This is a genomic window from Curtobacterium sp. Csp2 (assembly GCF_013347165.1).
Window position 1 is genome coordinate 1,103,511 of record NZ_CP054593.1, and the last position, 57,099, is coordinate 1,160,609.

At 72.2% G+C, this 57,099-nt stretch carries 49 protein-coding genes (1 of these 49 cut by a window edge); 21 read left to right on the forward strand and 28 right to left on the reverse strand.

Annotated features, from left to right (window positions below):
* Positions 1-16 precede the first annotated feature (16 nt).
* Both HUN59_RS05565 and HUN59_RS05570 read right to left on the reverse strand, forming a co-directional pair.
* Positions 17-1,414 carry an amidohydrolase family protein gene (locus tag HUN59_RS05565; RefSeq protein WP_174777786.1) on the reverse strand — a complete coding sequence of 466 codons (1,398 nt, stop codon included), beginning with the start codon at positions 1,412-1,414 and terminating at the stop codon, positions 17-19.
* A 179-nt stretch (positions 1,415-1,593) separates the two neighbouring features.
* Positions 1,594-2,052, reverse strand: coding sequence for a hypothetical protein (locus HUN59_RS05570; RefSeq protein ID WP_174777787.1), 459 nt, complete (start codon positions 2,050-2,052; stop codon positions 1,594-1,596).
* 221 nt (positions 2,053-2,273) lie between these two features.
* Between HUN59_RS05570 and HUN59_RS05575 the strand changes: the two genes are divergently transcribed.
* Positions 2,274-3,566: an amidohydrolase family protein gene (locus HUN59_RS05575; RefSeq protein ID WP_174777788.1), complete on the forward strand. Its 1,293-nt coding sequence runs from the start codon at positions 2,274-2,276 to the stop codon at positions 3,564-3,566.
* A gap of 140 nt (positions 3,567-3,706) precedes the next feature.
* Here the strand turns inward: HUN59_RS05575 and HUN59_RS05580 are convergent, their stop codons facing one another.
* Genes HUN59_RS05580 through HUN59_RS05590 form a run of 3 tightly spaced genes read right to left on the reverse strand, consistent with a single transcriptional unit; the run spans position 3,707 to position 8,381 of the window.
* Complete coding sequence (locus tag HUN59_RS05580) at positions 3,707-4,708, reverse strand: XdhC family protein (protein WP_174777790.1); 1,002 nt, start codon at positions 4,706-4,708, stop codon at positions 3,707-3,709.
* A complete protein-coding gene (locus HUN59_RS05585; protein ID WP_174777791.1) occupies positions 4,708-7,497 on the reverse strand; it encodes a molybdopterin-dependent oxidoreductase in 2,790 nt (929 codons plus the stop codon). Before HUN59_RS05585 ends, HUN59_RS05580 begins: the two co-directional genes overlap by 1 nt.
* Positions 7,494-8,381 carry an FAD binding domain-containing protein gene (locus tag HUN59_RS05590; protein WP_174777792.1) on the reverse strand — a complete coding sequence of 296 codons (888 nt, stop codon included), beginning with the start codon at positions 8,379-8,381 and terminating at the stop codon, positions 7,494-7,496. The genes HUN59_RS05585 and HUN59_RS05590 overlap by 4 nt, the downstream gene beginning before the upstream one ends.
* Positions 8,382-8,669: 288 nt before the next feature.
* On the opposite strand from HUN59_RS05590, the gene pucL reads away from it, so the two are divergent.
* Together pucL and HUN59_RS05600 are read left to right on the forward strand one after the other, a co-directional pair.
* Positions 8,670-9,611, forward strand: a complete 942-nt coding sequence (pucL, locus tag HUN59_RS05595) for a factor-independent urate hydroxylase (protein WP_174777793.1) — start codon at positions 8,670-8,672, stop codon at positions 9,609-9,611.
* A 29-nt stretch (positions 9,612-9,640) separates the two neighbouring features.
* Positions 9,641-10,243 (forward strand): nucleotidyltransferase family protein, encoded by a 603-nt coding sequence (locus HUN59_RS05600; RefSeq protein ID WP_254629998.1) that lies wholly within the window; start codon positions 9,641-9,643, stop codon positions 10,241-10,243.
* A 182-nt stretch (positions 10,244-10,425) separates the two neighbouring features.
* Here the strand turns inward: HUN59_RS05600 and HUN59_RS05605 are convergent, their stop codons facing one another.
* The 5 genes from HUN59_RS05605 to HUN59_RS05625 form a co-directional block, all read right to left on the reverse strand.
* Entirely contained in the window at positions 10,426-11,520 is a 1,095-nt protein-coding gene (locus HUN59_RS05605) for an alkene reductase (RefSeq protein ID WP_174777795.1), read from the reverse strand.
* Between the two features lie 53 nt (positions 11,521-11,573).
* On the reverse strand, positions 11,574-11,786 hold the full coding sequence (locus HUN59_RS05610) for a hypothetical protein (RefSeq protein ID WP_114850449.1): 213 nt from the start codon (positions 11,784-11,786) through the stop codon (positions 11,574-11,576).
* 49 nt (positions 11,787-11,835) lie between these two features.
* Positions 11,836-12,282, reverse strand: coding sequence for a MarR family winged helix-turn-helix transcriptional regulator (locus HUN59_RS05615; RefSeq protein ID WP_144804593.1), 447 nt, complete (start codon positions 12,280-12,282; stop codon positions 11,836-11,838).
* 178 nt (positions 12,283-12,460) lie between these two features.
* Entirely contained in the window at positions 12,461-15,103 is a 2,643-nt protein-coding gene (locus HUN59_RS05620) for an MMPL family transporter (protein WP_174777796.1), read from the reverse strand.
* 74 nt (positions 15,104-15,177) lie between these two features.
* Complete coding sequence (locus HUN59_RS05625; protein WP_174777797.1) at positions 15,178-15,816, reverse strand: TetR/AcrR family transcriptional regulator; 639 nt, start codon at positions 15,814-15,816, stop codon at positions 15,178-15,180.
* A gap of 194 nt (positions 15,817-16,010) precedes the next feature.
* On the opposite strand from HUN59_RS05625, the gene HUN59_RS05630 reads away from it, so the two are divergent.
* The 3 genes from HUN59_RS05630 (at position 16,011) to bla (ending at position 18,202) form a co-directional block, all read left to right on the forward strand.
* Positions 16,011-16,706 carry a helix-turn-helix transcriptional regulator gene (locus HUN59_RS05630; RefSeq protein WP_174777798.1) on the forward strand — a complete coding sequence of 232 codons (696 nt, stop codon included), beginning with the start codon at positions 16,011-16,013 and terminating at the stop codon, positions 16,704-16,706.
* 90 nt (positions 16,707-16,796) lie between these two features.
* On the forward strand, positions 16,797-17,174 hold the full coding sequence (locus HUN59_RS05635) for a VOC family protein (RefSeq protein ID WP_174777799.1): 378 nt from the start codon (positions 16,797-16,799) through the stop codon (positions 17,172-17,174).
* Positions 17,175-17,230: 56 nt separating this feature from the next.
* Positions 17,231-18,202, forward strand: a complete 972-nt coding sequence (bla, locus tag HUN59_RS05640; RefSeq protein ID WP_254629999.1) for a class A beta-lactamase — start codon at positions 17,231-17,233, stop codon at positions 18,200-18,202.
* Positions 18,203-18,239: 37 nt separating this feature from the next.
* On the opposite strand, the gene HUN59_RS05645 is transcribed toward bla, so the two are convergent.
* Complete coding sequence (locus HUN59_RS05645; RefSeq protein ID WP_254630000.1) at positions 18,240-19,232, reverse strand: alpha/beta hydrolase; 993 nt, start codon at positions 19,230-19,232, stop codon at positions 18,240-18,242.
* A gap of 186 nt (positions 19,233-19,418) precedes the next feature.
* On the opposite strand from HUN59_RS05645, the gene HUN59_RS05650 reads away from it, so the two are divergent.
* Positions 19,419-21,476: a transglycosylase domain-containing protein gene (locus HUN59_RS05650; protein WP_254630001.1), complete on the forward strand. Its 2,058-nt coding sequence runs from the start codon at positions 19,419-19,421 to the stop codon at positions 21,474-21,476.
* Positions 21,477-21,632: 156 nt separating this feature from the next.
* Here the strand turns inward: HUN59_RS05650 and HUN59_RS05655 are convergent, their stop codons facing one another.
* The 4 genes from HUN59_RS05655 to HUN59_RS05670 form a co-directional block, all read right to left on the reverse strand.
* On the reverse strand, positions 21,633-22,670 hold the full coding sequence (locus tag HUN59_RS05655) for an ABC transporter substrate-binding protein (protein WP_174777801.1): 1,038 nt from the start codon (positions 22,668-22,670) through the stop codon (positions 21,633-21,635).
* Between the two features lie 91 nt (positions 22,671-22,761).
* Positions 22,762-23,688, reverse strand: a complete 927-nt coding sequence (locus HUN59_RS05660; RefSeq protein WP_254630002.1) for an ABC transporter ATP-binding protein — start codon at positions 23,686-23,688, stop codon at positions 22,762-22,764.
* Positions 23,685-24,788 carry a FecCD family ABC transporter permease gene (locus HUN59_RS05665; RefSeq protein ID WP_254630003.1) on the reverse strand — a complete coding sequence of 368 codons (1,104 nt, stop codon included), beginning with the start codon at positions 24,786-24,788 and terminating at the stop codon, positions 23,685-23,687. Before HUN59_RS05665 ends, HUN59_RS05660 begins: the two co-directional genes overlap by 4 nt.
* A complete protein-coding gene (locus HUN59_RS05670; protein WP_254630004.1) occupies positions 24,785-25,855 on the reverse strand; it encodes a FecCD family ABC transporter permease in 1,071 nt (356 codons plus the stop codon). Before HUN59_RS05670 ends, HUN59_RS05665 begins: the two co-directional genes overlap by 4 nt.
* Before the next feature lie 28 nt (positions 25,856-25,883).
* On the opposite strand from HUN59_RS05670, the gene HUN59_RS05675 reads away from it, so the two are divergent.
* Both HUN59_RS05675 and HUN59_RS05680 read left to right on the forward strand, forming a co-directional pair.
* Positions 25,884-26,723 (forward strand): siderophore-interacting protein, encoded by an 840-nt coding sequence (locus HUN59_RS05675; RefSeq protein WP_174777803.1) that lies wholly within the window; start codon positions 25,884-25,886, stop codon positions 26,721-26,723.
* A gap of 42 nt (positions 26,724-26,765) precedes the next feature.
* Positions 26,766-27,143: a VOC family protein gene (locus tag HUN59_RS05680; RefSeq protein WP_174777804.1), complete on the forward strand. Its 378-nt coding sequence runs from the start codon at positions 26,766-26,768 to the stop codon at positions 27,141-27,143.
* 229 nt (positions 27,144-27,372) lie between these two features.
* On the opposite strand, the gene HUN59_RS05685 is transcribed toward HUN59_RS05680, so the two are convergent.
* The 3 genes from HUN59_RS05685 to HUN59_RS05695 all read right to left on the reverse strand — a co-directional run bounded on the left by HUN59_RS05685 (position 27,373) and on the right by HUN59_RS05695 (position 30,676).
* Entirely contained in the window at positions 27,373-28,287 is a 915-nt protein-coding gene (locus HUN59_RS05685; RefSeq protein WP_114849850.1) for a carbohydrate ABC transporter permease, read from the reverse strand.
* 1 nt (position 28,288) lies between these two features.
* A complete protein-coding gene (locus HUN59_RS05690; RefSeq protein ID WP_254630041.1) occupies positions 28,289-29,176 on the reverse strand; it encodes a carbohydrate ABC transporter permease in 888 nt (295 codons plus the stop codon).
* A 132-nt stretch (positions 29,177-29,308) separates the two neighbouring features.
* Complete coding sequence (locus tag HUN59_RS05695) at positions 29,309-30,676, reverse strand: extracellular solute-binding protein (RefSeq protein WP_174777806.1); 1,368 nt, start codon at positions 30,674-30,676, stop codon at positions 29,309-29,311.
* A gap of 262 nt (positions 30,677-30,938) precedes the next feature.
* On the opposite strand from HUN59_RS05695, the gene arfA reads away from it, so the two are divergent.
* Positions 30,939-32,441: an arabinosylfuranosidase ArfA gene (gene arfA, locus HUN59_RS05700; RefSeq protein WP_174777807.1), complete on the forward strand. Its 1,503-nt coding sequence runs from the start codon at positions 30,939-30,941 to the stop codon at positions 32,439-32,441.
* Positions 32,442-32,859: 418 nt separating this feature from the next.
* Here the strand turns inward: arfA and HUN59_RS20065 are convergent, their stop codons facing one another.
* A complete protein-coding gene (locus HUN59_RS20065; protein ID WP_368076207.1) occupies positions 32,860-33,927 on the reverse strand; it encodes a GNAT family N-acetyltransferase in 1,068 nt (355 codons plus the stop codon).
* A gap of 71 nt (positions 33,928-33,998) precedes the next feature.
* Positions 33,999-35,024, reverse strand: coding sequence for a LacI family DNA-binding transcriptional regulator (locus HUN59_RS05715; RefSeq protein WP_144804558.1), 1,026 nt, complete (start codon positions 35,022-35,024; stop codon positions 33,999-34,001).
* A gap of 144 nt (positions 35,025-35,168) precedes the next feature.
* Between HUN59_RS05715 and HUN59_RS05720 the strand changes: the two genes are divergently transcribed.
* From HUN59_RS05720 to HUN59_RS05735, 4 genes are all read left to right on the forward strand, one after another.
* The gene (locus HUN59_RS05720; RefSeq protein WP_058740511.1) at positions 35,169-36,104 is read left to right on the forward strand and encodes a carbohydrate ABC transporter permease; all 936 of its coding nucleotides are present in this window, start codon (positions 35,169-35,171) and stop codon (positions 36,102-36,104) included.
* Positions 36,101-37,066, forward strand: a complete 966-nt coding sequence (locus HUN59_RS05725; protein ID WP_174777808.1) for a carbohydrate ABC transporter permease — start codon at positions 36,101-36,103, stop codon at positions 37,064-37,066. The genes HUN59_RS05720 and HUN59_RS05725 overlap by 4 nt, the downstream gene beginning before the upstream one ends.
* 65 nt (positions 37,067-37,131) lie before the next feature.
* Entirely contained in the window at positions 37,132-38,472 is a 1,341-nt protein-coding gene (locus HUN59_RS05730) for an ABC transporter substrate-binding protein (protein WP_174777809.1), read from the forward strand.
* Between the two features lie 71 nt (positions 38,473-38,543).
* Positions 38,544-40,367 carry a glycoside hydrolase family 35 protein gene (locus HUN59_RS05735; protein WP_174777810.1) on the forward strand — a complete coding sequence of 608 codons (1,824 nt, stop codon included), beginning with the start codon at positions 38,544-38,546 and terminating at the stop codon, positions 40,365-40,367.
* 146 nt (positions 40,368-40,513) lie between these two features.
* Here HUN59_RS05735 and HUN59_RS05740 read toward each other — a convergent pair whose 3' ends face one another.
* Complete coding sequence (locus HUN59_RS05740; RefSeq protein WP_058740515.1) at positions 40,514-40,816, reverse strand: hypothetical protein; 303 nt, start codon at positions 40,814-40,816, stop codon at positions 40,514-40,516.
* Positions 40,817-40,860: 44 nt separating this feature from the next.
* Here HUN59_RS05740 and HUN59_RS05745 point away from each other — a divergent pair, with 44 nt between their 5' ends.
* Positions 40,861-41,934, forward strand: a complete 1,074-nt coding sequence (locus HUN59_RS05745) for a spore photoproduct lyase family protein (protein ID WP_174777811.1) — start codon at positions 40,861-40,863, stop codon at positions 41,932-41,934.
* A 110-nt stretch (positions 41,935-42,044) separates the two neighbouring features.
* Here the strand turns inward: HUN59_RS05745 and HUN59_RS05750 are convergent, their stop codons facing one another.
* From HUN59_RS05750 to HUN59_RS05760, 3 genes are all read right to left on the reverse strand, one after another.
* Entirely contained in the window at positions 42,045-42,221 is a 177-nt protein-coding gene (locus HUN59_RS05750) for a CsbD family protein (protein WP_174777812.1), read from the reverse strand.
* A 131-nt stretch (positions 42,222-42,352) separates the two neighbouring features.
* Entirely contained in the window at positions 42,353-43,447 is a 1,095-nt protein-coding gene (locus HUN59_RS05755) for an SDR family oxidoreductase (RefSeq protein ID WP_174777813.1), read from the reverse strand.
* Between the two features lie 35 nt (positions 43,448-43,482).
* Positions 43,483-43,881, reverse strand: coding sequence for a DUF3253 domain-containing protein (locus tag HUN59_RS05760; RefSeq protein ID WP_058740527.1), 399 nt, complete (start codon positions 43,879-43,881; stop codon positions 43,483-43,485).
* A 131-nt stretch (positions 43,882-44,012) separates the two neighbouring features.
* Between HUN59_RS05760 and HUN59_RS05765 the strand changes: the two genes are divergently transcribed.
* Positions 44,013-45,293 (forward strand): alpha-amylase family glycosyl hydrolase, encoded by a 1,281-nt coding sequence (locus HUN59_RS05765; RefSeq protein ID WP_174779388.1) that lies wholly within the window; start codon positions 44,013-44,015, stop codon positions 45,291-45,293.
* Between the two features lie 106 nt (positions 45,294-45,399).
* Here HUN59_RS05765 and mmsB read toward each other — a convergent pair whose 3' ends face one another.
* The 3 genes from mmsB to chvE all read right to left on the reverse strand — a co-directional run bounded on the left by mmsB (position 45,400) and on the right by chvE (position 49,354).
* A complete protein-coding gene (mmsB, locus tag HUN59_RS05770; RefSeq protein WP_058740518.1) occupies positions 45,400-46,581 on the reverse strand; it encodes a multiple monosaccharide ABC transporter permease in 1,182 nt (393 codons plus the stop codon).
* On the reverse strand, positions 46,568-48,121 hold the full coding sequence (gene mmsA / locus HUN59_RS05775) for a multiple monosaccharide ABC transporter ATP-binding protein (protein WP_174777814.1): 1,554 nt from the start codon (positions 48,119-48,121) through the stop codon (positions 46,568-46,570). The genes mmsB and mmsA overlap by 14 nt, the downstream gene beginning before the upstream one ends.
* A gap of 102 nt (positions 48,122-48,223) precedes the next feature.
* Positions 48,224-49,354, reverse strand: a complete 1,131-nt coding sequence (gene chvE, locus HUN59_RS05780) for a multiple monosaccharide ABC transporter substrate-binding protein (RefSeq protein WP_174777815.1) — start codon at positions 49,352-49,354, stop codon at positions 48,224-48,226.
* A gap of 180 nt (positions 49,355-49,534) precedes the next feature.
* Here chvE and HUN59_RS05785 point away from each other — a divergent pair, with 180 nt between their 5' ends.
* A complete protein-coding gene (locus HUN59_RS05785) occupies positions 49,535-50,581 on the forward strand; it encodes a LacI family DNA-binding transcriptional regulator (RefSeq protein ID WP_174777816.1) in 1,047 nt (348 codons plus the stop codon).
* 89 nt (positions 50,582-50,670) lie between these two features.
* On the opposite strand, the gene HUN59_RS05790 is transcribed toward HUN59_RS05785, so the two are convergent.
* Entirely contained in the window at positions 50,671-52,653 is a 1,983-nt protein-coding gene (locus HUN59_RS05790) for a glycoside hydrolase family 127 protein (RefSeq protein WP_174777817.1), read from the reverse strand.
* 257 nt (positions 52,654-52,910) lie between these two features.
* Between HUN59_RS05790 and HUN59_RS05795 the strand changes: the two genes are divergently transcribed.
* The 4 genes from HUN59_RS05795 to araA all read left to right on the forward strand — a co-directional run.
* On the forward strand, positions 52,911-53,882 hold the full coding sequence (locus HUN59_RS05795) for a LacI family DNA-binding transcriptional regulator (RefSeq protein WP_302691052.1): 972 nt from the start codon (positions 52,911-52,913) through the stop codon (positions 53,880-53,882).
* Positions 53,883-54,447: 565 nt separating this feature from the next.
* Positions 54,448-56,220, forward strand: coding sequence for a xylulokinase (locus HUN59_RS05800; RefSeq protein WP_174777819.1), 1,773 nt, complete (start codon positions 54,448-54,450; stop codon positions 56,218-56,220).
* Positions 56,217-56,927: an L-ribulose-5-phosphate 4-epimerase gene (locus HUN59_RS05805; RefSeq protein WP_174777820.1), complete on the forward strand. Its 711-nt coding sequence runs from the start codon at positions 56,217-56,219 to the stop codon at positions 56,925-56,927. Before HUN59_RS05800 ends, HUN59_RS05805 begins: the two co-directional genes overlap by 4 nt.
* Positions 56,924-57,099 carry the start of an L-arabinose isomerase gene (gene araA / locus HUN59_RS05810; RefSeq protein WP_174777821.1) on the forward strand. 1,348 nt of this gene lie beyond the right edge of the window, so the window shows 176 of its 1,524 coding nt (coding positions 1-176); the start codon lies at positions 56,924-56,926; its stop codon lies beyond the right edge, outside the window. Before HUN59_RS05805 ends, araA begins: the two co-directional genes overlap by 4 nt.

A 57,099-nucleotide genomic window follows, 5' to 3' on the forward strand; every position in this document is an offset into this window, starting at 1 on the left:
GGGTCGGGGACCGCCCCTACGGACGCTCGGTGTCGTCGAGTGCGCCGCCGGTGAGCGCCGAGAGGCGCTCCAGCCCCGCCTCGGCGACCAGCTGACGGGCGAGGGGGCGGGCGCGGGCGACCGCCTCGCGCACGTCCACCCGTGTGACGTCGTGGTCGACGACGCTCAGCTCGCCGTCGACCCAGACGTCGCGGACCTCACGGCTGCCGGCGACGAAGACGACCGCCTGGTACGGGTCGTGCACGTTCGCCAGCGTGGGGGAGTCGCCGTCGAACACGACCAGGTCGGCGCGCTTGCCCGGCTCGAGCGAGCCGATCTCGGCGTCCATCCGCAGCGCGCGGGCGCCGCCGATTGTCCCCATCTCGAACGCCTCGCGCGCACTCATCGCCGTGGCTTGCAGGTCCCGGACGCGCGCCAGGAGCGCCGCCGTCTTCATCGCCTGCAGGAAGTCCTGCGAGTCGTTGGACGCCGGCCCGTCCACGCCGATGCCGACCGGGACGCCGAGGGCCCGGAGCTCCGCGACCGGGGCGATGCCGCTCGCCAGGATGCCGTTCGCGACCGGGTTGTGGGCGACGCCGACGCCGTTCGACGCGTAGCGCTCGCGGTCCTCCCGGTCGACCCAGACGCTGTGCGCCGCGATCACCGGCACCTGGAACATGCCCGTGGCCTCGGCGTGCCCGATGGCCGTGCGGCCGGTGCGCTGCCGGGCTGCGGTGACCTCCTCGCGGACCTCGTGGAAGTGCACGTGCACGCCGTGGCCGCCGGCGACCGCGTAGTCGACGTGCTCCTGCCAGGTGTCGTCGGTGTACCGCCCGATCGACGACACCCCGACCCGGAACGTGCTGTACCGGCTGGCGTCGGCGGCCTCGCGCAGGGCCTCGAACTCCTCGAGGATCGGCGTCGCGCCGAAGTCCCGGTCGACGTCCCCGGAGCCGAACGACACCACGCCGCGCAGACCCAGGTCCTCGAGCGCCGCGACGACCCCGGGGGTCGCCGGCTCGTCGGGCATCGGGTCTGCGCAGAACATGTCGTTCGCGGTCGTGACACCGCTCCGGAGCAGCTGGATGCCCTGCAGCACGGTGCCGGCGTAGGCCTTCTCGCGGGTCATCACCGGGTTGACACGGCCGATCAGTGCGGTGAGCCACTCCCACAGGGTGTACTGCGAGCCGATGCCCGTGATGAGCCCCTCGCTGAAGTGCCCGTGCGTGTTCACGAAGCCCGGGGTCACGACGTCGTACGCACCCCCGCGGACCGGGGCGTCCGGGTGGGCGGGGGACAGCTCCGCGAAGGTGCCCACGGCGGCGATGCGGTCCCCGTCGAGCAGGACGGCGCCGTCGCGGATCGCGGCGGGGGTGGCGGCGTCGTCCGGTGCTGCGGTCAGCACCCAGCCGGCGCGGATCAGGGTCTGTGACATGGGGCGAACCTAGGGTGCGCGTGTTTCGCGGGTGTCACCGCGGGGTTTCCCCGAGGGCGCGGTGCGGGCGGTCGGAACGGGCGCGGTCCGCGGAGCCGGCGCGCCGGGACTGGGAGCGGGCGAGTCAGGACCGCGGGGCTGGTCGGTCTCGGTGACCACGTTCGGGGAGACGGTGCGGACTAGGGGGTCGGCGAGGGCGAGCTCGTGGCGAGTTCGTCAAGGTCACCGTCCGCGCACGCTGACTCGCCGTCGATGCTGTAGCCACCCTCGGTGGACGCGAGGAAGTCGATGCTGGTGACCGGACCGCCCCGTCCGGACACCCTGAGGTCCGGGTCGTCGCCGCCGCTGCGGTACCGCTTCGTCGTGATCCCCAGGCTCTGCCAGAACGACTCGACCTTGCGGAGATCGTCCCTCGGGTCATCCGCGCCGGGCCGCTGCTCGACGTACACCCAGGTGACACCGCCTGGGTCCTCGGCATCGCCGGACCCGTCCGAGCCCTTGCACAGACCGAGCCGCGGTCCGCTGAGGACCTTCCAGTCCCCGTCGACGATCGCCGCGGTGCGGTCGACCGCGTCGGTGATCGACTGCTTCGCGTCGTCCGACGAGACGGCGCGGTGCGGGGACGTTCCGGACTCCACGGGTTCCCCTGCGCAAGCGGTCAACAGGGACACGGCCAGAGCTGCCACGACCGCCGAGCAGAGGCGCTCCGGGCGGAGGCCGTGCACCGACCGCGCGGCGACACCGTCCGACCCGAGACCAGCCATGTCGTCCCCCTCCGACCTGGTGCGAGCGTACACAGGCACGAGCCCGGGGCGTCCGCCGTCACGCCCCGGAAACAGGCGGCTGCTAGAACCGTCGCATGCTGACCGTCACCGGTGCCCGCCGTGTCCTCGTCGACCCCCGCACCGAACGGGACGGTGACGTCGTCGTCGACGACGGCAGCGACCTCGAGACCACGCTCGACGCGTCCGGGTGCGTCGTGACGCCCGGCCTCGTGAACGCCCACCACCACCTGCTGCAGACCGCGTTCCGGACGCTGCCGGGCACGCGCGGTGTCCCGATGGCGGAGTGGCTCCCGACGATGGCCGCGGCGTACGCCCGGGCGGGGCACGATCCCGAGCTGTACGGACTGGCCGTGTCCGCCGGAGCCGCGGAGGGCCTCCTGTCCGGCGTCACGACGATCGCCGACCACCACCTGAACTGGCCCGCGGACGCGACCACCGACGACACCGTGGAGCTCGCGGGCGCGACGGTCGACGCCGTCCGCGGGCTCGGCGGGCGGCTCGTGTTCGTCCGGGGGTCGGCGCGCGACGACCCGGAGCGCGCCGCCGCGTCGGCGGACGCGATCGCCGGGCGGCTGCTGCACGAGCGCGCCGTCGGCGGGGTGGACCCGGACGGGCGGCTCCAGGTCGCGGTGGGGCCGGCCGGGGTGCACTCGGACGGCGAGGCGACCTTCCGGGCGCTCGGCGAGGTCGCGGCGCAGCACGGGTTGCGGCGGAGGACACAGGCGAACGAGCAGGTGGACACCGCCATCGCCCTCGAGCGGTACGGGCGGCGGCCGCTCGACCTGCTCGAGGAGTGGGGGTGGCTCGCACCGGACGTGACGATCGCGCACCTGTGCGACGTCACCGTCGACGAGGTCGCCCGGCTCGCGGCAGCCGGGGTGAGCGCGACGCACGCGCCGGGGTGCGACGTGCCGATGGGGTGGGGGATCGCCCCGGTCGCGGCGCTGGCGCAGGCGGGGATCCCGGTCGGCCTCGGGACGAGCGGGGGCGGCAGCAACGACGCCGGGCACCTGCTCGCGGACGGCCGGCTGGCGATGCAGGTGTCGGCGCTCGTCGGGCCACAGCTCCCGGCACGGCAGGTGCTCGGGATGATGACCGAGGGGTCGGCGGCGGGACTCGGACGCCCGGAGCTCGGGCACCTCGGGGTGGGCTCCGCGGGCGACCTGTGCGTGTGGGACGTCTCGGGCGTCCCGGACGCGGGCGTTGCCGACCCGGTCGCCGGGCTGCTCTGGGCGTCCCCGGGGCGGCGGCCGAAGCACGTGGTGGTCGGCGGGCGCGTGGTCGTCCGGGACCACCGGCTCGTGACGGGGGACGAGCGCGAGATCGCGGCGCGGCTCACGGAGCGGCTTGCGCGCACGCCGGTGTGACGGCGGCGGGCCGGGTTCGAACTCGGGAGCACGGATCGAGGTCGAGGGTGCGGATCGAACCACGTTCCCGACGTCGAACCAGCAGCAGCGCCTGGTTCGACGTCGGATTCCTGGTTCAGAACGGCAACCCGCCCGCCCGCTCAGCCCGATGCCGCCGCCACCGCCCGCCGGTGGATCGGCCCCGCCCCGCCGGCGAGCGCGCCACCCGGAGCACCCCGACGCACGGCGATCACCTCGGCCGTGATCGCGACCGCCATCTCGGCCGGGGTCTCCGCGCCGATGTCGAGCCCGATCGGGGACCGCAGCCGCCCGAGGTCCGGCGTGCCGAGCGCGCGTAACTCCGCCGTCCGCCGTTCGTGCGTCGCACGGGAGCCCATCGCCCCCACGTACCCGGCACCGCGGCGGAGCGCGAGGTCGATCACCGCGGCGTCGAACCGCTCGTCGTGGGACAGGACGACGACCACCGTCGACGCGTCGATCGGCAGCCCCTCGAGCACCCGCGTCGGCCACCCCACGATGCGCTCGTCCGCGGCGGGGAAGCGCTCGTCGGTCAGGAACACCGGCCGCGGGTCGACCACGGTCACGGCGTGCCCGAGCACCGCCGCGGCGTTCGTCACGGCGACGGCGAACTCCACGGCCCCGACGACGATGCACCGCGGCCGGGCGTCCGCGCGCTCGACGAACACCCGGCCACGGCACCCGTCCGGCGCGGTGACGACCGCACCGAGCGTGTCCGCCTCGAGCGAGACCGCGAGCGACGTCGGCACGCCCGACGCCGCCCGACGCAGGACGTCCACGACGGGGTCGCCGGGGACGATCCGCCGCACCAGGACCTCGATCCGGCCCCCGCAGCGGAGCGCCGGCGCCCACACCGCGTCGGGGTCGTCCGGGTCGTCGTCGAAGCCGAAGCCGAAGCGCTCGAGCACGGGCACGCCGTCCGCGAGCACCTGCTCGGCCGTCACGAACAGCGACCCCTCGACGCAGCCCCCGGAGATCGTCCCGACGACCTGGCCGCCCGGCAGGACGGCCATCGACGTCCCGACCCCGCTGGGCGCGCTGCCGGACATCGCGACGGCCGTCGCGACGACGACGGGGTCGCCGGCGTCGAGCACGGCCAGGAGGCGCGGTGCCAGTTCGAACATCACGCACCCCCGGCGTCGGTCCGGTCCACGGCCGCGTCCTGGAGGAGCGCCCAGACCCGGTCGCGCGTCATCGGCAGGCGGTACGGCCGGACGCCGAGGGCGTCCCGCACGGCGTTCGCGACCGCCGGCGCGACCGGATTGTACGGCGCCTCGCTCATGGACTTCGCGCCGAGCGGTCCGAGCGGGTCCGAGGTGACGGCGAACCGGACCTCCGTGCGCGGCACGTCGGAGATCTTCGGCACCCGGTACGAGCGGAAGGCGTCGGTCGTCACACGCCCGGCGTCGTCGAGCACGACCTCCTCGTACAGCGTCGAGCCGATGGCCTGCGCGGCGCCGCCCTCGACCTGTCCGCGCAGCTGCTCGGGGTTCAGGACCGTGCCGGCGTCGACGGCCTGCACGCTGTGGAGCACGCGGACCTCGCCGGTCGGCCGGTGCACGGCCACCCGGGCGCCGTGCACCGTGAAGGCCAGGGACCGCGGGGTGCCGTCGTGGCTGCCGTGGGCGACGAGCGGTCCCTCGGCGAGCAGTTCGGCGTGCCCGACGAGCTCGTCGCCGACCCGCACCCCGTCGGGCAGCACGGCGACCGCGGGGCCGAGCGGACCGACGGCGGCGCGTGGCGTCCGGGCCGCGACGAGCGTGAGCGCCCTGCCGGTCATCTGCTCGCGCAGGTCGAGCGCGGCGGCGTACAGCGCCCTGCCCGCGACGACCACCCCCGCCGACCCGAACGCGCCCGTGTCGTACCGAGCGGCATCGGTGTCGGACTGGTGCACGTCGACCCGGTCGGGCGTGGTGCCGAGCGCCGTGGCGACGAGCTGGGTGTGCACGGTCGTGGTGCCGTTGCCGAACTCCGCCGTGCCGACCCCGATCCGGTAGCGGCCGTCGGCGGTGGCCTCGACGGACGCGTGGGCGTGGTGCCCGCGGGGCGGCATCGTGGCGATCGCGGCGAGGGCGATCCCGGTACCGTGCGCCCAGTCGCCGGAGTCGTCGAGCACGGGCCCGTCCATCGCGGGGACCTCGGGCAGGGGCGCACGGAGGGCGTCCTCGACCAGGTCCAGGCACTGGTCGAGCCCGTAGCTGCCCTCCCAGCGCAGGTCGTCCTGTTCGTCGGGGTCGGTGACGACGAGCGGGTCACCCGGCACCACGACGTTCCGGCGGCGCAGCTCGAACGGGTCCAGGTCGAGGCGGCGCGCGAGCTCGTCCATCGCCGACTCGATCGCGAAGACGACCTGCCCGAGGCCGTACCCGCGGAACGCCCCGGACGGCAGGTTGTTCGTGTAGACGGACTCGGCGTCGACGCGCTTGACCGGGCAGCGGTACACGGCGACCGACTCGCTGACCGAGTGGAACATCACGCCGACGCCGTGGTTGCCGTACGCCCCCGTGTCCATCGTCTGGTCGACGTGCATCGCGGTGAGCCGACCGTTCGCGTCGGCGCCCAGCCGCACCCGCACGCGCATCGGGTGCCGCGTCGGCGCGATCGTGAGCTCGTCGCGTCGGCTGAACTCGTACTGCACGGTCCGTCCGGTGCGGAGCACCGCGAGCGTCACGAGGTCCTCGGTCAGCATCTCCTGCTTGCCGCCGAACCCGCCGCCGACCCGCTTGGCGACCACGCGCACCCGGGCCGGGTCGAGACCGAAGACGTGCGCGATCTCGTCCCGCACCAGGAACGGGACCTGCGTGGCGGTCCGCAGCACGAGCCTCCCGTCCCGGTCCAGCGACCCGCGGGTCGCGTGCGTCTCGAGCGCGGCGTGCGAGACGCGACCCGTCGACCACGTGCCCTCGACCGTCGCCGCGGACGCGGCGAGGGCGCCCTCCAGGTCCCCGGTCCCGCCGTGCAGGGCGGCGACGACGTTCCGGTCGGGCTCGGCGATGCGGTGCTCGGCGGTGGTCTTGTCGCCGTGCAGCAGCGGTGCGCCGGGACGCCGCGCTGCGTCGACGTCGTGCACGCTCGGCAGCACCTCGTACGTGACCCGGAGCAGAGCGCAGGCCTGCTCGGCGATCCGGACGCTCTCCGCGACGACGGCCGCGACGCGCTGTCCGCGGAAGCGCAGGACGGGGTCGAACACGCGGGTGTCGTCGGGGTCGTCGAGCCGGGAGTCGTGCCGCCCGGTGGAGAACAGCACACCGGGGTCGTCCCGGTGGGTGAGCACGGCGTGCACGCCCGGCAGGGCCTCGGCGGCGCTCGTGTCGATCGCGGTGACGCGGGCGTGCGGGTGCGGGCTGCCGAGGACCGCGAGGTGCAGGAGCGCCTCGGTCCGGCGGACGTCGAGCGTGTACTCCTCGTCCCCGGTGACGATGCGCATCGCCGCGGGTGCCGCGACCGAGGTCCCCACGGCGTCCCCGGCCGTGGCGCAGGCGGTGTTGCGGACCCCGTCGAGGGCGTCCTCGATCGCGCGGTACCCCGTGCACCGGCACAGGTTCCCCTTGAGCACCCGGTGCCGGTCGGCCAGCTGGTCGTCGTCGAGCGTCGACGCCGTGACGACGTACCCGGCGGTGCAGAACCCGCACTGGAAGCCGGGCGCCTCGGCGAACGCGCGCTGCACGCGGTGCGGGTCGGTGGCCGTGCCGAGGCCGGCGGCGGTGGTGACCGTGCGGCCCTCGAGCCGGTGGGCGGGCGTGATGCAGGAGTGCACCGGGACGCCGTCGAGCAGGACCGAGCAGGCACCGCAGTCGCCCGCGTCGCAGCCCTTCTTCACCGCGGTCACGCCGTGCTCGCGGAGCAGGGTGCGGAGGACCTGGCCGGGCTGCGGGGTCGCCTCGAGGGCGGTGCCGTCGACGGTGAGCCTCATCGGACACCACCGGTCCACCGGCTGCCGCTGTGGCCGGTCGCGCCGGCCTCGGCGACGAGCTCCGCGGCGAAGCGGCGCGAGACCCCGCGTCGCCAGGAGGGGGAGCCGTGCGGGTCGTCGTACCAGTCGTCGTGGTCGGCGAGGGCGGCGTCCACGGCGTCTGCGCTCGGGACGGTGTCCCAGCGCAGCACGAGCGGGCGCGGGACGCCGCCGGTGACGACCAGGACGAAGCCGGCGTCGGTGCCGGTGCCCGTGCCGGTGCCGGTGTCGGTGTCGCGGTCGGTGCTGCTCCACCGTGCGGTGACGAGCGTTCCGGTCCGGCCGTGCGGGCTGAGCGAGACCCGGCGGAACCCGGTCTCCTGTCGCAGCGCCGCGGCCGGCACGTCGAACGCACGGACGACCTCGCCCGGGGCGAGCGTGGTCGTGCGCGGTCCCGTCACGAGCTCGGCGACCGGCATCCGGCGCTCCCCGCCGTCCGTCGTCCACACCACGGCCGTCGCGTCGAGCGTGACGAGCAGCGCCGTCACCGCGCCCGCCGGCAGCGCCGTCGCGACGTTGCCGCCGACGGTCGCCGCGTTCCACACCTTGAAGGACGCGAGCAGGGCGTTCACACACCGGTCGACGAGCGGCCAGGCGCGCCAGTCCGGCTCCGGTGTCAGCCGCAGCAGCGTCGCGAGCGTGCACGTCGCGCCGAGCCGCAGCCCGTCCGGCGTGTGCTCGGCGTCCGGCCAGCCGAGGCCCGTCAGGTCGACGAGGCCGGTCGTGTCCGGCTGCTCCTCGGAGTACAGCCAGGTGCCGCCCGCGAGGGGCTGCTCACCGGGGGCGAGCGCGAGGTCGTCGCGGTGCGACGGTGTCCGCACGGTGCGGACGGAGACGAGGTCCATGAGGGGGTCCGATCAGGGTGACGGTCGACGGGTCGGGTGTCGCCGCCGGCCGTCGACCGTGCGCGATCATGCCGCGGTTCCACGCCCCACGGGCAGACCTGGACGCCGCTCGGGGTGCGGACGTGCGCGCCACGGGGCCTCCTCGGGTCGGATCGGTTCGTGGCGGCAACGCTAGGGAACCGGTGTTTCAGCGTCGTTACGGGCCAGCGACGCCCGGGTCACGTCCGGTGCCGGAACCCGTGACCTGATCGACGCACCCCCGAAACAACCGGGTGTCATCGTCGCCGCATGGACACCACCGCCACCGCAGCCCCCGTCACGACCTCCGTCCGCCTCGGCGCGAACCAGTACGGCAAGGCCGAGGTCCGACTCGTCCGGGTGACCCGCGACACCGACCGGCACGAGATCGAGGACCTCACCGTCACGACGCAGCTGCGGGGCGCGGCGCTCGCCGAGTCCTACACCGAGGGCGACAACGCGAAGGTCGTCGCCACGGACACGCAGAAGAACACCGTCTACGCCTTCGCGAAGGAGCACGGCGTCGGCACCCCCGAGGACTTCCTGCTCCGCCTCGGTCGGCACTTCGCCACGGCGTTCGACTGGTACGACGGCTCGACGCTGTCCGCCGAGCAGCACGCCTGGGAGCGCATCGCGGTCGACGGCCGGGAGCACGACCACTCCTTCGTCCGCTCGGGTCGGGGCACCCGCACCGTCGTGGTGCAGGTCGACGGCGACGACGTGCACGTGCTCGCCGGTGTCACCGACCTGACCGTCCTGAAGTCGACCGGCAGCGAGTTCCACGGCTTCCCCCGCGACGGCTACACGACCCTGGCGGAGACCGACGACCGGATCCTCGCGACCTCGGTCACCGCCCGCTGGCGCTACACGCCCGAGGCGGTCGCCGCCGGCATCGACTACGACGCGCTGTACGCCGGGGTCCTCGACCGGATGCTCGCGACCTTCGCGGACCTGCACTCGCTCGCGCTCCAGCAGACCCTGTTCGCGATGGGCCGCACCGCGATCGAGGCGTTCCCGGAGATCGCCGAGGTGCGCTTCTCGATGCCGAACAAGCACCACTTCCTCGTCGACCTCGCGCCGTTCGGCCTCGAGAACCCGGGCGAGGTGTTCTTCGCCGCCGACCGCCCCTACGGCCTGATCTCCGGCACGGTCGTGCGGGACGGCGTCGCCGAGGCCCCGGCCGCGTGGGCGTCGGTGCCCGCCTTCCTGTGACCGGCGACCCCGTGCCGGATCGGCGCCGCGTGGTCGGGGTCGTCCTCGCCGCGGGCGCCGGCACGCGGATGGGCAGGCCGAAGGCGCTCGTGCGGCGCCCGGACGGTGTGCCCTGGCCGACGCTCGCGGTGGAGACCCTGCGCGCGGGCGGTTGCGCCGAGGTCGTCGTGGTGCTCGGGGCCGCCGCCGACCGTGCACGGCCGCACGTGCCGGTCGCTCCCGACGTGCGGGTCGTCGTCGCCGAGGACTGGGCGGCCGGGCCGGGGGCGTCGCTCGCCGCGGGGCTGCGTGCCCTCGGCGACGAGGACACCGCCTGCGTCACGCTCGTCGACCTGCCGACGCTGCCCGCCGCGGTCGTCCGGCGCGTGCTCGGGCCGGGGTCGGACCGCGACGCCCTGCGGCGGGCGGTGTTCGGGAAGCGGCCGGGTCACCCGGTGCTCGTCGGTCCTGCACACCGTGCGGCGCTGCTCGCCGCGGTCACGGCGGACCCGGGGGACCGGAGCGCGGGCGCCTGGCTGCGGCGAGCCGGCGTCACCGGGGTCGACTGCGCCGATCTGTGGGACGGTGAGGACCGGGACCGTGATCGGGACCGTGATGGTTCCGAGCGTTCCGTCCCATCGCAGCTGCCGTAGGAAGCCGAACCGCGCATGGCCGGTCGTTCTTTCCGGCCTGCAACGCGCGGATCAGGATCCGATGCGCGGATCGTCCTCCTCCGCGCGGTTCGGCAGGGCGGGTGGCGGAAGCGACCCCTTGACGGACTGGAGGCGCGGTGCCGGCTGGCATCGCGCCTCCAGTCCGTCGCTGGTCCCGTCGACTACGCGACGGGCTCGCGGACCTGGTCGAGCGTCGGGTAGTCCGTGTACCCCTCGGCGGTCGCGCCGTAGAAGAGCTCCGGGCGCGGCTCGTTGAGCGCCGCGTCCTGCTCCCAGCGCTCGGCGAGGTCCGGGTTCGCGATCGCGGCACGGCCCACGGCGACGGCGTCCGCGAGGCCACCGTCGAGCAGGGTGATCGCCTCGTCGCGGGTGGTCATGGAGGAGAAGCCCGAGTTGGCGATGAACGGCGCGCCCGCGGTGCGGCGGACGTGCTGCACGAGCTCGCTGCCCGGCTCCGCGTTCAGGACGTCCACGAAGGCGAGCCCGAGCGGCGCCAGGCCCTCGGCGACCGCGGTGTACGTGGCCAGCGCGTCGGCGTCGTCCTCTTCGAGCACCCCCTGGATGTTGTGCTGCGGGGACAGGCGGATGCCGACGCGGTCCGCGCCGATCGCCTCGGCGACCGCCGCGGTGACCTCGACGGCGAAGCGCGCGCGGTTCTCCGGGGAGCCGCCGTACTCGTCGGTGCGGGTGTTGGACACGGGGGAGAGGAACTCGTGGACCAGGTACCCGTTCGCGCCGTGCACCTCGACCCCGTCGAGCCCCGCCGCGATCGCGTTGCGGGCGGCGCGGACGAAGCCCTGCACGGCCTCGCGGACCTCGTCGGTGGTGAGCTCGTGCGGGACCGGCATGTCGGCCTTCGAGCCGTCGGCCAGGTGCGTCTGGCCCGGGGCGGCGATCGCGGACGGGCCGACGATGCGCGGGGTGCCGGAGATGTCGGTGTGCGACACACGGCCGCCGTGCATGAGCTGCATGACGATGGTGCCGCCGCGCTCGTGGACGGCGTCGGCGACGCGACGCCAGCCGGCGACCTGCTCGTCGGTCTCGATGCCGGGCTGGCCGGGGTAGGAGCGGCCCTCCTGCACGGGCCAGGTGCCCTCGGTGATGATCATGCCGAGCGAGGCGCGCTGGGCGTAGTGCTCGACGAGGAGGTCGTTCGGGACACCATGGGCCCCGGCGCGCGTCCGGGTCAGGGGTGCCATGACGATGCGGTTGCGGAGGTGGAGTGCGCCGAGGTCGGCGGGTTCGAAGAGCTTCACGGCTCCGTTGAACCACGTGTTGCCGGGCGCAATTCCCCGGGCACGGCAGATGCTCAGCGACCGGGGCACACGAGCGTGCTCGAGCGGACCTGTCCCTCGGGGCGGATCACCGTGTGCTGCGACAGCGGCTGGTGGCAGATCGGGCACGGGCGGTCCACCGAGCGGTCGTCGACGCCCTCGGCGTGCCCGGCGCCGATCTGCGACGGGCCCATCTTCTCGATGAGCGTGCGGTTCCAGCGGTCGTACCAGCTGCCGAAGCGACCCACGGTCCGTCCTTTCGTTCGTACACCAACCATTGTGGCACGAAGGAGTTCGTCAGTCGAGGGTGTCGACCCGACCGAGCAGCTCGGTCAGGTCGTCCTTGAGGCGTTCCAGCCGTTCGAGCGGCCAGCCCAGCCGGTCGGCCACGGCGAGGGGGACCGTGCGCGCCTGCTGCCGGAGGGCACGGCCGGCGGTGGTGAGCGACACCTCGAGCTGTCGTTCGTCCGCTGTGCTCCGGGCCCGGCGGACGTACCCGGAGGCCTCGAGCCGCTTGAGCAGCGGGCTGAGGGTGGCCGAGTCGAGGCGGAGCTCCCCGGCGATCTCGCGCACCGAGCGGGGATCGTGCTCCCACAGGGCGAGCATCACGAGGTACTGCGGGTGCGTCAGGCCCATCGGGTCGAGCAGGTCGCGGTAGAGCCCGATCACGCTCCGGCTCGTCGCGGCGAGGGCGAAGCAGAGCTGGCGGTCGAGCGCGAGCGGGTCGACGTCGGTCGAGGTCATGCGTCCACGGTACTTCGTGCGCGAACGGTCGGCGCGGTTCGAGCGCATCGCAGCCGACGTGGGATGACGAACCGCGCGAGGGAGGCCGGAACTTCCTGCCTCCCTCGCGCTGATCGGTCACCCGTGCGCGGAACGGTCGCCCACGCGCGGATCGGTCACCCACGCGCGGCTCTGCGCCCTACGCGCGGTGCGTCGGCGTGTGCCCCTCGTGCGGGTTCGCGTCCGGGGCGACGTCCGCCGCGTGCGACCCCTGGTGCTCGGCGTTGCCGTGTCCGCGGCCGTCGGCCGGGTGCGAGCGCTCCAGGCTCGCGCCCTCGACGTCGACGTCCGGCAGGATCCGGTCGAGCCACTTCGGGATCCACCAGGCGCTCTTCCCGAGCAGGTGCATCACCGCCGGGATGAGGAGCATCCGGACCACGAAGGCGTCGATCAGCACGCCGAACGCGAGCCCGAAGCCGATCGGCTTGATGGTGGAGGAGTCCGAGAAGATGAAGCCCGCGAACACCGAGATCATGATGATCGCCGCGGCCGTGACCACCGCGCGGCCGGCGTGCAGCCCGCGCTGGACCGCGACCTTCGCCGAGGCGCCGTGGGCGTAGGCCTCGCGCATGCCGGACACCAGGAACAGCTGGTAGTCCATCGCCAGACCGAACAGGATGCCGATCTCGATGATGGGCAGGAAGCTCAGGATCGGCGCCGGGTCGTGCACGCCGAACACGGAGCCGAGCCAGCCGAACTGGTAGATCGCGGTCAGGCCACCGAACGAGGCGAGCACGGACAGGATGAACCCGGCCGTCGCGGTGATCGGCACGAGGAACGACCGGAACACCACGATCAGGATGATCAGCGACAGGCCGACGACGACCGCCAGGTACAGCGGCAGCACGTTCGAGAGCTTCTCGGACACGTCGATGTTCGCGCTCGCGTTGCCCGCGACGCCGAGGGTGACCTTGCCGTCGTCGGTCGACACCGTCTGCTCGCGCAGATCGGTGACGAGCCGCTCGGTCGAGATGCTGTCCGGGCCGCCGGCGGGCTTCACCTGGAACGCGATGATGTCGCGGTCCTTCGAGGCGCCGATCGGCAGCACGGCCTGCACGTCGGAGTTCTTCGCGATCGCTTGGCCGATGGTGACCTCTCGTACGGTGACGTCGTCCTCCGACACGGACTTCGGCAGGTCGGCGACGACGAGCAGCGGGCCGTTCTGTCCGGCGCCGAAGTCGCGGTCGAGCGCCTTGTACGCCTTGTACTGGCTCGAGTCGACGGACTCGGACGCACCCGTGGGCAGGCCGAGGCGCATCTGCGTCGCCGGGATCGCGACCACGCCGAGCACGAGGACGCCGGCGACGAGCGTGACGACCGCGCGCCAGGTCGACATCGGCTTGTTCGGCACCCGGATCGAGCCCGTGTTGCCGATCCGCTGCCGCTCCTTCCTCCGCAGGATCCGCATGCCGAGCAGCGAGAGCAGCGCCGGGGTGAACGAGGTCGCGATGAGGATGGCGAACAGGACCGCGACCGCGCCGACGGTGCCCATCAGGCCGAGGAACGGGATCCCGGTGATGTTCAGCGCGAGCAGGGCGACGATGACCGTCGTGCCCGCGAACACCACGGCGTTGCCGGAGGTGCCGTTCGCGAGCCCGATGGACTCGTGGACGTCCATGCCGGCCTTCAGCTGTGTCCGGTGCCGGTTCAGGATGAACAACGAGTAGTCGATGCCGACCGCCAGGCCCAGCATCACCCCCAGCACGGGCGTGACCGAGATGAACTCGACCAGGCTCGAGAACGACAGTGAGGCGAGCGACGCGATCCCGACGCCGAGCACGGCGGAGAGCAGCGGGATCGCGGCGCCGATGATCGTGCGGAGCATGAGGAACAGCACGAGCGCCGCGATGATGACGCCGACGATCTCACCCGGGCCGAGGATGGACGGCACGCCCTGCGCAATGTCGTTCGAGACGTACACGGCGACGCCGTCGATCTTCGCCGACTCGGCCTTGTCCGAGATCGCCTGCTTGGTCTCCTGCGGCACCTCGTAGGTCGACTTCGTGAACTGCACGGTGCCGATCGACGACTGGCCGTTCGACGACACGAAGCGGATGTCCTTCGACAGGTCGAGCAGGTCGGAGCCCTGCTCGAGCTCCTGCTCGCTCGTGTCGAGCTTCTTCGTGTTCTCGTCGATCTGCTGCTGGGCCTGCATGATCTGCTGCTCGCCCGCGGTGATCTGCTGCTGCTGGGCGTCGATCTGCGCCTGCGCCTGGGCGAGCTGCGCCTGGGCCGCGGTGGCTGCCGCACCACCGGCCGCGGCGGCCTGGGCCTTCTTCGCGTCGAGCTCCTGCTGGGCGGTCGCGATCTGCTGCTTGCCGGACTCCAGCTGCGCCTTCTGCTGGTCGAGCTGCTGCTGTCCGCTCGTGATCTGCGCGCGGCCGTCCTCGATCTGCTTCCGACCGTCGGTGATCTTCTGGCGCTGCTCGTCGAGCTGGTCCTGCGTCGTGAACCCGTCGCGGACGCCCTTGACCCCGTCGAGGTCCTTCAACCCGTCCAGGAACGACTTCACGTCGGCCTTCTGGGTGTCCGTGAAGGCCTTGCCGTCGGTGGTCTGGAACACGATCGTCCCGTTGCCGCCGTTCGCCGACGGGAACTTGTCGGCGAGCTCGTCCTGCGCCTGGCTCGTCTTGGTGTTCGGGATCGTGATCGACGACGAGATCGACCCCTGGAACAGGCTGAAGGTGAGCCCGGCGATGCCCATGATGACGATCCAGGCGATGATCACCAGCCAGTGCCGTCGTGCGGAGAACCGTCCGAGACGGTAGAGGAGACCGGCCATGCGGCTGCCCCGTCCTTTCGTGTCAGGTGCTGTTGCGGTGCGGGGTGCGCCGGTGGACCCCGGGGAGGGAGGTGTCAGTGCGCCGGCATGTAGCCGGAGCGGACGCTGTGCACGAGGCGGCTCAGCAGCTCGTCCCAGGCGCGTAGCGTCGCCGGGGTGAGGTCGGGGCCGTGGTGGTCGAGCCAGTGCTCGGCGATCACGACGATGCCGCTCATCAGGGAGTCGACGAGCAGGGCGGTGTCCAGGACGTCCGCGCCGGGGTGCCGCCTTGCGACCTCGTCGCGTAGGCGCTCGGTGACCCGGCCGAACGCGGTCTGCGTGAGCACCGCGGCCTTCGGGTCCTCTTTCCCGGGGTCGCCCAGGATGTCGTACATCCCGGCGATCGCGGGGGCGAGGTCGGCACCACGCGCGGCGGACTCCAGCTCGTCGAACATCGAGGCCCGGCTGCCGTCGCCGATCGGCGTGCGCGCCATGTCCGCCAGGAACCGGTCGATGATCACCGACAGCTCCTGCTCGCACACCGCGAGCAGGACCTCGTCCAGGGAGGCGAAGTGGTTGAACACCGTGCGCCGGGCGATGTCGGCCCGGGCGGCGAGGTCGTCGACGCTGAACCCGCGTCCACCCTGCTCGTCGACCAGGTCGCGTGCGGCCTGCAGGATCGCCGCACGGTGCTTCGCCTTGAGGGCGGCACGGCGGTCGGTCGATATGGTCACGGTTGTGAACACTAGGTGCATCGATGCACTCGGTGCAACGACTCCGAGGGCTTGCCCAGTTTCGTCCCCCGATCCTGAGACGACGAGCGGGACGACGGCGCGCGGGTCGCGCGCGGTGCGCGCCGGACCGGCGGTCGGACGGGAGGCACGGGGCGGGCCCGCCACGCGCCTCCAGGCCGTACCGTGGTCGCGTCGTGAACCGCACTGATCGTCTCTACGCGCTCGTCGAGGAGCTGCGCGCGGCCGCGCCCGCGCTGCGGAGCGCGCGGACGCTCGCCGCGCGGTACGGCGTGAGCGTCCGGACCATCGAGCGCGACCTGCGCTCGCTGCAGGAGGCGGGCGTGCCGATCTGGGCGGAACCCGGCCGGACCGGCGGCTACACGCTCGACGCCCGCGCGACGCTGCCGCCGCTCGGGCTGACCGCGGAGGAGGCGCTCGCCGTCGCCGTCGGCCTCGGCGCCCTCGCGACGAGCCCGTTCCGCGACGCCGCGCGCGGTGCCGCGCAGAAGGTGCGGGCGGTGCTCGCGGAGGACGACGCGCGGCGCAGCGCCTCGCTCGCCCGACGGGTGCACCTGCTCGAGACAGGTGACCGGGTGCCGGGACCGACCGCGCTCCTGCCTGCTCTGGCCGGCGGCCGGGTCGTCCGGCTGCGGTACCGGGACGCGCAGGGGAACGAGACCGAGCGGGCGGTCGAGCCGCTCGGGTACGTCGGCAGGGGCGAGGACTGGTACCTCGTCGCGTGGTGTCGGCTGCGCGACGGGGTCCGTGCCTTCCGCGGCGACCGGGTGCTCGGGGTGGAGCCGACGGACGAGCGGGTGCCGCGGCGGGCCGTGCGGTTCGACGAGCTCGACATCCCGCACGGGGTGCTCCGGTCCGTGCTCGCGGACTGAGCGGGTCCGGGGAACACCGACAGGACGCTGTCGCGGGGCTGCGTGAACCTGGTGCCGGGCGGCCACCGCAGGTCGCCGGGAGAGGACAGCGTGGAGTTCACGTCGATCAGGATCATCACCGCCGACCTGGCGGGCACGACCGCCTTCTACGAGGCGGTCACCGGCACCACCGCACACCGACCGGCGCCGGTCTTCGCCGAGGTCCGTGCCGGCGGGCTCGTGCTCGCGCTCGCGGCGCCGGAGACCGTCGAGGGGCTCGGTGCGGGTGCGCCGGTGCCCGGGCAGAACCCGGGGCTCGTCGTGGAGTTCTCGGTCCCGGACGTCGACGCGGCGTTCGACCGGCTGCAGGACTCGGGCGTGCTCGGCGAGGTCGTGCTGCCGCCGACGACGATGCCGTGGGGCAACCGCTCGACCCTGTTCCGGGACCCGGAGGGGAACCTCGTCAACCTGTTCAGCCGACCCGCCTGAGCCGCAGCCGGACCGCTCCCAGCGCTGCGTCGGGCGTGTGCGGCAGGCTCCGACGCGTGGGAGTGACGAGGACGGCAGGCGCGCGGACGGCCGGCGTGCGGACGGTGGCGGTCGGGCTGGTGGCGCTGACGGCGGTGCTGCTGACGGGGTGCACCGCCGGGGACGGCCCGGACGGGTCGGGGTCGTCGGCCGGTTCCGCCGTGCCGACCGCGGCCGTGCCGACCGCGACTGTGCCGATCACCGACGGCACGACCCGACAGGCGTTGGCTGACCTCGAGCGTCGGGACGGTGCCCGGGTCGGGGTCGTCGCCGTGGACACCGGCAGCGGGCGATCGCTCGGGTACCGCGCGGACGAGCGGTTCGCCTTCGCCTCGACGAACAAGGTGCAGATCGCCGCCGCGGTGCTCACCGCCTCGTCCCCGGCGGACCTCGACGAGGTCGTGCACTACGACCGCGGCGACCTGCTGTCCTACGCCCCGGTGACGACCCCGGCCGTCGACACCGGCCTGACCGTGCGGCAGCTCGTCGACGCGGCCGTCCGGCAGAGCGACAACACCGCGGCGAACCTGCTCGTCGAGCGGGTCGGCGGCGTCGCCGGGGTGACGCGGTGGCTGCGCGGCCTCGGTGACACGACGACGGACGTCTCGCGCACCGAACCGGACCTCAACACCGCCCTCCCGGGGGACCGTCGTGACACCACGACCCCGGCGCAGTCCGCCGCGGACCTCCGCGCCGTGCTGCTCGGGGACGCGCTCGACGCGGACGACCGGTCGCTGCTCCGCGACGCGATGCTCGGCACGACGACCGGGACGACGACGATCCGCGCCGGCGTCGACCCGTCGTGGACCGTCGCGGACAAGACCGGGACCGCGTCGTGCGGCGTGCGGAACGACGTCGCGGTCGTCACCCCGCCGGGCCGGGACCCGATCGTGCTCGTCGTGATGACGGCGCACGGTTCGGCGGACGCCGAGCCCTCGGACGCGCTCGTCGCCGAGGCCACCCGGATCGCGATCACGCACCTCGGCTGACGCGCACCTCGGCTGACGCGCTCCTCGGTCGACGGGGTCAGCGCGGGATCGTCGTGGCCCAGCGGCCGATCGCGTCGTACGCACGCTCGCGGACGTCCGGCTCGGACAGCACGACGTCGTGCAGGGCGCCCCGGAGCCGCCGGACGGTGACCTCGGAGCCGAGCGACAGCGCCCGGTGCGCGACGACGTCGACGTTGATCGCCACGTCCGCCCGGGCCATGCCGTCGTCCCAACGGGGCTGGAGCATGCTCTTGTCGCTGAGGAGCACGAGCGTCGGGACCTCGATGCCGAGACCGGCCTCGACGCGCGCCTGCCCCGCGAACACCGCGGCGAGCCAGTTCGGGTGGAGCGGGAAGCCCCGGGCCGGGCGCCACTGCTGGTCGTAGGTCCACGAGCCCTCGCCGGCGGCGGAGACGGTCCTCGTGTAGAAGCCCGGGTCGACGGCCGGCAGCGGTGCGAGCGGGTTCCGCCGGGCGCCGAGCTTGATCACCGGGGCGACGAGTGCCCGACCGACGGCGCTCGCCTGGAACTCCAGCCACGGGCTGTTGAGCACGAGGCCGTCCACGAGCTCGGGGTGTCGTGCCGCCCACAGCGACAGCGTCAGCCCGCCGGTCGAGTGCCCCATCGGGACGAGTCGGCGGCGCGGACCACCCCGGTGCTCGGCGGCGATCGCGTCGAGCGCCGCACCGAGGTCTTCGTCGTACACCGCGAGGTCGTCCACGTTCCCCGGGGTCTGGTGCGGCCGCAGGCTCCGGCCGTACTTCCGCAGGTCCAGGGCGTGGAAGCGGGCGCCGAGTCGTTCCACCCGCTCGGCGAGCTCGACCTGGAAGAAGTAGTCCGACCACCCGTGCACGTACAGCACGTCGACCCCGTGCAGGGGGCCACGGGCGTGCAGGAGCAGGTCGTTCGGTGACCGGCGTCGGCGGACGAGCGTGGCGACGACGGGCCCCTCGGCGTCCGTCCCGAGCGGCAGTTCCAGGCGCTCGAACGGCGGTCCGAGCACGTCCTCGTGCCACTGCCCCGCGTCCATCACCCGAGCGTACCCACGCCGATCACGGTCACGACGAGGTCACGACGAGCCCCGCGGGGTAACGATCCGTACCGACTCGGTCCTTTCCCAGCGCGCGTGCCGGTGTCACCCCGGGAAACCCGGGCGGACGTCCGAACAGCGCTGGGAGGGTCACCCCCGGACGCCATCGATCGACGAGGGGGAATCATGACCGGACGACGGGTGACGGGGGCCGCTGCCGGCTTCGTGGGCGGCAGCGTGCTCGCCGGGCTGCTGGTGGGGATCGGGGTGACGCCCGTGCTGGCGGTCGCGGGTGTGGGGACGACCTCGGCGATCGACCTGTTCGACTCGATGCCGGAGTACATCGAGATCGGTGACCTGCCGACCCGGAACGAGGTCTGGGCGTACCAGGGCGGGCAGCCGGTGCACCTCGCGGACGTGTGGGACCAGAACCGCCAGGAGCTCGCGCTGGACCAGATCAGCGACACGCTCGAGCACGCTGCGATCGACGGCGAGGACAAGCGCTTCCGGGAGACCGGCGGCGTCGACCCGACGAGTCTCGTGCGCTCGCTCGTCAGCGTCGTCGCGTCGGGCGGGGACGGCGGGACGGGCGGGTCGACCCTGACGATGCAGCTCGTCCGGAACATCAAGATCCAGCGGGCGAGCGAGCTGCCGACCGAGCAGGAGCGCGAGGCCGCGACCGCCGAGGCGACGAAGCGTTCGCTCGACCGGAAGCTCGCCGAGGTGAAGCTCGCGATCGGGCTCGCGAAGGAGTACTCGAAGGACGAGATCCTCGCCGCCTACCTGAACATCGCGTACTTCGGCGACCAGACCTACGGCGTGCAGGCGGCCTCGCAGCGGTACTACGGCAAGGACGCCGGCGACCTGTCCCCGGCCGAGGCGGCGTCGCTCATCGCGATCGTGCAGTGGCCGGACGCACGCGACCTCTCCTCGCCGGAGCACTACGCCGACAACCAGGCGCGCCGAGACGTCATCCTCCGCTCGATGCACCAGCAGGGGCACCTCAGCGACGCCGACCTGCAGGCCGCGTTGGCATCCACCCCCGCTGACTACGTCCGCCTGACGGCACCGAGGCAGGGGTGCGAGTCGGCCGTCCGCGGCGCGGAGTTCTTCTGCGCGTACGCCGTGCAGGTGGCGCAGTCCCTCCCGCAGCTCGGCGCCGACACCGCCGCGCGGGAGCAGGCCTGGCGCACCGGCGGCTACCGGGTCCAGACGACGCTCGACCTCGACCTGAACACGCAGCAGAAGGACCTGCTCGACCGGTACGACCGCGCGGGGGAGACCCGGTTCGCCCTCGGCGCGACGCTCGACACCGTCGAGGCCGGCACCGGGCGCGTGCTCACCATGGCGCAGAACACCGACTACGACCGGTCGTCCGCGGCACCGCCGACCGCGACCTCGCTGAACTACGCGACCGACGAGTCGAACGGCGGCTCGAAGGGGTTCCAGGTCGGGTCGACGTACAAGATGTTCACGCTCCTGCAGTGGCTCGAGTCCGGCCGCAGCCCCGACGCCGTGGTCGACGGCACCCGCAAGGCCCGCAGCGTCTGGACGCAGTGCGGGCAACGCGTCACGACGAAGGCGTGGAACCCGAAGAACGACTCGGCGGGCCAGACCGGGCCGTACTCGGTGCGGGCGGCGACGGCGCAGTCGGTGAACGCCGCCTACGCGGACATGGCGTCGAGGCTCGACCTGTGCGACATCCGCGACACCGCCGCCCGCCTCGGCGTGCACCCGGCGACGGGCGGCGAGCTCCCCGCGAACCCCGCCGCGGTGCTCGGGACGACGAGCATCGCGCCGCTGACGATGGCGGCCGCGTACGCCGGGATCGCGAACGACGGCGTGTACTGCGCGCCGGTCGTCATCGACCAGGTGACCGGTCGCGACGGCACGCAGCTCGGTGGACAGCCCGCCGCGTGCTCCCGGGCGGTCTCCTCCTCGGTCGCCCGGACGGCCTTCCAGGTGATGCAGGGCGCGTTCCGCGGCGGCACCGCGAGCGGCGGGCAGACGCCGGACGGCACGACCCTGTTCGGCAAGACGGGCACGACCGACTCGGCGGACCAGATCTGGCTCGTCGGGGGCAGCGAGCGGGCGGTCACGGCGTACTGGCAGGGCAACACCGATGGTGGCCAGGCGAACCTGCGGCACTCCGCGAACGGGCAGGGCGGCACGTACGCCGGGTCCCGCGCAGCCGTGTGGCGGCAGGCGCAGACCGCCGTCAACGCCGCCCTGCCCGTCGGCTGACCCCCGCCGTCCGACATCGATGGAGCAGCAGACGTCGGGTCGGCACGGGACACCCGACGGCTTCTGCTCCATCGACGGGACGGGACGCGACCCGGGAACGGACGGGAGGCGCGGTGCCAGCCGGCACCGCGCCTCCCGTCCGTGGGGTGGTGGGGTCTACGAGACCTTCTTGCTCTCGCCCAGCCAGCCCGCGAGCTTCGTCATGTAGTCGGCCTGCGACGCGTAGTCGAGGGCCGGGAAGGTCCAGCTGTGCACCTGGCCGGCCTGCAGGGCCGCGTTGTCGGCGAACGTCGGCTGCTTCTCGAGGTCGGACACCTGGTAGCCCTGCTGCGACAGCAGGATCACGTCACCGGAGATCTGGCCGGCGTTCTCCCACGAGTAGATGCCCCAGTAGAAGCCCTTCGGCTTCGGGGTCACGAAGTCGACGCCGAACGACGAGTACATCTGCAGCGTGGGCTCGTCGGAGGGACGCGTGACGTACGCGCCGTCGCCGTCCGCGTACATCGAGACGACCGAGACGTCGCTCGCCTTCGCGGCCTTCTCGAGCTCGTCCTCGGCCTTGTCGAAGCGGTCCTCGGCGGCCTCGACCGTCGACTCCGGGGCGCCGAGCGACTCGGCGAGGTCGGCGATCTTCTCGATGACGTCCTCGCCCTTGCCGCCCCACTCGACCTGGACGACGGGCGCGATGGCCTCGACCTGCTGCTGCTGTTCCTTGTCCTTGAAGCCGTAGCCCGGCTGCGTGGTGTCGAGCGTGCCCTTGTCGTCGGTGGGGTAGACCGACGTGACGACGAGGTCCGGCTTGAGTGCCGCGAGCTGCTCGAGGTCGATGTCGCCGTAGCCGGTGCCGAGCTGCGCGATGCCCTTGGTGTCCAGGCCCTCGAAGCGCTGGTCCTTCGCCATGGTGAGCTGCCCGAAGGTGCCGACCGGGCGGAGGCCGTACTCGATGAACGAGATGGCGATGTCGTTGAGGACCACGACGCGCTTCGGGGTGCTGTCGAGCTTGACGGTCTTCCCGGTGGCGTCCTCGTACGACCAGGGTCCCTTCGCGGCGGCGCTCGAGCCGGAGCCGGCGGCGCTGCCGTCGCCGGCTCCGGAGGAGCCGTTCGCGCCGGTGCAGCCGGCGAGCAGGAGGGCCGAGAGGGCCACGGAGGTCACGAGGGCGGCGCGCAGGGAGCCGCGGCGGGGGATCTTCACGTTAGGAGAGCCTAACCTAAGTCTGTACGGCTTGCCAGCCCCTGCTCCTCCGGCTGGTCCTGCTCCGCCATGCCGGTCCCGCTCGCCCGGTTCAGTCCTGCTCGTCCGCCTCGGGGACGATCATCGGGGCGCCGGTCACCGGGTCGGGGACGACGCGGGCGTGCAGGCCGAAGGCCCGCTCGAGCACCTCGGACGTCAGGACCTCGTGCGGGGTACCGTCCGCGACGACCCCGCCGTCGTGCAGGACCACGAGCCGGTCGGAGTACCGCGCGGCGAGCGACAGGTCGTGCAGGACCATCACGACGGTGGAGCCCTGCTCCCGGTTCAGTCGCCGCACGAGCCGCAGGACGTCGAGCTGGTGCGCGAGGTCGAGGTACGTCGTCGGCTCGTCGAGCAGGAGCGTCTCGGCCTGCTGCGCGACCACGAGCGCGATCCACGCCCGCTGGCGCTGCCCGCCGGACAGGCTCGCCACGTCGCGGTGCGCCACCTCGGTCAGCCCGGTCGCGGCGATGGCCTGCTCGGCGACGTCGGCGTCCTCGGCGGTCCAGGGGCGGGCCCAGGACTGGTGCGGGTTCCGGCCCCGCATCACGAGGTCGAGCACGCTCGTGCCGGCCGGGGCCACGGGGGTCTGGGGCAGGATCGCGAGCTTCCGCGCGACCGCACGGTTCGGCTCGCGTCGGATCGGGGTGCCGTCGAGCAGGACCTCGCCGGCCTGCGGCCGCAGCACCCGGCCGAAGGCCTTCAGCAGGGTCGACTTCCCGCAGCCGTTCGCCCCGAGGAAGGTCGTCACGGTGCCGCGTTCGATGCGCAGGTCCAGGTCGCGGAGCACCGGTTCGCGGTCGTAGCCGACGGACAGGCCGCGGGCCTGCAGCACGGGCACCCCGACTGGAGGCGCGGTGCGGGTCGGTCCATCGGCCGGCGTCGTCGGGGTGGTCGCGGCTGTGTCCGTGGTGGCGGACGTGGCGGCCGTCGCTGCCGTGGTGTCTGCAGTGGTCGCGGGTGCGGTGCGTGCGGTCATCGGGACATCTCCTTGCGGTGCCGGACGAGGAGCCAGATCAGGTACGGGGCGCCGACGACGGTCGTGACGATGCCGACGGGGACCTGCCAGGGGAAGGCGGAGCGGGCGAGCAGGTCGGCACCGAGCACGAGCACGGCCCCGAGGGCGCCGGCGAGCAGCAGCGGCGGCCGGTTCGTCCCGGCGAGTCGGAGTGCGACCTGCGGGACGACGAACGCGACGAACCCGACGGGTCCGGCGGCGGCGACGGCGGCGGCGGTCAGGACCACGGCCAGCGCGACGACGAGCAGCCGGTGCCGCTGCACCCCGAGTCCGACGCCCGTCGCGACCTCGTCACCGAGTTGCCCGATGCCGAGCGCCGCACTCGTCGCGAGGGCCAGCGGGACGGCGACGGCGGCCACCACGAGCAGGGGCCACACGGACGACCAGGACGTGCTCGACAGGCTGCCCACGAGCCACTGCGACGCGGCGGTCGCCACGGTGATCTTCGCGCGGACGAGCAGGTAGCTCGTCATCGCGTCGAGGGTCGCGCTGACGCCGATGCCGACCAGCACGAGCCGGTAGCTCTGCACACCGCCGCGCCACCCGAAGCCGTAGACGGCGGCGGCCGCGACGAGGGCGCCGATCGTCGCGGCGACCGGGATGCCGCCGCTGGTGACGACGCTCGACACCGAGTACGAGCCGCCGCCGAGGACGATCGCCGCCACCGCACCGACGCTCGCGCCGGAGGTGACGCCGATGATGTCCGGCGTGCCGAGGGGGTTGCGCGTGACGGTCTGGGTCAAGGCACCCGCGACGCCGAGGACGAGCCCGACGAGCGCGCCCGTCAGCACCCGGGGCAGTCGGAGCGTCGTGACGATGAAGCCCTCCGGGCCGTCCTCGGCGCCGAGCAGGGCGCGGACGACGGTGCCCGGAGCGATCCAGGTGCTGCCGACCGCGACTCCGAGGACGACGAGCACGACGGCGAGGGCGAGCGCGGCGACCGTGTACCCGAGCACCCGCGGGCGCCAGGCCAGGCCGACGGGGCCGACACGGACGCCGCGGCGGACCGGGGCGGCGGCGCTGCGCGGTGCTGCGGCGTTGCGCGGTGCGGCGGCGCTCACAGGGACACCAGCGATCGACGGCGGGCGACGGCGACGAACACCGGGCCGCCGATGACCGCGAGGACGATGCCGACCTCGACCTCCGAGAACCCGCCGACGAGCCGCCCGACGACGTCCGCGACGAGCACGAGCGACGCCCCGACGAGGGCCGAGACGGGCAGGGTCCACCGGTGCCCGGTCCCGACGAGGGCGCGGGCGACGTGCGGCACCGTGAGTCCGACGAACCCGATCGGACCGGCGGCCGCGGTCGCGCCGGCGGCGAGCAGGGTGATGCCGCCGAGGCCCACGAGCCGGGCGACGAGGACGTTCTCGCCCAGGCCGCGCGCGAGCTCCGCGCCGAGGCCGAGCGCGTCGAGCGACCGGACGTTCCAGATCGCGAGCGCGAGTCCGACGAGCAGGAACGGCGCCGCGGCCGTCAGCACGTCGAGCTGCCGCGCCGCCAGGGAGCCGACCACCCAGAGCCGGTACGCGTCGAGCGACTGCTGGTCGGTCAGGACGATGAAGGACGTGACCGCGCCGAGCAACGCCGAGACCGCGGCGCCGGCCAGGGCGAGGGGCACCGGGCTGGCCGTCCCGCTGCCGGCGATCGTCACCGAGAACACCACGACGCTCGCGACCACCGCGCCGGCCAGGGCGAACCAGACCGTCGCGCCGGTGCTCGTGACGCCGAAGACGTAGACGCCGAGGACGACCGCGAGCCCGGCGCCCGACGAGACGCCGAACAGGCCCGGGTCGGCGAGGGGGTTCCGCGTGTGCCCCTGCATGAGCAGGCCCGCGATGCCGAGGGCCGCGCCGACCGCGGCGCCGATGAGCGTGCGGGGGATGCGCGAGCCCCACACCACGGCCTCGGTCGTCCCGGACCCGGTGCGCGTGAGGCCCGCGAGCACCTGGTCGACGCCGAGACGGTTGCTGCCGAAGAGCATGCTGGCGACGGCGGCGAGTGCGAGGACCACGACCAGGCCCAGGACGACGGTCGTCCGACGGCGGACCGCGGTGCGGTGGACGCCCGTGGCGCTCGGCGGAGCGGGCGGTCGCGCGGGGGTCACGACGAGATCGGGGGATGGCACGCGGACCATCTTAGGTTAGCCTTGCCTCATGGCGAAGATCCCGCGGCTCATGCCCGAGAGCCCCCGGCTCTTCCGTGCCCGCGTGCTCCGCTCCGCCCGGGTCACGCCGTCGATGCACCGGGTCACGGTCACCGGGGACGACCTGCACGAGTTCCCCTTCGCCGGGTACGACCACTGGTTCCGCCTGTTCCTGCCGCTCCCGCACCAGCAGCACCTGACGCTGCCCGAGATCGACGGCAACCGCTGGTGCCCGCAGTACCTCGCCATCCCGCAGGACGCCCGACCGCACCTGGCGAACTACACCGTCGCGGGCTTCCGACGACTGCCGGACGGCACCGCCGAGCTCGACGTCGACTTCGTCGTGCACGCCCACGCCGACGGCACACTCGAGGGGCGTGCCGCGATCTGGGCGTGCGCGGCCCGACCCGGCGACGAACTCGCGATGCTCGACCAGGGGCGCATCTTCGACTGCCCGGACGACGTCAGCCAGGTCCTGGTCGCCGCCGAGGAGACCGGGCTGCCCGCGGTCGTCGGCATCGCCGCGTCACTGCCGCGGGACACCGTCGGCCGCATCGTGCAGGAGATCCCGACGGCCGCCGACGTCCGCGTGCTCGACGCCCCGGCCGGCGTCGAGGTCACCTGGATCGTCCGCGAGCACGTCGACCCGCACGAAGTCCCCGGTCGTGCCGCGCTCGCCGAGCTCCAGCGGCACGTGCCGTGCGACGACCGGGTGTACGCCTTCGTCGTGGGGGAGTCCCGGCTCGCCACCGAGGGGCGCCGACACCTGCACCGCGCGGGGGTCCCGAAGTCCCGGATCACCTTCTCCGGGTTCTGGAAGCACGACGCCCGGCAGGCCGTCCCCGCGTGAGCCGGGCCGTCCCCGCCTGACCCGGCCGGGTAGCGTGCGGGCATGAGCGTCCGACTGAGCAAACTCGTGCTGAACTGCGACGACCCCGAGGTGCTGTCGCGCTTCTGGTGCGCCGTCCTGGACTACGTCGAACTCGGCAAGGACGAGGACGGCATCGAGATCGGCCCGGCGTCCGGCTTCGGCGGGGCGACCCCCACGATCATCCTGTCGAGGAACCCGCAGCCGAAGCACCAGCCGCTCCGCCTGCACCTCGACGTCTCACCGGTCGACCAGGACCAGGACGCCGAACTCGAGCGACTGCTGGCCCTCGGGGCGCGCCCGGCCGACGTCGGGCAGACCGGGGACGAGTCGTGGCACGTGCTCCAGGACCCCGAGGGCAACGAGTTCTGTCTCCTCCGGACCCGCCTCGACCCGCTCTGAGCAGCTTCCGACGCGGACGTTCCTTCCCATCGCGCGTGCAATCGGAAGACGTTCCGCGCATGGGACGTCGTTCCACCGGGTCTCCTGTGCGCGGATCCGCCTCCCACGCGCGGATCGGCTTCCGACGCGCGGATCGGCGGCCGGCGAGCGTGGGCGCCGCGCCGCGCCGGGACGGACGGGAGGCGCGGTGCCAGCCGGCACCGCGCCTCCCGTCCGTCGTGGGGCGGCGTCAGCCCTTGAGACCGGACCCGGTCACACCCTCGACGATCTGCCGCTGGAAGACCAGGTACAGGATGATCAGCGGCAGGGCCGCCAGGATCGCCCCGGCCTGGATGTCGGCGTACCGCTGGCCGAAGCTGCCCTGGACCGTGGCGAGCCCGACCGGGATCGTCATGAGGTCCGGGTTCGACAGCACGAACAGGGGCAGCAGCAGGTTGTTCCACACCCCGACGAACGTCAGGATCGCCACCGCGGCGATGACCGGACGCGACAGGGGCAGGATGACCGACCAGTAGATCTTCCACATGCCGGCTCCGTCGATGCGCGCGGCCTCCTCGAGCTCCTTCGGGATGCCGTCGAAGAACTGCTTGAAGATGAACACCGCGATCACGGCGGGCACCTGCGGGAAGATCACCGACCAGTAGGTGTTCAGCAGGTTGACGGCGTTGAGCTCCTGGAAGATCGGGATGATCAGGACCTGCGTCGGGATCATGATGCCCAGGATGATGAGCAGGAACGCGACGTTCCGCCCGCGGAAGGCCAGCCGCGACAGTGCGAACGCCGCCATCGAGGCGAACAGCACCGTGAGGGCCGTGGTGAGCAGGCTCGTGATGCCGCTCGCCAGGTACCAGTTCCAGATGTCGCCGGCCTGGAACAGCGACGCGTAGGAGTGCAGCGTCGGGTTCCAGTTCGACAGGATCGCGTTCGCGCCGAGCGCGGCGACGCCGTTGTCGGACAGCGACGTCTTCAGGGCGAACAGGCTCGGGATGAGCCAGATGATCGCGAACACGGTCAGGATGATCGCGGCCGTGATGTTGAAGCCCTTGCCGGAGACGCCGATCTTCGCGGCGTTGGCGGGAGCGGCGGCCGAGACGCCCGTGCGGACGCGCCGACGGCCGGTGGTGATGCTCTCGGTGGCGGTCATGTCAGGCACCGATCTCTCGCTTGGCGGCAGCGCGCTCGACGAGCTGCCGGATGACCGCGATCGCGACGATCACGATGAACAGGAGCACCGAGGCCGCGGACGCCGCACCGAGGCGGTTGTCCGTGAAGCCGACGCCGGTGATGAGCTGCAGCGAGACCTGGGTCGAGATGCCCGGGCCGCCGTTCGTCATCAGGTACACCTGGTCGAAGATCTTCAGGCTCGCGATGATCTGCAGCAGGATGACGAGCGTCGTGGTGCGGGCGAGCAGCGGCAGCGTGATCGACTTGATCTGCTGCCAGCTCGACGCCCCGTCGACGGCCGCGGCCTCGTAGAGCTCGCGGGGGATCTCCTGCAGGCCGGCCAGGTACAGCACGAAGTTGAAGCCGAGCGTCCACCAGACCGTGGCGATCGCGACGCCGATCATGGCGGTGTTCGGGCTCGCCAGGACGCCCGCGCCCGGGGTCAGCCCGATCGCCTGCTGGACCGAGGCGAACAGACCGGTGGCCGGGGTGAAGATGAACACCCAGATCAGCGAGATCGTCGCCGACGGCAGGATGAACGGCAGGAAGAACGCCAGGCGGAAGAACCACTGCCCGCGGTTCATCCGGTTCGTCAGCACGGCGAACACGAACGCCAGGATCACGAGCGGCGGGGTCGTGTAGAGCGTGAACTGCAGGGTGTGCCAGAGCGACGACCAGAAGTCGGCGCGTCCGAGCATCTCGGCGTAGTTCGCGAACCCGGCGAAGCTGCCGAGTCCGGTGCGGACGGTCGAGGTGTTGAAGAAGCTCGTGACGAGCATCCACACCGTCGGACCCAGCAGGAAGGCCAGGTAGAACAGGCCGAAGGGGGCGAGGAAGAGCCAGCCGGAGCGTCCCTGGCCCCGGGTCATGGCGTTCACGCGGGGACGCGAGCGGCCGGTGACGGCCCTGGCGTCCGTGGGTCGGGTGAGAACTGGTGCAGCGGTCACGTCATCGTGCCTCTCGTGCGGGGTCCACGTGGATCGAAGGGGTCGCGCGCCGGATCACAGCGGGCTCGGGGTGTTGAGGTACGTGGCGAGCTGGTCCTTGATCGCCGAGAGCGCCTGTGCAGGTGAACTGCTGCCCTGCTGCACCAGGGCGAGCTGTGCCCCGACGGTGTTCTCGAAGGTGGATCCGGAGCCGCCGTACCAGGCGGGGTCGTCGAACACGGCGGTCTCGGCGGCCGACGCGTAGTTCGACTGCGGCGTGAGCTCCTTGAACGCCGTGCTGTCGAACGTCGGCATGTACGCCGGCACGTGCCCGCCCTGCGCCCACGTCAGGCTCTGCTCGAGCATCTGCTTGATGAACAGCATGTGGGCCTTGCGCTGCTCGGGCGTGCGGTCCTTCCGCGGCAGGACGAACGTGTGCGAGTCCGCCTGGGTGGCCGGCTTGTCGTACAGCTGCGGCACGGGCACCATGCCGAACTTCAGGCCCTTGATCGACTGGGCGGTGCTGATCTCCCACTCGCCCTGCATGAAGAAGCCCGCCTTGCCCGTGAACATCAGCGTCTGGGCGGTGGCGTAGTCGAGGCCCTTGTTCAGCCAGCCGTTCTTGACCCACTTCTGGGTCATGTCGGTGACCTTCGTGTACGCGTCCTCGTTGACGGTCAGCTTCGCGCCGCCGTCGCTGATGAACGGCGTCGCCCCGTTGATCTGGTTGTACATCGTCCAGAAGAAGCGCCACGGCGTCGCGACCTCGCTGACGTTCGCGACGTTCAGCGCGGTGCCGCCGGTGACCTTCGCGACCGCGGCGAGCGCGGCCTCGAAGTTCTCGAGCCCGTTGAGGTCCTTGAGCTTGCCGTCCGAGTCGATCAGACCAGCCTTCTGGCACACGTCAACGTTGTAGAAGAGCACGAAGGGGTGCGTGTCGAGCGGGATGCAGATGTTCTTGCCGTCGGTCTTCTGCGCCGTCCACGCCTTCTGGTTGAAGTCGCTCGCGCTCAGGCCGACGCTGGCCAGGTCGTCCGCGGAGATCGGGTCGAGCAGGTCCCCGTCCCAGAGCGGCTTCGCCCGGGTCAGGTGCGCGATGGCGACGTCCGGCGGCTTGTTCCCGACGGTCGCCAGTGTGACCTTCGAGTAGTACGGGTTGCCCCACGCGAACGTGGTCGCCTGCAGGGACGACGAGCCGCCGTGCTGCTTGGCGTAGCCCGCCTCCATCGCCTGCATGCGGAGGCCGTCGCCGCCGCCGAACAGGTTCCAGAAGACGAGCGTCTCGGGGTTGAGGGGAGCGCCGGCGACACCGGCGGCGAGCGGGCTGGAACACGCTGCGAGGGGCAGGACCGCGGCTCCGGCGGCTGCTCCGGCGAGCAGGCTGCGCCGGGTGAAGGCTCGGCCGCGCGGGGGCGGATTGGGTACAACGGATCGGATCGGCATGGCATCACTCCATCGGGACGGGCCGAGCGGAGCAGGGTCGGTGCTCCGTGAGCGCTCACACTAGTGCTGAGCAGGCCACCTCGCCACCCCTTCCGTGAACGTCACGGTGAGCGCGCGTGCGCGCTTCCGCCCGGGACCGGAACCCGCTAGCGTTCATGGAGACGTGAGCGCTCACTTTCGTGTCGGGCCGCGCACGTCCACCCGCAGCACCACGCACGAACCGCACACGGCACCGCCGCCGCCAGCAGATCGAAGGAGATCCATGCCCCGCACACACCTCGTCCTCGACAGCGCGTTCACCGTGGGGCCGGTGCGCCGTCGCCTGTTCGGCGGGTTCGTCGAGCACCTCGGACGCCACGTCTACGACGGCATCCACGAGCCCGCGCACGAGACCGCCGACGAGCACGGCTTCCGGAAGGACGTCGTCGAGCTCGTCAAGGAGCTCGGCGTCTCCGCCATCCGCTACCCGGGCGGCAACTTCGTCTCGGGCTACAAGTGGGAGGACGGTGTCGGCCCGGTCGAGCAGCGCCCCCGCCGCCTCGACCTGGCGTGGCACTCGACCGAGACGAACGAGGTCGGCCTGCACGAGTTCCAGCACTGGCTCGACGCCGTCGGCTCCGAGCTCATGCTCGCCGTGAACCTCGGTACCCGCGGCACGCAGGAGGCCATCGAGCTCCTCGAGTACGCGAACATCGACGCCGGCACCGCCCTCAGCGAGTACCGCCGCTCGAACGGCCGCCAGGAGCCCTTCGCCATCAAGATGTGGTGCCTCGGCAACGAGATGGACGGACCGTGGCAGCTCGGCCACAAGAACGCCGAGGACTACGGCAAGCTCGCCGCGATGACCGCCAAGGCGATGCGCCAGATCCAGCCCGACCTCGAGCTCGTGGCCTGCGGATCGTCCGGTGCGTCGATGCCCACCTTCGGCGAGTGGGAGCGCACGGTCCTCGAACACGCCTACGACGACGTCGACTACATCTCGGCCCACGCGTACTACGAGGAAGAGGGCGACCTGTCCTCGTTCCTGGCCTCCGGCGTGAACATGGACCACTTCATCGACACCGTGACGACCGCGGCCGACCACGTCAAGGCGCACAAGAAGTCCGACAAGCGGATCGACATCTCGTTCGACGAGTGGAACGTCTGGTCGCTCAGCAAGTGGAACGAGCAGCAGAAGACGTTCGAGCTGCAGGACTGGCCGGTCGCGCCGCGCCTCCTCGAGGACGTCTACACCGTCGCGGACGCGGTCGTCGTCGGCGGTCTCCTCATCACGCTGCTCCGCCACGCCGACCGCGTCGCGTCGGCGAGCCTCGCGCAGCTCGTCAACGTGATCGGCCCGATCATGACCGAGCCCGGCGGGCCGGCCTGGCGCCAGACCACGTTCTTCCCGTTCTCGCTCACGTCGCGCCTGGCGAACGGCACGTCGCTGCAGGTCAAGGCCTCGGGCGACACCGTCGACGGCGGCAAGTACGGCGAGGTCCCGGTCGTCGACTCGGCCGCCACGGTCGAGGACGGCAAGGCGGCGGTGTTCCTCGTGAACCGCCACCAGACCGAGACCACCACGGTCACGATCGACCTGGCCGGCCTGCAGGTCGACGATGACGTCCGTGCCGAGGGCGTCTGGGACGACGACGTGCACGCCGTCAACGACCTCGGGAACCGCGAGCGCGTCGGACTGCGGACGAACGACACGGTCCGTCGCGACGGCGACACGATCACCATCGAGCTGCCGCCGGTCTCCTGGACCGCGGTGTCGATCGGCTGAGCTCCGCCGGCTGCGGCCGGCGGTCGAGCGCCTCGGCGAGCGCCACGGTGACCGTCGAGTGAGCACGGGAGGGCGTCGGTCCGCGTGAGCGGGTCGGCGCCCTCCCGCTGTCCGTCGGTCGGCTCGCGACCCGGCGCGGGTCGGACGGGAGGATCGTGGCGGGCCCGCCACGATCCTCCCGTCCGTCGGTGGGCACCGACCCGACCGCCGGTGGTCCGCTGGACGCGACGACCCGCCCGCGGGCTTGACCGCGACGGGTCCGCCGGAGCATCCTCGGTGCAGGCAGCGTCGCGGCGGAGGATCAGGTCCCCGAGACGCTTCAGGTGCCGGGGAACGTGTTCGGGTCACGCCGGCACCCGGTGGTCGCGACCGTCGGTCGCGACCACCGCCAGTCCCGACCCGGCCAGTGCGGGCCGGATCAGTCGGCTGCGCGGCGCGCGCGGTCCTTGATCGCCTCGATGACCTCGGTCTTGGCGTCGGCGTACGCGTTCATGTCGTCCCAGCTGCGGGTCATCAGCGTCCGCTTGACGTCCTCGTAGCGCTGGCGATCCGCGGCGTGCCGGCGGAGGTGGTCCCGGAGCAGCAGGTACGCGTCGAGCGCGGGCGCGCCGTGCTCGTACACGTGGACGTGCACGTCCCGCTCCGGAGTCCGGACGAGCTGGTGCCCGGCCTCGCGGACGCGCAGCTCGTAGCCGGCTGCAAGGAGCGGCTCCAGGTACGCGGCCTCGTCGGTGACGTCCGGTACGGCGACCGCGACGTCGACGATCGGTTTGGCGGCGAGCCCGGGCACCGCCGTCGACCCGATGTGCTCGACCACGACGTGTTGCCCGGCGAGCGCGGCCGTGATGCGGTCCCGGTGCGTCGCGAAGCGCTCCGCCCAGGCGGGGTCGTGCTCGTGCAGCCCGACGGTCAGCGCCTCGGGGCCGCCCGCGATCTCGACCGTGTCGACGTCCGGGGCGTGGTGGGCGCCGGTGCGGATCCAGAAGCGCAGCAGGGTGTGGCCGTCCGGGGTGACGACGCTCCGCTCGTACCGGCCGCCGTTCCGTTCGATGACCCGGCGGGACGCGGGGTTCGTGGCGTCGCAGGTCAGGAGCACCTCGGGCATCCCGCGCTCGGCGGCCGTGTCGAGCGTGGCCGCGAGGGCCGCCGACGCCAGGCCGCGCCCGCGCGCGGACGGGCGGATGCCGTACCCGACGTGGCCGCCGTACTCGCGGAGCCAGTCGTTCAGCTCGTGCCGCAGGGCGATGCTGCCGAGGTACTCGTCGCCCTCGACGATCCACCGGTAGGTGCAGGTCACGTGGCCGAGCTCGACCGCCGCCGTGGTCTCCTCGGCGAGCAGCTGGTCGACCCAGCGGCCGAAGCCCTCCGGGTCGCGCAGTGCCGCGGCGTCCCGGACACCGGCGCCGTCCTGGTGGGCGTCGCCCCACTCGTCGAGGGCGCGGACGAACGAGGGGAAGAAGGCGCGGGACGGCGGGACGAGTTCCATCACGGGAGCCTAGGGCCTTGCCGGGCGGCCGGCGGCCGGGCGGCCGGCGCGCGCAGCGCTGTCCGGCGTGGTCAGGCCGGTGGCGCCGCCGTGCTCGCCCGCTCGACGAGCCGCACGGGGACCAGGTCCGTCGCGGTGTGGACCGGGTCGCCCTCGATCTGTGCGAGCAGGTTCGCGACCGCACGGCGGCCGACCTCGTCGAAGGACTGGTGCACGGTGGTCAACGGCGGCCAGAAGGAGTCGGACTCGGGGGAGTCGTCGAAGCCCACGACGCTGAGCGAGTCCGGGACGCTCCGACCGGACTCGTGCGCCGCGCGCAGGACCCCGAGCGCGGTCTGGTCGTTCGCGGCGAACACGGCCGTGATCTCCGGTCGCCCGGCGATCTCGAGCCCGGCGGAGTAGCCGTGCTCCGTGGTCCACCCGCCGTGGAACACGGGCGGGACGGGCCGTCCGGCGCGCTCGAGGGTGTCCTGCCACGCGGCCAGCCGGCGGGCGGCGGAGTACGACGACTCCGGGCCGGCGACGTGCCAGACGGTCTCGTGCCCGAGGTCGAGCAGGTGCTGCGTCGCCTGGCGGGCACCGTCGGCCTGGTCGGTGTCGATCGCGGGGTGCTCGGTCGTGCCGGTCGAGTCGACGACGACCATCGGTACGCCGTCGGGCAGGGCGACCTCGGCCGTGTCGATGATGTGCGACTCGATGATGATGACGACCCCGTCGACGGCCTGCTCGTGCAGCCGGGAGAACGCCGACCGCACGCCCTCCTCGGTCCGGGAGGCCATCGGCAGCAGCGTGATCGTGAAGTCCGCGGCGCCGGCCGCGTCGGCGATCGCCTCGAGCGTGCGCATGTTGCCGAACGACGCGAGCGTGAACATGATCACGCCGATCGTGCGGAAGCGGCCGGAGCGCAGGGCCCGGGCGGCGCGGTTGGGGCGGTAGCCGAGGGCGTCCATCGCGCGCTGCACGCGTTCGCGGGTGTCGGGGCTGACGTTGTCGAACCCGCGGGACACGCGGGAGACGGTCTGCATGGAGACCCCGGCGGCCTCGGCAACGGCGGCCAGCGAGGGCGCGCGGCGCGCGGCGGCGATCTCGGTCGACACGAGCGCTCCTTCCCCCTCGGGCGGCTCCCGCGGTGGTGCCGTCCCCGAACGGTAGCGCATGTTGACGTTGCCATGCTACGGTTCCCGAGTTCGATGTTGACGTCAACATCGACGCACCCGAACGCAGCACGACAAGGGAGTCACATGACCACGCTCGAAGCGCGTGCGCCAGGAGCCGCAGCTCCGGCGACACCGCCGCGGCGCCGGAACCGGCAGCGCGGCCGCTGGACCGGCTGGATGTTCGTCGGTCCGTTCGTCGTGGTCCTCGTGGCCATGCTCGTCGTCCCGATCGGCTACGCGCTCTGGCTCAGCCTGTTCCGCGACCAGCTGATCGGCGGCAACCAGTTCGTCTGGTTCGCCAACTACGTGCAGCTGTTCCAGGACGCCAAGTTCTGGACCGGGTTCGGCCGCGTCGTGCTGTTCCTCGTCGTCCAGGTGCCGATCATGCTCGCCGTCGCGCTGATCGCGGCGCTCGCGCTCGACAGCGCCCGCCTGTGGGCGGCGTCGTTCTTCCGGATCGCGATCTTCCTGCCCTACGCGGTGCCCGGCGTGGTCGCGGCGCTCATCTGGGGCTTCATCTACGGCAACCAGTTCGGTCTCACCGGCACGATCAACTCGGCGCTCGGCATCGACCTGCTGCAGCCGTTCAGCCCGGACTGGATGCTCGCGTCGATCGGCAACATCGTCACGTGGGAGTTCGTCGGCTACAACATGCTGATCTTCTACGCGGCCCTGCGCGTCGTGCCCGGTGAGCTCTACGAGGCCGCCGAGATCGACGGTGCCGGCCCGATCCGCACGATCTGGTCGATCAAGATCCCGGCGCTCCGCGGTTCGATCGTCATCGCCACGATCTTCTCGATCATCGGCAGCTTCCAGCTCTTCAACGAGCCGAACCTGCTCAAGACGCTCGCCCCGAACGTCATCGGCACCTCGTACACGCCGAACATGTACGCCTACTCGCTGTCCTTCAGCGGCCAGCAGTTCAACTACTCCGCCACCGTCGCGATCGTCATGGGCGTCATCACCGCCGTGATCGCCTACGTCGTGCAGGTGCGCGGGACCCGAGCGGAGAACCGATGAGCACCCTGGACACCCGCACGACGCCGCCCACCGTGACCGAGGCGGTGACCACCCGCGGACGCAGCGGGGCGGGCCGCACCCGTGCCTCCCGTCCGAGCGGCCTGAAGGGCCGTGGACCCCGCGCCCGCAAGTCGACGCTCCTGCTCGTGGTGATGATCGTCATCACCGTCTACTCGCTGCTGCCGCTCTTCTACCTCGTCGTCAACGCGACGAAGTCGCAGGACGACCTGCTCAGCACCTTCGGGCTCTGGTTCGGCAACGGCTTCTCGCTGTTCCAGAACATCGGCGAGACGCTGACCTACAACGGCGGCATCTACCTGCGCTGGCTCGCGAACACCGTGCTCTACGTGGTGGTCGGCGCCGGCGGGGCGACGCTCCTCGCGACGATCGCCGGCTACGGCATGGCGAAGTTCCGGTTCCCGGGCCGCCGTGCGGTGTTCGCCGTCGTGCTCGGCGCGATCGCGATCCCCGGTACCGCGCTCGCCGTCCCGACGTTCCTGCTGTTCTCGTCGGTCGGCCTCACGAACACCCCGTGGGCGATCATCCTGCCGTCGCTCATCAGCCCGTTCGGCATGTACCTCATCTGGACCTACGCGATCGACGCGGTCCCGACCGAGGTCATCGAGGCGGCGCGGATGGACGGCGCGGGCGAGTTCCGGATCTTCTTCACGATCGCACTCCGCCTGCTCGCCCCCGGCGTCGTGACGGTCCTGCTGTTCGCCGTCGTCGCGACCTGGAACAACTACTTCCTGCCCCTGATCATGCTGAGCGATCCGAACCTCTACCCGCTCACGGTCGGCCTCAACCAGTGGAGCGCGCAGGCGCAGGGCGTCTCCGCACACCCGATCTACAACCTCGTCGTCACCGGATCGCTCCTCACGATCATCCCGATCGTCGTCGCGTTCCTCTTCCTCCAGCGCTCCTGGCAGTCCGGCCTCGCGGCCGGGTCCGTCAAGGCCTGACCTCCCGCACCACCCAGCAGCACCACCCGAAGCACCTGCTTCACGATGAAGTGAAAGGCACCCTCATGCACAAGCGTCTCCGTCGCGGGCTCAGCGCCCTCGCGATCGGCGTCACCGCAGCCGTCGCCATGACGGCCTGCGCCGCCGGCGGCTCGTCCTCCTCCGGTGGATCGGCCGACGACATCACGAAGGCCCTCGAGAAGGGTGGGTCGCTGACCTACTGGTCGTGGACCCCCTCCGCCCAGGCCCAGGTCGCCGCCTTCGAGAAGGCGTACCCGAAGGTCAAGGTCAAGCTCGTCAACGCCGGCACCGGCAACGACCAGTACACCAAGCTGCAGAACACGATCAAGGCCGGCTCCGGCGCCCCCGACGTCGCGCAGATCGAGTACTTCGCGCTGCCGCAGTTCGCCCTGAGCGACTCGCTCGTCGACCTGAAGTCGTACGGCTTCGACAAGCTGGCGGACAAGTACGGTGCGGGCACCTGGCAGTCGGTCGACCTCGACGGCAAGGTCTACGGCCTGCCGCAGGACTCCGGCCCCATGGCGATGTTCTACAACAAGAAGACGTTCGACGACGCCGGCATCACCACGCCGCCGAAGACGTGGGACGAGTACGTCGCGGACGCCGAGAAGATCCACGCGTCCAACCCGAACGCCTACATCGCCGCGGACAGCGGTGACGCGGGCTTCACGACCTCGATGATCTGGCAGGCCGGCGGCCGTCCGTTCGAGGTCAAGGGCACCGACGTCACGGTGAACCTGCAGGACGCGGGTACCAAGAAGTGGACCTCGACCTGGAACCAGCTCGTCGAGAAGGGCCTGCTCTCGCAGACGCCCGGCTGGACCGACGACTGGTACAAGCAGCTCGGCAACGGTGAGATCGCCACGATGGTCACCGGCGCCTGGATGCCCGGCGTGCTCGAGTCGAGCGTGAAGGACGGCAGCGGCAACTGGCGCGTCGCCCCGATCCCGACCTACGACGGCTCCTCCGACGTCACCGCGAACAACGGCGGCTCCGCCGAGGTCGTCATGAAGCAGTCGAAGAACCCGGCGCTCGCGGCTGGCTTCCTGAAGTGGCTGAACTCCTCGCAGGACTCGATCGACGTGTTCCTGAAGTCGGGCGGCTTCCCGTCGACCAAGGCGCAGCTCACCTCGTCGACCTTCACCGCCGAGAAGCCGGAGTACTTCGGTGGCGAGGCGATCAACGAGACCCTGTCGAAGGCGTCCTCCAGCGTCGCCGAGGGCTGGCAGTACCTGCCCTTCCAGGTCTACGCGAACAGCGTCTACGCGGACACCGTCGGCCAGGCGTACCAGGACAAGTCCGACCTGAACGCCGGGCTCGAGGCCTGGCAGAAGGCGATCGTGAAGTACGGCAACGAGCAGGGCTTCAAGGTCACCTCGAAGTAACACCGTTCCACCACCACCTCGGGGCCGTGCGGATCCTTCCGCACGGCCCCGTTCCCTGAGAGGGTCACACCATGCGCTTCGCCATCGGCGACACCGACTTCCTGCTCGACGGCGAGCCGCACCGGGTCCTGTCCGGCGCGATCCACTACTTCCGCGTCCACCCGGACCTGTGGCAGGACCGGATCCGCAAGGCCAAGCTCATGGGTCTCAACACCGTCGAGACCTACGTCGCCTGGAACGCGCACGCACCCCGTCCGGGCGAGTTCGACCTGACCGGCGGGCTCGACCTCGGCCGCTTCCTCGACCTGGTCGCCGCCGAGGGCATGCACGCCATCGTCCGCCCCGGGCCGTACATCTGCGCCGAGTGGACGAACGGCGGCCTGCCCTACTGGCTGTTCACCGACGGCACCGTCGGCGTCCGCCGCGACGAGCCGGGGTTCCTCGCCGCCGTGCAGGACTACCTCGAGCAGCTCGCGCCGGTGCTCGTCCCGCGGCAGATCGACCACGGCGGGCCGATCGTGCTCGTGCAGGTCGAGAACGAGTACGGCGCGTACGGCTCCGACCCGGTCTACCTGACGAAGCTCGAGCAGATGCACCGGGACATCGGGCTGACGGTGCCGTTCACGAGCGTCGACCAACCGATGGGCACCATGCTCGAGGACGGCTCACTGCCGTCGCTGCACAAGACCGGCTCGTTCGGGTCCCGCTCGGCCGCGCGGCTCGAGCGACTCCGCCAGGCGCAGCCGACCGGTCCGCTGATGTGCTCGGAGTTCTGGGACGGCTGGTTCGACAGCTGGGGCGAGCACCACCACACCACCCCGGCGGCCGACTCGGCGGCGGACCTGGACGTCCTGCTCGCCGCCGGCGGCTCGGTCAACGTCTACATGTTCCACGGCGGTACGAACTTCGGCTTCACGAACGGCGCGAACGACAAGGGCGTGTACCGGCCGATCGCGACGTCGTACGACTACGACGCCCCGCTCGACGAGGCCGGTCGCCCGACCGACAAGTTCCACGCCTTCCGCGCGGTGATCGAGCGCTACGCGCCCGTCCCGCCGCTGCCCGCCTCGATGCAGCCCGGTGGATCAGGTCGCCTGACCGACGACGACTGCACCGGCCTGGAGGCACGCCCCGCGCCCGCCAGGGACGTCGCCGTCCGGCTCGACCGGGTCGCGTCGCTCCGCTCCCTGCTGCCCGCGCTGACCGGGTGGACGACCCACGACGAGCCGCCGACCTTCGACGCGCTCGGGGCGGCCAGCGGCTTCGTGCTCTACCGGACCGAGGTCGACCTGCCGACCGGCGGTGTCCTGACCGTCGGTGACGAGGTCCGCGACCGCGCCGTCGTCACCGTGGACGGTGTCGTCGTCGGCGTGCTCGAACGCGAGCACCACGACCGTGCGATCGCGCTCCCGCCGGTCACCGGCACGCTCGAGCTGCTCGTCGAGGACCAGGGCCGGGTCGACTACGGCCCCCGGATCGGGGAGCCGAAGGGCCTGCTCGGCGGGGTCGCCGTGGACGGGGTCCCGGTCGCGCGGTGGAGCGCCTCGCCGCTCGCCCTCGACCCGATCGCGCCCGCAGCGCTGGCGCAGCTCGCCGAGACCGCGCCCACCGACGGCGACGTGCTCGCCGGCCCGGTGTTCGCCGCGGGGTCGTTCGACCTGACCGAGCCGGGGGACCGGTACCTGTCGCTCGACGGCTTCCGGAAGGGCGTCGCCTGGGTGAACGGCTTCTGCCTGGGGCGCTACTGGTCGCGGGGGCCGCAGCGGACCCTGGCCGTGCCGGGTCCGGTGCTCCGGGCCGGCCGGAACGAGGTCGTCGTGTACGAGGTGCACGCCGCGGCCTCCCGCCGGGTGTGCCTGCTCGTCGAGCCGGACCTCGGCCACACCGAGGGCTGAGCCGCCCCCGTCGTGCCGATCCGCGCGTGGTGTGCCGATCCGCGCGTGGTGTGCCGATCCGCGCGTCGGAAGGCGGGGAATTCGACCTCCGACGCGCGGATCGGCATCTCATGTCACGCGCGATGGGACGGACCGCTCGCCCGGCGTCACGCGTCGAGGGCGTCGAGCTCCTCGAGCGCGCGGCGGGCATCGGCGACCCGGTCGGCCTCCGGGCGGGTCCACCACTCGGGCCCGCGCTCGCCGAGGCCGTGCTTCGCCAGACCGTTCCGCCGCCGCGCGGCCGCCAGGGCCTCGTCGTCGCCGTCGCGCTTCGCCCGGCGCACAGCGTTCCGCCCGCGACCGAGGTGCGACCGGAGCGCGGCGGCGAGGTCCTCGGGCAGCGCCGGGTCGGTGCGCCGCCACCGTCGGCCGTCGACGACGAAGTGGTGGTCGTCGGGCTCAGTGCTCATGCCCCGAGTCTGCTCCGTCGGTGGTCGGCGGTAGACAGGGATCGATGACGGATCCCCGCGCCCAGCCCCTGCTCGACGTCCGACGGATCTACGCCGAGCCCGCCGCGCTCGACCTCCCGCGTGGGCAGGACGTCGTCGCGCGGTGGCCGGACGCCGAGATCGTGCCCGTCGCCTCGCACTGGAACATCCCCGAGGTCCACGGCGACGAACGCAACGTCCGGCGCTGGGTGCGGATCAAGACCGAGGCGCTCGTCCTCGGCGTGAAGAAGTCGCTCGTCACCCGGCCGAACGGCCGCTCCGCCGACTTCATCGCCCCCTCGACCGCGAACGGGTGCGCGATGGCGTGCGCGTACTGCTACGTGCCGCGACGCAAGGGCTACTCGAACCCCGTGACCGTGTTCGCGAACATCGAGCAGATCACGAAGCACGTCGCGCGGAACATCGCGAAGCAGGGGCCGAAGACCGAACCGAACCAGTGCGACCCCGACGCGTGGGTCTACGACATCGGCGAGAACAGCGACTGCTCGGTCGACGCGCAGCTCAGCGAGAACGTCCGCGACCTCTGCGACCTGTTCCGGATGAGTCCCACCGCCAAGGCGTCCTTCGCGACGAAGTACGTCAACCGGGACCTGCTCGACTGGGACCCGATGGGCCGCACGCGCGTCCGGTTCTCGCTCATGCCGCACGAGACCGCGAAGGTCACGGACATCCGGACCTCGCCGATGGCGGAGCGGATCTCGGCGGTGAACGACTTCGTCGATGCTGGGTACGAGGTCCACCTGAACTTCTCGCCGGTGATCCTGACGCCGACGTGGGAGTCCGACTGGGCCGACCTCCTGCGGCAGGTGGACGACGTCCTCTCGCCCGCGGCCAAGGCACAGCTCGCGGCCGAGGTCATCTTCCTCACCCACAACCAGGGCCTGCACGAGGTCAACCTCGGCTGGCACCCGAAGGCCGAGGACCTACTCTGGCGCCCGGACCTGCAGGAGCAGAAGGTGTCGCAGAACGGCGCCGTCAACGTCCGCTACCGGGCGGCGACGAAGGGGCAGCTCGTCGAGCGCTTCCGGGAGCTCGTGGCGGAGCACCTGCCGAGCTGCCGCATCCGCTACGCGTTCTAGCGGCAGAGCGGCAGAGCGGCAGAGCGGCAGAGCGGCAGAGCGGCAGGGCCCCGGAACGGCGGACGCCCGCACCGCCGGGTGGCGGTGCGGGCGTCAGCGGTGCTCGAGGCTCACTTGCCCTCGAGGTGGTCCTTCGCCTTCTCCTTCTCGAGACGCGCCTCGCCCATGACCTGGTCCTTCTGGCCCTGGTGCGTCAGTTCGGCGTCGTCCGTGTGCTTGCCGACGGCCTCCTCGACCTTGCCGACGATCTTCTGGGTGGCGTCCTTCGCCTTGTCTCCGAGCGACATGGTGTCGTCCTTCCTCCGGGGATCCCGCCGAGGGTCCCCGGCGCCTGTGCACCCGACTGAACCACGAGCCTCCCGTCCCTTCGCGGCGCAGCCGGAGGTTCACGTACCCCGATCTCGCCGACGGGGTACGACTACGGGACCAGGCGGTCCGCCCGGTAGCGGTCGAACAGGTCCGCGAACGCGCGGTCGGTGCGGCGGTACCCGGTGAACCCGGCCTCGCGGCTCTTCCCCATGTCGGTCACGACCTCCATCTCGCGGCCGAGGTCGGCGTCCGTGTGCCACCACGAGGCCAGCCGCGTGACGTCGGGCTCGACCAGGCCGTACCGCTCGGCGATGCCGGCCCACGCGTGCTCGTGCGGCGCCATCTGCTCCTCGAGCGGGCGCGGACGGTCGGCGAACCCGACGACGCGCGCCGGGTCGACGCCCAGGTGCGCGGCGAGTCGCGGCCACATCCACCGCCAGCGGAAGACGTCGCCGTCCACGACGTTGAACGCCTCGTCGGCACCCTCGTGGCTCGTCGCCGCCCACACCATGTGCTCGGCGAGGAGCCCGGCGTCGGTCATGTCCGTGAGCCCGTCCCACTGCGCGGCGCTCCCCGGGAACACGAAGTCCAGGTCGAGCTCCTTGGCGAGCGTGGCCTGCACGGCGAGCGTCAGGCCCATGTTCATCGCGTTGCCGACGGCGTGGCCGATCACGGTGTGCGAACGGTGCACCGACCACGTGAAGCCCTGGCGCTCGGCGGCGGCGAAGAGCTCGTCCTCCTGCGCGTAGTAGAAGTTCGGGACGTCGAGCCGCGGCTCCTCCTCGTGGAAGGGCGTGTCCGGCACGACCCCGGCGGCGTACGCCTCGAACGGTCCGAGGTAGTGCTTCAGGCCGGTGATGAGCGCGACGTGCTCGAGCGGCGCGTGCGACAGGGCGGCGAGCAGGTCGCGGACCATGCCGCCGTTCACGCGGATGTTCTCGGCCTCGGTCTCCTGGCGCTGCCACGCGGTGAAGAACACGTGGGTCGGGCGTTCGTCGGCGAGCGCCGCGGCGAGGGACGCCGGGTCGCGGAGGTCGGCGGCGACGGTCCGGACGCCGTCGCGGGTGAGCGGTCGGCGGGACAGCGCGGTGACCCGCCAGCCCAGGGAGAGCAGGTGGTCGACGAGGGCGGAGCCGGTGATGCCGCTGGCGCCCACGACGAGGGCTTCGGGACGGACGGGGGTCGCTTCGGTGGAGGTCGTCATCCCCTGGTGCAACGCGGTCGGGCGACAGGTGTTCCCTACCGGGGACGTCGGATCCGGATCGGTCCCTTGGCGGTGGACGGGTCGACGACGCTGCCGTGCTGGGTGATCTCGACCTCGCCCCGCGCCACCATCCGGCGGGCAGCCCGGCGCGCCGGCTCCATGAGCGGGCGCCAGTCGTCCGGCTCGAGCGAGCGGGCGGCCTCGGACGGGCAGATGCTCGCCGTGCGGGGGCGGGCGGCGAGCAGCTCGTCGATCCGCTGCTCGAGCGCCCGGTCGGTGGCGTCGACGCCGTGCTTCCGGCACGCGGCGGAGCACCACTTCGCGTCCGGGGCGGCGGACGACGGCATCCGGCGGCCGCACGAGGCGCACGTCCGCTCGGCCTGCGCCTCGGCCGACGCCGACGCGTCCGCAGCGGTCCTGATCGCTCGTCCCATGCCGACCATCCTGGTCCCGCTGTCCGGTCCCGCACACAGCCCAGGCTCGGGCTGGCAGCATCGGGTCGGTGAACGCCGCCGACGAAGCAGCCCCCGCCCGCCCGGAGGAGCCCGCGTGGGTCGAGCACGCGATGTGGTGGCACGTCTACCCGCTCGGAGCCGTCGGGGCCGAGATCCGTCCGGCGACGCCGGTCGACGAGCGGCCGGTCGAGCACCGGCTGTCCCGGCTCGTGCCGTGGCTCGACCACGTGGTCGACCTCGGGCTGAACGGGCTGCTCCTCGGTCCGGTGTCCGCGAGCAGCACCCACGGCTACGACGTCGTCGACCACTTCCGCGTCGACCCGCGCCTCGGCGACGACGCCGACCTCGACGCCCTGCTCGCGGCCGCGCACGACCGCGGCGTGCGGGTGCTGTTCGACGGGGTATTCAACCACGTCGGACGGGACCACCCCGCGTTCCGCGCGCTCGAGGAGCACGGACCGGACGCCCCGACCGCCGACCTGTTCGCGGTGGACTGGACGGGCTGGCAGCCGGGCGCCCCGGTGCCGGTGGGGGACTTCGAGGGGCACGACATCCTCGTCGCACTCGACCACGACTCCCCGGCGGTGCAGGACCTGGTGGTCGAGGTGATGACGCACTGGCTCGCCCGAGGGATCGACGGCTGGCGGCTCGACGCGGCGTACGCGGTGCCGCCGGCGTTCTGGGCGGCGGTGCTGCCCCGCGTGCGGGAGCGGTTCCCGGACGCGTGGTGCAGCGGCGAGGTGATCCACGGCGACGCGGCCGCGATCGTGACGGCGTCGACGATGGACTCGACCACGCAGTACGAGCTCTGGCAGGGCACCTGGCACGGGATCGCCGACCGGAACTGCTTCGAGCTGGCGCACGCGGTCGAGCGCCACGACGCCCTGCTCGGCACGTTCGTCCCCACCACGTTCGTCGGCAACCATGACGTCACCCGCATCGCCAGCGCGGTGGGGGAGCGCTTCGCCGGGCACGCGGCCGCCGTCCTGTTCACGGTCGCCGGGACCCCCGTGGTCTACGCCGGGGACGAGTACGGCTGGACCGCCGTCAAGGAGGAGCGCCTGGGCGGCGACGACGCCGTGCGACCGGAGCTGCCCCGGACGCCGCCGTCACCGAGCGACCTGACCCGCACGTACCAGGCCCTCGTCGCCCTCCGCCGGCGGATGCCGTGGCTGCACCGCGCCCACACCGACGTCGTGCACCTGACGAACACTGCGCTGGTGCTGCGGACGGCGACCGCGGACGCGGCCGTGGTGACCGCCCTGAACCTGGCGGACGACCCGGTCGAGGTGCCCGCAGCCGACGCGACGCGGGTCGAGGCGGGCGGTGGGGACCTGTGGGACGGGACCCTGCGCCTCCCGGCCGGTGGGTGGGCAGTCCTGACCGCCTGACCCGACCCGCACAACGAGGCGGTGGAGCAGAAGACGTCGGGCGCCACACGGCGACCCGACGTCTTCTGCTCCACCACAGGGGTGAGGGGAACGGGGTGGGACCCCCCTACTTGCGCGCAGACGCCGCCCGACGCTTGTTGAACACGTCGAACGCGACGGCCGCGAGCAGCACCAGGCCCTTGATGAGCGACTGGTACTCGGTGCCGACACCGAGGATCGACATGCCGTTGTTCAGGATGCCGATGATGAGACCACCGATGATCGCGCCCGGCACCGTGCCGATGCCGCCGGTGACCGCTGCGCCACCGATGAACACGGCCGCGATGGCGTCGAGCTCGAAGCCGTTGCCGGCACCCGGGGCGGCGAGGTTGAGCTGGCCGGTGAAGACCACGCCCGCCAGCGCCGCGATGACGCCCATGTTCACGAACAGCAGGAACGTGACACGCTTCGTCTTCACGCCGGACAGCTGCGCGGCGAGGGCGTTGCCGCCGATCGCGTAGACGTGGCGACCGAAGACCGCGCTCCGCATGACCACCGAGTAGACGACCACGAGCAGCCCGAGGACGACGAGGACGATCGGCGTGCCGTTGTAGCTGGCGAGCAGCAGCGCGACGTAGATGACGAGCGCGACGCCGAAGGCGAGCTTGACGAGGAACCAGACGAGCGGCTCGCTCTCGAGCTGGTACTTGCGCCGGGTGGCACGGCCACGGAGCGAGACGACGATCATGATCGCCGCGGCGGCGAAGCCGAGGACCATCGTCAGCGGCTCGTAGCCCGAGGTGCCGAACGAGGGCAGGAAGCCCGAGCCGAGCGAGCGGAAGCCGTCCGGGAAGGGCGAGATCTGCTGGTTCTGCAGGACGATCTGCGCGGCACCGCGGAAGGCGAGCATGCCCGCCAGGGTCACGATGAACGCCGGGATCCCGAAGTAGGCGATCCAGAAGCCCTGCCAGGCGCCGACCAGGCCGCCGAGCACCAGGCAGAGGACGACCGCGATCGGCCACGGGATGCCCCACTGCGTGATCATCACGCCGGCCATGGCACCCGTGAAGGCGACCACCGACCCGACCGACAGGTCGATGTGGCCGGCGATGATGACCATCACCATGCCGATGGCGAGGATGAGGATGTAGCTGTTCTGGACGATCAGGTTCGAGACGTTGATCGGGGCCAGGGTGATGCCGCTCGTCGTCACCTGGAAGAAGATGACGATGACGATCAGCGCGATGAACAGGCCGATCTGTCGGAGCTGCCCGGTGAGGTAGCCGGCGGCGGACTTAAGCGCGTTCATTGACAGGGGTCTCCCGTTCCTGGGTCATGTACTGCATGAGGACCTCGGGTGTGGCCTCGGAGCGGGGCACGTCCGCGGTGATCGTGCCATCGGAGAGCGTGTAGATGCGGTCGCAGATGCCGAGGAGCTCCGGGAGCTCCGAGGAGATCACGATGACCCCCTTGCCCTGGTCCGCCAGGCTGTTGATGAGCGTGTAGATCTCGTACTTGGCGCCGACGTCGATGCCGCGGGTCGGCTCGTCGAGGATGAGCACGTCGGGGTCGGCGTACATCCACTTCGACAGGACGACCTTCTGCTGGTTGCCGCCGGAGAGCTTGCCCGTGACGGCGTTCACCGACGGGGCCTTGATGTTCATGCTCTTCAGGAACGAGCCCGCGACGGTGGTCTCCTGCGAGCCGTTCACGAAGCCCCAGTTGGCGAGCTTCCCGAGCGCCGAGCCGGAGATGTTCCGCTTGATGTCGTCGATCAGGTTCAGGCCGTAGCGCTTCCGGTCCTCGGTCGCGTACGCGATGCCGTTGTCGATCGCGCGCGTGACCGTGTTCGTCTTGATCGGGACGCCGCGCTTGTAGACCGTGCCGCTGATGCCGGTGCCGTACGAGTGCCCGAACACGCTCATCGCGAGCTCGGTCCGCCCGGCGCCCATCAGCCCCGCGATGCCGACGACCTCGCCGGCCCGGACGTTGAGGTTCGCCTGGTGGATGATCTCGCGCGAGCCGTCGAGCGGGTGGTGGACGGTCCAGTCCTCGATGCGCAGGAGCTCCTCGCCGATGACGGGGTTCTCGCGCTCGGGGTAGCGGCTCGACAGGTCACGGCCGACCATCCCGCGGATGATCCGGTCCTCGGAGACGTCGTCGGCGTGCATGTCGAGCGTCTCGATCGTCTTGCCGTCGCGGATGATCGTGACCTTGTCCGCGATCGCCTTGATCTCGTTGAGCTTGTGGCTGATGATGATCGCCGTCATGCCCTCGGCCTGCAGCGAGCGGATGAGCTCGAGCAGGTGCGCCGAGTCGTCGTCGTTCAGCGCCGCGGTGGGCTCGTCGAGGATGAGCAGCTTGACGTCCTTCGAGAGCGCCTTCGCGATCTCGACGAGCTGCTGCTTCCCGACGCCGATGTCGACGATCTTCGTGACGGGGTTGTCCTTGAGCCCGACGCGCTGCAGCAGCGAGGCGGCCTCGAGGTTCGTCTGGTTCCAGTCGATGAGCCCGCCCTTGACGCGCTCGTTGCCGAGGAAGATGTTCTCGGCGATCGACAGGAAGGGGCTGAGGGCGAGCTCCTGGTGGATGATGACCACGCCCGCGGCCTCGGAGTCGTTGATGGAGCCGAACTTCACCGGCTGGCCGTCGAGCAGGATCTCGCCGTCGAAGGAGCCGTGCGGGTAGACGCCCGACAGCACCTTCATCAGGGTCGACTTGCCCGCGCCGTTCTCGCCGCAGATCGCGTGGACCTGGCCGCGCTCGACCTCGATGGAGACGCCCTGCAGGGCCTTCACACCGGGGAAGGTCTTGGTGATGTCCCGCATCTCGAGGATGGTGTCCGCCATGTGGGACCGCCTTTCCGTCGTCCGCGCGTCGCGCGGGTGGAGACGGACGGGAGGCGCGGTGCGGGGGTGCACCGCGCCTCCAGTCCTGTGGATGGTTGCGTCCTACTTGAGGTCGGCCTCGGTGTAGTAGCCCGAGTCGATCAGGACGGACTTGTAGTTGTCCTTCGTGACCACGGTGGGCTGGAACAGGTAGGTCGGGACGACCTTGACCTTGTTGTCGTAGCTCTTGGTGTCGTTCACCTCGGGCTTCTTGCCCGTCAGCAGGTCCTCGGCCATGGTGACCGACTGCTTGGCGAGCTTGCGGGTGTCCTTGTAGATCGTCGAGTACTGCTGGCCGGCGATGATCGACTTGACCGAGGCGGCCTCGGCGTCCTGGCCGGTGACGATCGGGAGCGGGCGGTCCGAGGAGCCGTAGCCGGCGCCCTGCAGGGCCGAGATGATGCCGATCGACATGCCGTCGTAGGGCGAGAGCACGCCGTTCAGCGTGGTGCCGCCGGAGTACGACTTGGCGATCAGGTTCTGCATGCGGGCCTTGGCGGTCGCCGGGTCCCACTGCTGCGTCGCGGCCTGGGAGAGCTGGTCCTGGCCGGACTGGATCTTCAGCGTGCCGTCCTCGAGGTACGGCTTGAGGGTGTCCATCGCCCCGTTGAAGAAGAAGCCGGCGTTGTTGTCGTCGAGCGATCCGGCGAAGACCTCGATGTTGAACGGACCCTTCTTGTCCGTCTTCTTGCCGTCCGCGTCGACGAGGCCGAGGCCCGTCAGCAGCGAGGTGGCCTGGTCGACGCCGACCTTGTAGTTGTCGAACGAGACGTAGTAGTCGACGTTCTTGTTGCCCGTGAGCAGGCGGTCGTACGAGATGACCTTGATGCCGGCCTTCGCGGCGGCGTCGAGCTGGTCGGAGAGCGCGCCACCGTCGATCGACGCGATGATCAGGACCTTCGCGCCCTTGGTGATCATGTTGCTGACCTGCTGGGCCTGCTGCTGGACCTTGTTGTCGCCGTACTCGAGGTCGACCTTGTAGCCGGCCTTCTCGAGGTCGCTCTTGACGGCGTCGCCGTCCTTGATCCACCGCTCGGAGACCTTGGTGGGCATGGCGACGCCCACGAGCGCGCCCTTGTTGTCGCCGCTGCTGGTGCCGCCCTCGGTCGACGCCCGGCCACCGGCCGAGCACGCCGCCAGGGAGAACGCGATGCCGACTGCTGCGACGCCCGCGATGATCCTGCGCTTCATCATCGAAGTACCTCTGTTCCTCTCGCGTCGTCCTCGACGCGCTCAGGTGCTGGGGCTGCTGTGCCCCGTGGGATTGCTCGGGTGAGCGCTCACATACTGAGGGTTCCGTCACGGGGTGTCAACTCGTCGTGACCGTTTCGGGACCTTGCCTCGTCGGGCGGACTGCGCGGTACGCTCAGCCCCGTGACGACCACGACCGCGCTCGGTGGTGCCGGCGGCAGACGCCGCAGGGCCCCGACGATCTTCGACGTCGCCGAGCGCGCGGGCGTCTCCCACCAGACCGTCTCCCGCGTCATCAACGGCGACCCCACCGTCCGCGAGGCGTACCGCTCGCAGGTGACCGACGCCGTCACGGCGCTCGGCTACCGACCGCGCGCGGCCGCCAGGGCCCTGGCCGGTGGCCGCAGCCGGGCGCTCGGCATCATCACCGCCGGCGACGCCCTGTACGGGCCGTCGAGCACGGCGATCGGCTTCGAGCGCGCCGCCCGGGCCGCCGGGTACCACGTGCTCCTGTCCACGCTGCCGGACGAACCGCGGCCCGTCGACCTCTCCGGCGCGCTCACGACCCTGCTCGCGCAGGACGTCGCCGCGATCGTCCTGGTGGCGGCGGACAACCGGGTGCTCGACGCGCTCGCGTCGCTGACGATCCCGGTCTCGGTGCCGGTCGTCGTCGCGAACGCCGTGCAGCGCGACGCCAGGACCCCCGCGGCGGCGAGTGTGGCCGCGGTCGCCATCGACCAGGCCGCCGGGACGACCCTGGTCATGGAGCACCTGTTCGGCCACGGGTACCGGCGGATCGTGCACATCGCCGGACCCTCGGTGTCGCAGGAGTCCGAGGTGCGCCGCGCCACCTACGAGCGGGTGATGCGCGAGGCCGGGCTCGAACCGGTCGTGCTCGACGGCGACTGGACCCCGGCGAGCGGGTTCGCCGCCGCCCGGCACATCGACGCGACCGTGGTCGACGCGGTCTTCGCGGGGAACGACCAGATGGCGCTCGGGGTGCTGCACGCCTTCGCGGACGAGGGGCTCCGCGTGCCGGACGACATCGCCGTGGTCGGGTTCGACGACGTCCCCGAGGCCGCGCACTTCACGCCGCCGCTCACCACCGTGCGGCAGGACTTCGTGGCGATGGGGCAGCGGGTGCTCGAGACCGTGCGGGCGCTCGTCGAGGGGGAGCCCCGCGACGAGACGCTCCTGGCGCCCGAGCTGGTGGTGCGGCGGAGCACGTAGCGGTCCCGCGCGTGGGAGGCCGATCCGCGCGGATCGGCTTCCGATGTCAGGTGCGATGGGCAGGAACGTGCGTCGTGCGCCCGCCGGCTTCACCGCGCGAGCGGGATCCAGACGCGCATCGGCTCGGGACCGCGGTTCGCCCAGGCGTAGTACGGCACGGCGGTCGCCGTGACGGACTGGAGGCTCGTGGCACGGTCGCCGGACCCGGCCACGTCGTCGACGCTGGTCGCGTCCGCGGGGTGGTCCGTGCCTCCCGTCCGGTCCGTGTCGAGCCGCCGGTACGGCCACGCTGCCTGCTCGTGCCGGGACGGGGCGGACCCGGGCACGCGCAGCGTGACGACGCCGTCGAGGAGGTCGTCGCGACGCTCCTCGGTGATCGGCGCCGACGCGTCGACCGTCAGGTCGTCGACCGTGAAGCCCTGCTGGTCCGCCTGCTCGACGGCGTAGACGAGCGGCCCGCGCTCGATCGCGACCTGCCCTCGGGCGGCGTCGATGCGGGGGTCTGCGACGTACCGGTGCGGTGTCGTGTCGAGGACGAGCTCGACGGTGTCGCCCGCCGACCACGTGCGGTCCAGGACGTGCCGCGTGCCCGGGGCGGGATGTGCCGTGCCGTCCGGCCCGGTGACCGTCGTGGTGTCCGACCAGGCGGGGATGCGCAGCCCGAGGGCGAGTGGCCCGTCCTGCGTGACCGTGACGACCACGCGGCCGTCGTGCGGGTACCCGGTCTCGACACGGACCGGGCCGAGGTCGGCGGTGGCGTACTGGTGCACCTGCAGGCCACCGTCGGTCGCGGTGGCCAGGTAGCCGTCCAGGCTCGCGAACGTGCGCATGATGTTCGGCGGGCAGCAGGCGCAGTCGAACCAGCCGCGACGGCCGTGGGCGGGGGAGCGGTTCTCGTCCGGGTGGGCGCCGTCGCGGTGCTGCAGCGGGTTGACGTAGAAGTACTCGGTGCCCGCCAGGCTCACGCCGGCGAGGAACGCGTTGTACAGCAGGCGCTCGATCGCGTCGGCGTAGACGGGCTTCCCGGTCGCGAGGAGCAGTCGCCACGCCCACTGGACCCCGCCGATGGCCGCGCAGGTCTCGGCGTAGCCGCGGTCGGTGGGGAGCTCGTACGGGTCGCCGAACGCCTCCTGGTCCCAGCGCGCGCCGAGGCCACCGGTGATGAACGCCTTCGTGGCCTGCATGTCGGCGAACTGTCGCTCGCTCGCGGCCAGCAGCTCGGTGTCGCCGGTCTCGACCGCGACGTCCACGGCACCGGCGGCGAGGTACACGGCACGCACGGCGTGGCCCTCGACCGTGGTCCCCTGCCGCACCGGGACCCGGTCCGAGAAGTACGTCGGCTCGCCGCCGGCGCGCTCGATGATGCCGTGTCCGCGGGCGTCGACGAACCACTGCGCCAGGTCGAGGTAGGCGCGGGTGCCGGTCTCGCGGAACAGCTCGACGAGGCCCGTCTCGACCACCGGGTGGCCGTCGACGTCCACGGTCTTCCCCGGCCCGTCGCCGAAGGTGGCGACGAGGTGGTCGGCGTTCTTGATCGCGACGTCGAGGAGCCCGGTGTCGCCCGTCGCCCGGTGCTGCGCGACGGCCGCCTGGTACAGGTGCCCGGCGCAGTACAGCTCGTGGCTCCACTTCAGGTCGACGTACCGCTCGCCCTTGCCGCGGACCTGCTGCACGGAGTCGACGTACCCGTCCGCGGCCTGGGCCCTGGCGTACAGGGCGGTGACCTCGCGCTGCAGGGTGAGGAGGTCCTCGGCGGGGGCGCGGCCGTACTCCCACGCCACCGCCTCGAGCCACTTGGTGACGTCCGAGTCCATGAAGACCGGGCCGACCGCCTCGCCCTGTTCGTCCCCGGCGGCGATGCGCAGGTTCCGGAAGTTCCCGGCGGCGTCGAGCCGGTCGTACCCGCTGCGGATCGCGTCGCGGCCGTTGCGGTCCTGCCGCAGGGCCCAGAAGCCGCCGGTGATCCGGGCGTCGCCGGCCGGGAGCGGCTGCAGCGCGAGGTGCGCGCCGGCGGTCGGGAGGACCGGGGTCGCGGTCCGTGCTCGGCTGTCGGTGGGGAGCGTGGTCGTCACGGCGCCTCCTCGCGCTCGGGCGCTCCTGCGTCGGGACCGGGGCGGGGACCGACGCGTCCGACGGGCGGAAAGCGCTTTCCGCGGCGACCGTACGGCAGGTCGGTCCCGGGCGCAAGAGCCGGTTCCCGTAGGCTTCGACGGGGGACGACGGTCCCGGAAAGGACGTTGCCGTGTCGGACGACCCCTCCGGTCACCCAGGCCATCGCGGGCACCCGAGACGTCCCGGGCATCCCGGGCACGCCGGGCGTCCCGCTCGCATCGCGGACGTCGCGGCGCTCGCCGGGGTGTCGATCGGGACCGCCTCGAAGGCGTTGAACGACACCGGGCAGCTCCGTGCCGAGACCCGGGAGCGGGTCAAGGCCGCCGCCGAGCAGCTCGGGTTCGTCGGCGACGCGCGGGCCCGGGCGCTGTCGTCCGGTCGCTCGTACACGGTCGGGATGGTGACGACCGACTCGTTCGGCCGCTTCACGATGCCGGTGCTGCTCGGCGCCGAGGACGCCCTGTCCGCCGGCGAGGTCATGGTCCTGGTCGCTGACACCCGCGACGACCACGTGCGCGAGGCCCACTACCTGCGCTCGCTCGTCTCCCGCGGTGTCGACGGCATCATCGTCACCGGCCGTTCCGCCAACGCCCGGCCGCCGATCGAGGTCCCGGTCCCGGTGCCCGTCGTCTACGCCCTGACGCCGTCCACGTCGGACGCCGACGTGTCGGTCACCCTCGACGACGCCGCCGGTGCCGCCGCCGCCGCGACGCACGTCCTCGGGCTCGGGCGCCGACGGGTCGCGGTCGTCACCGGGCCGGTCACCGCGCGCTCCGCCGAGCTCCGGGCCGCCGGGGCGCGCTCGGTGCTCGGCGACCGGATGACCGGCGAGCCGCTGTTCGGCGACTGGTCGGAGCGCTGGGGGCGCCGGGCCGTCGACCAGCTCGACCGCACGCACGGCGGGGTGGACGCGGTCGTGTGCGGGAACGACCAGATCGCCCGGGGGGTGTGCGACCGCCTGCGGGAGACCGGGCGGTCGGTACCCGCGGACGTCGCGGTGACGGGGTACGACGACTGGGACGTGGTGGCACTCGCGAGCCGCCCGCCGCTGACGACGGTGGACATGCGCCTCGACGAGCTCGGGAGGATCGCCGGGCGGTCGCTGCTCGAGCTCGTCGCCGGGGGTCGGCCGGCCTCGACCGCGGTCACGCCGACGCTCGTCGTCCGCGAGAGCACCGCCGGCGCGTAGGGGCGGGGCGCGCGTGGTGGGTCGTTTCGCGCATGGTTGGTCGTTCCGCGCATAGGTGGTCGTTCGTTCCGACCAGGTACGCGCGGATCGACTTCCCATGTCGGGTGCGATGGGAAAGAACGTGCACGGGCTGCCCTCGGAGGCTGCTGGGGACGCGGGGAGCGGGGCGTTCCGCGCGTGATTGGTCGATTCGGGCATGGTCGGTCGTTCGTTCCGCCCAGGTACGCGCGGATCGACTTCCGATGTCGGGTGCGATGGGCAGGAACGTGCGTCGCGACCGGCCTGGAGGCGCGGTGCCGGTCCGCCGGGCGTGCGCCGTGCCTCCAGGCTGGTCGCTCCCACACCCGTGGCCGGTCCCGCGGGCATGGCCTGCCACCCGCGCGGCCGGGCGCGCGGGAGCTCACGGGCTGGGCGACACCTCACGCGCGTGGCCGCCCGTGATGTGTCGCTCAGCGCGTGGAGTGCCGCACCGAGCGTGCCCGGCGCGCCGTCGCGTTGCGGGTGTGAGCGCTCACCTGCCATGATGTGAGCGCTCACGCAGGACGACGAGGTCTCGGAGGGACAGATGCGCGACGACCGCCGACAGCAGGTCGAACAGGGCCGGACGACACTCGGCATCGAGCTCGGCTCGACCCGCATCAAGGCGGTGCTCGTCGACGAGGACCTCCGCCCGATCGCGAGCGGCTCCCACGAGTGGGAGAACGAGTACGTCGACGGCCGCTGGACGTACTCCCTCGAGTCCGTCGAGACCGGGGTCCGCGCCGCGTACGCCGACCTGGTAGCCGACGTCGAGCGGCAGGTCGGGGTCCGCCCGACGACCTTCCGCGCCGCCGGGGTCTCCGCGATGATGCACGGCTACCTGCCGTTCGACGCGGACGGCGAGCTGCTCGTGCCGTTCCGCACGTGGCGCAACACCTCGACGGGGCCGGCCGCCGAACAGCTCAGCGCCGCGCTGGACTTCAACGTCCCGCAGCGCTGGTCGATCGCACACCTCGCGCAGGCCGTCCTCGACGACGAACCGCACGTGGCGCAGGTCGCAGGGATCACGACCCTCGCCGGGTACGTCCACCGGGTGCTCACCGGCCGGGACGTCCTGGGCGTCGGCGACGCGAGCGGGCTGTTCCCGATCGACTCCGGCCCCGTCGACAGCGCACCGGGTGAGCCCGGCCGCCGCGACTACGACGCCGCCATGCTCGCCACGACGCAGGAGCTGCTCGGCGGACGGGTGCCGGACCTCCGCGCGCTCCTGCCCGAGGTGCTCGTCGCGGGCGAGGACGCCGGTGCGCTCACCCCCGAGGGCGCCGCGTGGCTCGACCCGACGGGCACGCTGCAGCCGGGCGTGGCGTTCTGCCCGCCGGAGGGCGACGCGGGCACGGGCATGGTCGCGACGAACGCCGTCGCCCCCCGCACCGGCAACGTCAGCGTCGGCACGAGCATCTTCGCGATGGTCGTGCTCGAGCGCCCGCTGGGCACCCCGCACGAGGAGCTCGACGTCGTCACGACCCCGGCCGGCGACGCCGTCGCGATGGTGCACTGCAACAACGGCGCGAGCGAGATCGCCGCGTGGGCCCGGGTGTTCGGGCGGTTCGCCGAGGCCTCGGGTTCGCCGCTGCCCGTCGACGACGTCTACGCGACGCTCCTGACCGAGGCGGCCGACGCCGACCCCGACGCCGGCGGGCTGCTGTCCTTCAACTACCTGGCAGGCGAGCCGGTCACGGGCGTCGAGGACGGCCGGCCGCTGCTCCTCCGCACGCCGGGCGCCCGCTTCACGCTCGGCAACCTGGTCCGTTCCGAGGTGCACGGTGCCTTCGCCACGCTCGCGATCGGCATGGACGTCCTGCACGGCGAGCACGTCGCCGTCGACCGGATGACCGCGCACGGTGGGCTCTTCCGGACGCCGGGTGCGTCGCAGCGCCTGCTCGCCGCGGCGCTCCGCGTGCCGGTCGCGCTCGAGGAGACCGCGGGGGAGGGCGGCGCCTGGGGCATCGCGGTCCTCGCGGCCTACCTGGAGCACACCGACCGGTCGCTCGCGGACTTCCTGGCCGAGACGGTCTTCGGGGGTGACTCGGTGCACGTCGCCGAGCCCGAGGAACGGGACGTCCAGGGCTTCCAGGACTACCTCGCCCGGTACCGCGCGGCGCTGCCGGTGCAGGACGTGGCGGCAGCGGCGACACGCACCAGCCCGACCACCGACCAGGGCGAGCCGACCGACGGGGGCGATCCGCGCCTCCAGGCCGACGCCGGCGACGAGACGGCCGACGCCGACGTGGCCGACGCCGACGCCGACGTGGCCGACGCAGCGCCCACCCAGCACACCGAGAAGGAGCCGACCGCATGACGGACCTGACCACCGACGAGACCGAGGCGGCCGTCGCCCGCGCGCGCCAGCGCGTCGCGACCCTGCACGGCGAGCTCGTCCGCTACGGCCTCGTCATCTGGACCGGCGGCAACGTGTCCGAGCGCGTCCCCGGCACGGACCTGTTCGTGATCAAGCCGAGCGGGGTGTCGAGCGACGACCTGACCCCCGAGAACCAGGTCGTCTGCACGCTCGACGGTGTGCCGGCCGACGGTTGGGGCAACGCCCACGGCCCGTCCTCCGACACCGCCGCGCACGCCTTCGTCTACCGGAACATGCCCGAGGTCGGCGGGGTCGTGCACACCCACTCGACCTACGCGACGGCGTGGGCGGCCCGCGCCGAGGAGATCCCGTGCGTCATCACGGCGATGGCGGACGAGTTCGGCGGCCCGATCCCGGTCGGCCCGTTCGCGATCATCGGCGACGACTCGATCGGCCGCGGCATCGTCGACACCCTCGCGGGTCACCGGAGCCGCGCCGTGCTCATGCAGAACCACGGCGTGTTCACGATCGGCAAGGACGCGAAGGACGCCGTCAAGGCCGCGGTGATGTGCGAGGACGTCGCGCGCACCGTGCACATCGCCAAGCAGGGCGGGGAGCTCGTCCCCATCGCCCAGGAGAACGTCGATCGACTCTTCGATCGCTACCAGAACGTCTACGGACAGAACCCCGAAGGAGCCATGCGATGACGCAGGTGAACCCCCAGGCCACCCTCGACAGCTACGAGGTCTGGTTCCTCACCGGGTCGCAGGGCCTGTACGGCGAGGAGACCCTCCGCCAGGTCGAGGAGCAGAGCCGCGCCGTGCACGCGCAGCTCGAGAGCGCGCTCCCGGTCAACCTCGTCTGGAAGCCCGTCCTCAA

Bases quoted from the DNA above. Each gene is read 5' to 3' on its own strand.
- HUN59_RS05745 (WP_174777811.1), top strand. From the start codon at position 40,861: ATGACGGATCCCCGCGCCCAGCCCCTGCTCGACGTCCGACGGATCTAC.
- pucL (WP_174777793.1), top strand. From the start codon at position 8,670: ATGGACACCACCGCCACCGCAGCCCCCGTCACGACCTCCGTCCGCCTC.
- HUN59_RS05590 (WP_174777792.1), bottom strand. From the start codon at position 8,381: ATGGACCTCGTCTCCGTCCGCACCGTGCGGACACCGTCGCACCGCGAC.
- HUN59_RS05660 (WP_254630002.1), bottom strand. From the start codon at position 23,688: ATGACCGCACGCACCGCACCCGCGACCACTGCAGACACCACGGCAGCG.
- HUN59_RS05585 (WP_174777791.1), bottom strand. From the start codon at position 7,497: ATGAGGCTCACCGTCGACGGCACCGCCCTCGAGGCGACCCCGCAGCCC.
- HUN59_RS05680 (WP_174777804.1), top strand. From the start codon at position 26,766: ATGAGCGTCCGACTGAGCAAACTCGTGCTGAACTGCGACGACCCCGAG.
- HUN59_RS05565 (WP_174777786.1), bottom strand. From the start codon at position 1,414: ATGTCACAGACCCTGATCCGCGCCGGCTGGGTGCTGACCGCAGCACCG.
- HUN59_RS05620 (WP_174777796.1), bottom strand. From the start codon at position 15,103: ATGGCCGGTCTCCTCTACCGTCTCGGACGGTTCTCCGCACGACGGCAC.
- chvE (WP_174777815.1), bottom strand. From the start codon at position 49,354: ATGATGAAGCGCAGGATCATCGCGGGCGTCGCAGCAGTCGGCATCGCG.
- HUN59_RS05735 (WP_174777810.1), top strand. From the start codon at position 38,544: ATGCGCTTCGCCATCGGCGACACCGACTTCCTGCTCGACGGCGAGCCG.
- HUN59_RS05685 (WP_114849850.1), bottom strand. From the start codon at position 28,287: ATGACCGCCACCGAGAGCATCACCACCGGCCGTCGGCGCGTCCGCACG.
- arfA (WP_174777807.1), top strand. From the start codon at position 30,939: ATGCCCCGCACACACCTCGTCCTCGACAGCGCGTTCACCGTGGGGCCG.
- mmsB (WP_058740518.1), bottom strand. From the start codon at position 46,581: ATGAACGCGCTTAAGTCCGCCGCCGGCTACCTCACCGGGCAGCTCCGA.
- HUN59_RS05750 (WP_174777812.1), bottom strand. From the start codon at position 42,221: ATGTCGCTCGGAGACAAGGCGAAGGACGCCACCCAGAAGATCGTCGGC.
- HUN59_RS05615 (WP_144804593.1), bottom strand. From the start codon at position 12,282: ATGACCTCGACCGACGTCGACCCGCTCGCGCTCGACCGCCAGCTCTGC.
- HUN59_RS05740 (WP_058740515.1), bottom strand. From the start codon at position 40,816: ATGAGCACTGAGCCCGACGACCACCACTTCGTCGTCGACGGCCGACGG.
- HUN59_RS05695 (WP_174777806.1), bottom strand. From the start codon at position 30,676: ATGCCGATCCGATCCGTTGTACCCAATCCGCCCCCGCGCGGCCGAGCC.
- HUN59_RS05765 (WP_174779388.1), top strand. From the start codon at position 44,013: ATGTGGTGGCACGTCTACCCGCTCGGAGCCGTCGGGGCCGAGATCCGT.
- HUN59_RS05580 (WP_174777790.1), bottom strand. From the start codon at position 4,708: ATGTTCGAACTGGCACCGCGCCTCCTGGCCGTGCTCGACGCCGGCGAC.
- HUN59_RS05575 (WP_174777788.1), top strand. From the start codon at position 2,274: ATGCTGACCGTCACCGGTGCCCGCCGTGTCCTCGTCGACCCCCGCACC.
- HUN59_RS05725 (WP_174777808.1), top strand. From the start codon at position 36,101: ATGAGCACCCTGGACACCCGCACGACGCCGCCCACCGTGACCGAGGCG.
- mmsA (WP_174777814.1), bottom strand. From the start codon at position 48,121: ATGGCGGACACCATCCTCGAGATGCGGGACATCACCAAGACCTTCCCC.
- HUN59_RS05760 (WP_058740527.1), bottom strand. From the start codon at position 43,881: ATGGGACGAGCGATCAGGACCGCTGCGGACGCGTCGGCGTCGGCCGAG.
- HUN59_RS20065 (WP_368076207.1), bottom strand. From the start codon at position 33,927: ATGGAACTCGTCCCGCCGTCCCGCGCCTTCTTCCCCTCGTTCGTCCGC.
- HUN59_RS05755 (WP_174777813.1), bottom strand. From the start codon at position 43,447: ATGACGACCTCCACCGAAGCGACCCCCGTCCGTCCCGAAGCCCTCGTC.
- HUN59_RS05675 (WP_174777803.1), top strand. From the start codon at position 25,884: ATGGCGAAGATCCCGCGGCTCATGCCCGAGAGCCCCCGGCTCTTCCGT.
- HUN59_RS05805 (WP_174777820.1), top strand. From the start codon at position 56,217: ATGACGGACCTGACCACCGACGAGACCGAGGCGGCCGTCGCCCGCGCG.
- HUN59_RS05645 (WP_254630000.1), bottom strand. From the start codon at position 19,232: ATGGACGCGGGGCAGTGGCACGAGGACGTGCTCGGACCGCCGTTCGAG.
- HUN59_RS05730 (WP_174777809.1), top strand. From the start codon at position 37,132: ATGCACAAGCGTCTCCGTCGCGGGCTCAGCGCCCTCGCGATCGGCGTC.
- HUN59_RS05690 (WP_254630041.1), bottom strand. From the start codon at position 29,176: ATGACCCGGGGCCAGGGACGCTCCGGCTGGCTCTTCCTCGCCCCCTTC.
- HUN59_RS05800 (WP_174777819.1), top strand. From the start codon at position 54,448: ATGCGCGACGACCGCCGACAGCAGGTCGAACAGGGCCGGACGACACTC.
- HUN59_RS05650 (WP_254630001.1), top strand. From the start codon at position 19,419: ATGACCGGACGACGGGTGACGGGGGCCGCTGCCGGCTTCGTGGGCGGC.
- HUN59_RS05720 (WP_058740511.1), top strand. From the start codon at position 35,169: ATGACCACGCTCGAAGCGCGTGCGCCAGGAGCCGCAGCTCCGGCGACA.